A 57,671-nucleotide genomic window follows, 5' to 3' on the forward strand; every position below is an offset into this window, starting at 1 on the left:
ACAGAAAGCGTAATCACGGTTGTTTCCGTAGGGGCCATGAGAGGCGAAAAATGGAATGGCCCTGATCGGTTAACGTGTAGGTAACGTCGCCCTGATGGGCAAGCATGATGGCTTTCAGCACTGATAATCCCAGCCCACAGCCTCCCGGATTGGTATCCCTTGCGCTGGCGCCGCGCTGAAAGGGGTGAAACATAAATTTATGAAACGCCTCCGGGATCCCCGGCCCCCCATCCTCAATAAGAATAAAGTTCTCGTGTTCATTCGCGCCGTGGCGGATCACCATGCTTTTAGAGGTGGCATATTTTATCGCGTTATCGAAAAGGACAGTCAGACACTGAATGATTCGCAGCGGATCGCACTGGCATTGCTGGGGGTGTAATTCGGTCGCGACGGTAAAATGGCTGCGTTTAAATTCCAGCGCAAAGGAATCCACCGCGCTCTGAATGATCTCCTGCAAATCCACTTCCGCGAGCGTTAACGTAAATTCGGCCCCGCCGGATGAACTCACCACCCGCAGATCTTCTATCAGGCTGGATAAACCCTCGGTTTGTTTAAGCAGATTGTTAAACAAGGTTGGATTTGGCTCGAATACGCCATCCACCAGCCCCTGTAAACGGCCCCGCAGAATGGTAACCGGCGTGCGCAGTTCATGGGCGATGGCGGCATTCCAGGATCTGCGCTGCGCATCCATTGTTTGTAGTTTTTCTGCCATCTCATTGAAGTCATTAACCAGATGATTAAGCTCACCCAGATGGGAACTGGCGCAAAACGCCCGCGCGCCCAGATCGCCCTGGGCTATCCTGCGCAGGCTGGTCGCAACGGAGCTTAACGGGGTCAATATTCTTGCCGACAGTTTTACCGTAAAAAAAAGCGAGATGGATAAACTTATCGCGGAAGCAATCAGGATCCATAACCAGTCCAGATAGGTCATCTGATCCTCATTCCCGGCCATTGCCCCGCCGGGAATGTAATAAATGATAAAGGTATAAAACAGGTAGGAGCCGATAACCGAGACAGCAATAACCGTCAGCGTCAGCGAAATCATAAACGCCAGAACCTGGCGGCTTAACGGATGGCCTTTGTTCATTTGTTTTCACCTAACCGGTAACCCATGCCGCGAATACTTTCCGGAACCCCTTTTAACCCGCAGTTTTCCAGCTTTTTGCGTAGTTTGCTCATATGGCTGTCCACCGTGCGATCCAGAGTATCGCCTTCCGGCAGGCAGGCATTGAGCAACTCTTCGCGCGAGCAGACTTTGCGCGGGTTACGCGCCAGATAGGCCAGCAGTTTGAATTCAGTCGTTGTCAGTAAGGGAGAGATAACCTCGCCGCAACCATTGATCTCCACATAAAAATCTTGCGGATACACCGTTAAAAAGGGGGTGCGGATAGGCTTATTGTGGAGTTGTTCGTGGCTGGCCTTTGCCCTGCGCAGCACAGCTTCGATACGTGCGACCACTTCAGTGGGATTGAAAGGTTTAACGACGTAATCATCCGCGCCAAGCCGCAGCCCCATCAGTTTGTCGATATCCTGATCCAGTGCCGTAACCATGATGACCGGAATATTGCTCTCTTTTCGCAGTGTGGAAAGGACAGTCCAGCCATCAAACACCGGCAACTGGATATCCAGTAATACCAAATCAGGCTTTTTCAGCCGACAGGTATCTATTGCCTGCTCGCCGTCCGCCGCGCGCAGGGTGCGCATCCCCGAACGCTGAATATAACTGGTCAGAATATCCGCTATTTCATCATCATCTTCAGCAACAAGAATAAGATAGTTGTCGTTCATGATTTCTCCACCCACCACTGATATTGCAGGCATTCTGTGACCTGGCTTGCGCGAAAGCATACACCGATGTTTTCGCTGCGGTTAATGCACTGAGACAAATGCCGTTTTTCTAAGCTGTTTCTGAAGCCAGGCAATAACGCGCAGGTCATCAGCGAACATGAGACCCGGTTGTGCGACGAAAGTTGCATCCAGGTAAACTCACTGACGTCTCATTTTTTTCTCAATGTCTGACGGCAACATCCGCAAGTGAATATTTACCAGGCAGACGTACACACTCGCTCCACATTCGGGTAATCAATTTTCCACAGTCCTGGATAACAATAGAAACTAAGGCATAGAAAATAACCTGTTACTGGAAAACGATGACATAAATAAACACGGTAAAAACATCTCATTTCATTACCGGTAACGCTATCTTTCGGAGTAGAAATATCAATGAAGTACTTACGGAAGCTCACCGCTGAAAAAATCAGTTCATTGATGATATTTTCGCTATGGTTATGGGGAATGTTCTATATATGGCTTATTTTGATGCACAACGTTGAGGAAAAAGTAGGTGCAACGCTGCTTTCATCGCCGTTTATCTATTCGGCGTTAAGCGTTTCACTTTTATTGTTTTTGCTACAGGAAAAAGCGGGCGTACTAAAAGAGCTGGCGCTTGTCACCTTCGTTTTGGTCATCATATTTCTTCACCTTATTCTCATCTTTAATATTCTGTTACTGAGGTTTCCTGATATTTATGATTTTAGTTTTTATTATGAGTGTTTTTTGATTATTTTCCTCGGCGTTACGCCGATGTACCTTTTATTGCGGATCCTCTGAATCTTGTTGAATGCGAAGCAACGATTTTTGGCGATAAGCGTGGTGACAGGTAGCCAGAAAATTCTGGCATCTTTATATCGCAGATAAACTAGCTGCCTCCATATAGCCTCCATAAAGCAGCCATTCTGCGTAAACATCAAAACGATACATTGCATCAATGCACTGTAATTCTGGCGCATATGTTAATCGGCTCGCAATGAAAGCGCAGGGGTGATTAAGCCAGGATTGTTCATCCATACCGGGTAGATACTTTTTTATAATGACGTCGATAAATAAACACCCACCGTCCTCCACTGAAAATGTGAAAAGGACATTAAAACATCTGGCCGTAAAAAACGGGAAAAAGCTCTCGGTGACTTTTTTGCTGGTGATTGCGGAAAACGTGACCTATTTGTTATATCCCGTGCTGGCGGGCATCGCTATCAACGCGATTCTGGCGGGGAATGCCCTTACAGCCGCGCTGTATGGGCTGATGATCCTCTTTATCTGGATCCTCGGTGCAACCCGTCGCAGCATCGATACGCGCACATTTGCACGCATTTATGCCGGTCTTGCCGTATCGGTTATTATTGCGCAGCGTAAATATCAGCTTAATCACTCAACCATCGCCGCACGGGTGGTGTTAGCCCGTGAATTTGTTGATTTCTTTGAGATGCATCTGCCGATGCTGATGACCTCGATTATTTCCCTTTTTGGCGCGGCCATTATGCTGCTCATCATTGAATTTCACGCCGGGGTGATGTGCGTGGTTATTGTCATTATTCTGTCGTGCTTTCTTAAAGGCTATACCCGTAAAAATGAGTTGCTGTTTAACCGGCTGAATAACCGACTGGAGAAGGAGGTGGACTATGTGCATAAAGCCACCACGCTCTCGCTTAACCGCCATTATTCCTCCCTTGCCCGCTTGCGAATCAGACTTTCCGATCGTGAAGCGCTGGGATACCTGGCGATCGGCGTGCTGATCGCCCTGCTCTTTACCCTGACCATTATATTAATGACCTCAACCCAGGGGGTGAACGCCGGGCATATTTATTCGGTAATGACGTATATGTGGATGTTTGCCACCAGCCTTGATGATGCTCCGCAACTGCTGGAGAAGTTTTCACAACTTAAAGACATTGGTCAACGCGTCAAGACGGATGATGTCGATACCGGGACATTATCACCGCAGCAGAAACCTTGAGTTTACTCACCTCGCCTTAATTGTTCGGAATTGATTTCATGCCACAGTTTTTTATTGACCGGCCTGTTTTTGCCTGGGTTGTTGCACTGTTCATTATATTGAGTGGATGTTTATCCATCCCGCATCTTCCGGTCGCACAATATCCGTCGGTCGCACCGCCGAGTATTATTATTTCGGTCAGTTTTCCTGGCGCATCGCCTGACATGATGAATAGCTCGGTGGTTTCACTTATCGAGCGAGAGATCACCGGTGTCGACAATTTGCTCTATTTCGAGTCCACCAGCGATACCAGCGGAATGGCGTCTATCACGGTGACGTTTAAACCCAGAACGGACAGCAAACTCGCGCAGATGGATGTGCAAAATAAGGTAAAAACCGTGGAGCCGCGCCTACCGCAGGCGGTGAGACAAAACGGTGTCAGCGTTGAAGCAGCCGAGTCTGGTTTTCTGCTGATGGTCGGACTGAAATCCGAAACGGGTGGCTATCAGGAGGCGGATCTGAGTGATTATTTCGCCAGAAACATCAGCGATGCACTTCGTCGCGTGCCGGGCGTGGGCAAGGTTCAGTTGTTCGGCGGTGAAAAAGCCATGCGCATCTGGCTTGACCCGGTAAAAATGCACCATTACCAGCTTTCAGCCAGTGACGTCATCAGCGCGGTGAGCCAACAGAATGTGCTGGTTTCACCCGGCAGATCGGGAGACGAACCGGCGCTGCCGGGCCAGGACGTCACTTATCCGTTAACCGTGAAGGGGCAACTCACCTCTGTTGCGGAATTTAAAAATATCACCCTCAAAGCGACCACGGACGGCGCGCGTCTGACGCTTGGCGATATCGCACGCGTGGAGTCTGGGTTACAGAGTTATACCTATGGTATCCGGGAAAATGGCGTTCCGGCAACGGCAGCAGCGATTCAGCTTTCGCCAGGCGCGAATGCCATCAGCACTGCCGCAGGGATTCATCAGCGGCTGGCCGAACTGAGCACCGCGCTGCCGCAGGGCATGGCGTTTACCGTTCCGTTCGACACCGCCCCTTTTGTCAAAGCGTCGATCATCAAAGTGGTACAAACGTTAGCCGAAGCGATGGTGCTGGTTTTTCTGGTGATGCTGATCTTTTTGCACAACATCCGTTGTACGCTCATCCCGGCCATTGTTGTTCCGGTGGCGCTGCTCGGGACATTCACCGTGATGCTGCTAAGCGGCTATTCCATCAATATTCTGACCATGTTTGGCATGGTGTTAGCCATTGGCATCATCGTCGATGATGCGATTGTCGTCGTCGAGAACGTTGAGCGACTGATGGCAGAAAAAGGCCTCCCGGCGCGCGAGGCGACCCGCGAAGCGATGCGGGAAATCACACCGGCGATTATTGGCATTACGCTGGTGCTCACCGCCGTGTTTATCCCGATGGCCTTTGCCAGCGGTTCGGTCGGGGTGATTTACCGCCAGTTCACGGTTTCGATGGCGGTATCGATCCTGTTCTCCGCTTTTTTAGCTTTAACGCTGACGCCTGCGCTCTGTGCCACCCTGCTGAAGCCGCATCAGAAAAATGCGACTTCAGCGGGAAGATTTGCCGCCGGGTTTAACCGTTATTTTCAGATGCTCTCTTCCCGTTATACCGCGGGACTGGGGTATGTAGTAAAGCGCGCCGGGCGAATGATGCTGCTCTATGCCGCGCTGTGCGCGGCCCTGGTGATGGGGTTAATCACGCTGCCATCCTCTTTTTTGCCCGAAGAGGATCAGGGCTATTTTATGTCCTCCATTCAGCTCCCTTCCGAGGCCACGATGCAGCGCACGCTCGCAGTGGTAAAACGCTATGAAGATGAGGTAGCGGCACGGCAAGCCGTTGATAGCAATATTATGATCCTCGGTTTCGGTTTTTCAGGCTCGGGACAAAACTCCGCGCTGGCTTTTACGACCTTAAAAGCGTGGTCATCGCGCAAGGGCATCGCAGCCCAGGATGAAGCCGATCTCATTCAGGCAAAAATGCAATCCGTGCCCGATGCGGTAACCATGAGCCTGCTGCCGCCCGCTATCGCTGATATGGGCACCTCTTCCGGGTTCACCTTTTATGTTGAAGACAGAGCGGGCAAAGGCTACGAGGCGCTGAAACAGGCCGCAGACAGGCTGGTTTTACAGGCAAACAAGAGTGCCAATCTTGCGGATGTCTATATCGATGGATTACCCGAGGGCGCGTCTATTTCCCTGAACATTGATCGGGAAAAAGCGCAAGCGTTAGGTGTATCGTTTGAGGAGATCAATCAGGCTATTTCTGTCACCTCGGGTTCAAACTATGTCAATGACTACACCAATGCTGGCCGTGTCCAGCAGGTCATTGTGCAGGCCGATGCGGCCTACCGAATGCAGCCTGAAACGCTGTTAAAAATATCCGTAAAAAACCGACTCGGGGAAATGGTGCCACTTTCAGCTTTTGTCACCTCGTCCTGGCACCAGGCCCCGCAGCAACTCAATCGTTATCAAGGATACCCGGCCATTCGCATTACCGGCAGCGCCGCTTCGGGCCACACCAGTGGTGAAGCGATGAAAACCATGGAGCAGCTGTCAAAAGCATTACCTCCAGGGTTTACCGGCGAGTGGGCGGGCAGTTCGTTGCAGGAGAAAGCCTCGGCTTCCCAGTTGCCAGGGTTAATCCTCCTGTCTGTGCTGGTGGTATTTCTGGTGCTGGCGGCACTGTATGAAAGCTGGTCAATTCCCGTTTCCGTGATGCTGGCCGTGCCGTTGGGTCTTATCGGCGCGCTTATTGCTGTCAGCGCTGCCAGTATGACCAACGATGTCTTTTTCAAAGTGGGCTTAATTACCCTGATTGGTCTTTCAGCCAAAAACGCCATTTTGATTGTCGAATTTGCCCGGCAGCTACGCCACCAGGGCATGAGCACCCTGGAGGCAACATTTGTGGCGTCCCGACAACGGCTGCGCCCGATTTTGATGACCTCGTTAGCCTTCACGCTGGGCGTTGTTCCTCTGATGCTCGCCAGTGGTGCCAGCGCCAGCACGCAGAATGCCATCGGTATTGGGGTTTTCGGGGGCATGATCAGCGCCACCGTATTCGCCATTTTCTTTGTGCCGGTATTTTTTATTGTGGTGACAGCATTTTTTGACAGGAGTTTGCGATCCATAAATGACCCCAAAGCGTGACGTATAACCAGGCTGACACAAGCCGGTAAGTGTTTGTTTAAAGCCCCGGAAAGGGGCTGAACCGTGGTTAACTAGGGGGCGGGGGGAACGGGTGGCGCCGGTGCCAGTTCCCTCACTTCCAGCCGGACTTCATAACGCTTGCCGTTTTCCAGCGCCGGCAGATTTTTAACCACATTGTTCAACGTATCGACCGGGGTGGTGGTTTGCTGGACGACACCATACACGAGGGATCCCGGCACGGGCGGGCTATCCCTTTGTAACGGCGGCGGTTTTATATCGCCCTCCGGGGCAGCAAAAACAGAAAAAGTGCACACCATAACGGCAGTGGCCAGGCGTGTCTTCGTTAATCCTCTCATGCTGTTCTCCGTGTTTGTGGTTAAAAAACATCACCCGAGGGAAAATAGCCCGCCAACAAGAAGGGAATGTGAACGCGTTTCGCAAGAGAGGAAAATTGCCGGACAACATCGCGACGTCATGGCCAGAAACGGCGTCACGGCAGGCATTTCTTTCCCCCCGCCATGTACGCTTTTGGCTTCCAGCACGGTACTCAGCATCATAGCCAGACCGTAGTGGTGTCGATCCGGTGCGTTATGTCAGCTTCGTACTATTCAATAATATTGACCTGACATTGGCTGTTGTCATTCCAGGCAAAAAGCACCAGATGCCAGAGCCCGGGCGCTTTACGCGAAGGGTCAATTAAACCATTAAAGCCGAGTGATTCCAGCCGATTACGCACACCCCACGAGCCGGGAACACCGCCCTCTTTCACCATTTCCTGCCATGGCGCAATCGCATCCTGAAGATTAATGCCCGCGGCCTGCACGGCATCTGCACTCCGGAGATCAAAAATGTTCTTTGCCATAACCCTGACTTTGACTATTTCCAGGCTGGCGCTTCGGTTGCTACGGTGGGATTGCATGGCTGCTTCTACACCTGCCGGCGATGAACTCAGGTACAGCGTTGGCTGATGGCTGTCAGAATAGCGCCCTGGCGCTCTGGAGCCGGCTAATGCAAAGTGCCGGTAGGCCGGATCAACTGCGCGATAAAAGACCCCGTCAACCGCTGTAAAATGCGTTGTCAGATCCATAAATCTCCTCATTGTGTTCTGAGAAAAAGTCTGCCATGGCAGCCGCGTCGATTCTGCTTCGTTTAATGGCCTGATTTCCGTCCTGCTGCCTGTGCTGATACGAGGATAAATTTGATGCTGCTCAATATGTAGTCCGATCCGCGTTGCAAGGTCAACAAGCGCGGCGTATCACCGTCGATGGCACTTTTGCCATTCTTTGGGGACGAAAACATGGCTGACAGAAGACCACTTAATCCAGATGTCGTCGTACCTAAACCTGGTGGTGGCACACAACCTCGCGATCGCAACAATAACGGAAGGGTTCGTGAGAAACGCTCGGATGCAGGTAAATCGAGAAAATGATGACCGGGGCCACCTTGCGGTGGCCTTTTTGTTTTGTACGCTAAGGGAATTGGCAACGCAGCCTCGCAAAAACTCTGCCAAATAACAGGCTTGAGAAAGGACTTAAAGCCAGGCAAAACAGACAGCCATGCAGCCATCCGGGCGTGTAAGTGGTTAAAATAAAAAAACATAAACGTTGCCAAATCGAACTCGCTATGTCTTAATAGCGCCATCGGTTTGGAATACAGACCTTATGAAAGCAGTTTTAGTAAAGCAGTCCTCAGTTCAAGAGTTATCCAAAGATACCCTTCTTCGTGAGCCTCCTCCTAAGTGCCAAATAAGTCACTCTATAATCACAGGCCATTATCGCCGCGCTTCGTGGCTCATCAATTAAGGAAATATCAATGTCTAATAAAATGACTGGTTTAGTAAAATGGTTCAACTCTGATAAAGGTTTTGGCTTTATCACTCCGGACGACGGCAGCAAAGATGTGTTTGTTCACTTCTCTGCAATCCAGAGCGACAGCTACAAAACCCTGGATGAAGGTCAGAAAGTCTCCTTCACCATCGAAAGCGGCGCGAAAGGCCCTGCAGCTGGTAACGTTACCGCGCTGTAAGCCCTGCCCTTTATCAGCGGGCTTACCACAGCGATGAAGGCAAACAGCCTGAGCAGTTAAGCGCGACTGAGAATAAAAAACCCGCCTGGTGCGGGTTTTTTATTGCCCGCATTTCGGCAAAACGGAAAGCGGCTCCGCCAGACAGGCGTAGCGCTGTTTGGCACAACCAGAAAAGCGACATTAAGAAATATCCTGCCAGATGAATAAATATTGAGAGCCCGCCCACATTTAATTCGCCGCTATCCCCAAAGAACATAGAGCACTAATTAAAACCAGGCTAACCGGTAATTTCGCAAGCCCGTCAGTATGAATGACGGCACATATAATATATTCCCTTTTAGTTTTACCCGCGCCAATAAAAACCTTTGCTGACTCATGATTACAACGCTGATCGAATAAAAGCACACGGCTTTTTTCGCTATCTATAATGCAATGTGCTTCATTTACTTAAAATATATTTTTCGCCTGCAATTTTTTTCTTTTTTTCATTAAAAAATGTGCGGCAATTGTCGATAAGTATTTTGATAAGTCCTGTCTCCAGCGTCCTCTTAAGAAGTGAAGACACCTGCAATCTGATAAGAAGTGAAAGTGAAACCGTCTTTTGAATATTAAGAATTATTATTGAGGATACCTCTATGCCAAAGCTGTTACCGTCAATAAAAAACCTGCCTGTCGCTGCCAAGCTGTTTGGCGGATTTGCGGTTTTGATAATTATCATTGTTCTGTCTTCACTTATCAGCATTCAGCAATCCAGCAATATCCGCGACCACGCCCTGAAAGGAAAATTAATCAATGAAATCAGTACGGAGCTAAATACCGCGCGGCGTAATCGTTTGACGTATCAATTAAACCACGATGAAAAATCCCTTGAGGCGAACAAAGTCGCCATTGAAAAAATGGACCAGAAAGCAGTTACTGGCCTGGACTACACCTGGGACGATGACGCCCGCGTGTTGTTTGATGAATTGCGCAGCACTATCCCGGATTACGCCACTCACCGGGACACGTTTGTTAAGCTGGAAAAAGTGACCGTCGGGCAGTCACAGAACCTGACATCAGCTGATATGAAAACCCTGCTCAATCAATTCACTACCCGCCTTGAGCAGCAGGAAACCACCACCAAAAACGAGATAGCGCTACTGAACCGTCTCAATAATATCTGGACGACGGCGTATGAGATCCAGTCATCGGCAGGTAAGCAAGGAATGGACATTTTTGCCCGTCAGTACGATGAAGCAACGAAAATGCTTAACGCTGAAAATGCGGCGTTTAGCGCTGAAGACAAAGAGATGGCGCAGGCGTTTCTCAGCGGCCTGCAGGGGCACGTCACAGCATATGCGGCTGCATTAAAAGAGTCGCAGAAGGCGGCGACGGAATTGACCGCCGTGGCAGAAAAAATTAATACCGTTACCTCGAATTTGGTTACAGGCCAGACGCAGAAAAATATCGATATCATTCAGCGGGTGATGATCATCATGGGCGTGGTTGCCCTTTGCGCCGTACTGACGGGGTTACTGGTCGCCTGGCTGCTTACGCGCCAGATGACGCGTCAGATAAAACACAATCTGACGCTGGCAGAACGTATTGCCGAAGGTGACCTGACCGCAACCATTGAACCTCAGTCAAAAGATGAACTGGGTCGCCTGACGCTGGCCATGGGCGTGATGAACGACAAGCTTCGCGAAATGATCACCCAGATAAAAGAGTCGGTGGTTCATGTTGCCAATGCCTCTTCGGACATTTCAGCAGGCAATACGGATCTGGCCTCCCGCACAGAACAGCAGTCTGCCGCCGTGGTTGAAACGGCGGCCAGCATGGAAGAGTTGACCTCAACGGTTAAGCGTAATGCCGACAACGCGCGCGAAGCCAGTCAGCTCGCGGTGCTGGCGGCGGAACATGCGCGTTCCGGTGGGAAAATTGTCTGGGATGTCGTCAGCACGATGGAGACGATCACCGAAAGCTCAAACAAGATCACCGATATTATCAGCGTCATCAATGGCATCTCTTTCCAGACCAATATCCTTGCACTAAACGCAGCCGTTGAGGCGGCGCGCGCTGGTGAACAGGGGCGCGGTTTTGCCGTGGTGGCGGGAGAAGTAAGAAGCCTTGCATCGCGCAGCGCTCAGGCCGCCAAAGAGATCGAAAGCCTGATTAAAGAGTCCGTACAACGTGTGGTCACCGGTTCAGAAATGGCCAATAAAGCCGGGACGACGATGGAGCAGATTGTCTCTTCTGTCACCAATGTGAGTGGCATCATGAACGAAATCTCCAGTGCGTCGGAAGAACAGAGCAGAGGTATCGATCAGATTGGTAAGGCGGTCACCGAGCTGGATTCAACGACACAGCAGAATGCCGCGCTGGTTCAGGAGTCGTCTGCGGCATCGTCATCACTGGAACAACAGGCTGAGCAACTTGCACAACTGGTTTCGGTGTTCAAACTGCGTTCCGATACCGTTAAGCCGAAAAAAAGCGTAGCGGCGCCTCACCGCAAGGTTGATCTGAAGCCCGCAACGTCGACAGGTCATAGTGCTGACTGGGAATCGTTCTGACGGTTATGACTTGCCAGTAAGTGCCCTCCTGATGAGGAGGGCACTGTTCGCGGCCAAGTGATAAACGGTGGCGGCTTATTACCTGTCTGACAGCCAGGGTTTGACGATAGATACTTTCTGATTGTCAAAATCAAGGGTAAGCGTTGAACCAAGGGGTAAAGTCAGCATCGGATGCGTGTGGCAGCAATCAAAACCATCCACGATCGGAACGTTTTCGTCACCTAAAACTTCGCGTAATACATCGTAAGGCGTCCGGCCGCTTCCGGCGTTATCGAATAATTCATGTTTACCAAGAAGGATCGCCCGCACTTTTTTAAACACGCCATTGAGTTTCAGCATCACGAATGAACGTTCAACGGTGGCAATATCTTTTAAGCTATCTTCAATGAACAGAATGTCACCGGATCGTATTTCAGGCATCCATTCACTCCCCCAGATACCCGATAACGTATTCAGGTTACCGCCAATAACGCGCCCTGTGTGTACCCCCTGCCCGATAAACCGGCAATTATTCGCATACAGTGTTTTAGCCCGTACCGGCTCGGCATCATCCCAGTTAAGCCGTTCATCCGTCCATTTTTCCGGTAAGACATAGTCGTAGTGACCGTTATTCTGTCCGCAAAGTATTTCAATAAACGCGTGATAAGTGGCATCCACCAGCGGCGGAAATTCACCAAATGAAGCAACCAATGCCGGGCCATAAAAGGTAACTAATCCCGTTCGCGCATAAATTCCCGCCAGTAACGCGGTGGTATCTGAATAACCGATGATTATTTTGGGGTCTGCTTTCAGAGCGTCATAATCAATAAAAGGCAGTAAGGCGTTACTATTATTTCCCCCTATTGTCGACATCACACAGCGAATTTGCGGATCGCGAATAAGTTCGTTGAACTCCTGCGCTCGCTCCGCAATCGTGCCGGAGCGATAGAAATCAGACTTGCCGGTCAGACGACCGGCTTTAAGACGAAACCCTTTCTCCTCCAGGAAGCGTTTCCCACGGCTAAACCGATTGGGTGCCGTGGTAGTTACCGGCGCTGATGAAGAGAAAAAACCAATGGTGTCACCGACCTGAAGAGGCGGCGCCAGAAGAGGCTTGCTGAAGTTAATCATTGGGATCCTTGTCTGTACTTACCTGCCAGCTTGCGGGCAAAACCTGTTTAGCACGCTTACTTAACGCCACGACTGACGGCTTGTTGCCAACCTGCCCGGCACTGATTTTTGCGGGCAGAAGCGAACGGTGCTGGCGCTATTTTTTCTTATTCAGCATCGATTTTAAATCGGCAAAGGGGTTATACGTCGCGGCCCCGACATCTTTCTGCGCGTCTTCCCCCGCCACTACGGTAGTGCCGTACTGATCGGCTTCCGTATATTTCGAGTGTTCGTGGTCATGGCAAAACAGACACAACAGCTCCCAGTTGCTGCCATCTTCCGGGTTATTGGTATGGTCGTGATCGATATGGTGAACCGTTAATTCACGCAGATTTGAATAAACAAACTCGCGTGAACAGCGTCCACACACCCACGGATAGATTTTAAGTGCTTTCTCACGATAACCGCTTTCCAGCCGCGCATAGTTTTTTGGGATCAAAGCCATTGCCAGTGCCACCTGTTATAAAAAGATAGTTTTCTACTATATCCCAAAAGCGACGCACTGGCGTAACCCGCAGCGGTGAATGGCTGGCAACACACCGCTGCGGGCCGTCTGCTTTATTAGCCTGTTAGTGGAGCGTCTTAACTCCGCCATCGAAGCGGTGGTTGAGCGCATTTGACCGGCACGCCACCCGCTAGCTAAAAACGCCAAAGATATCGGCAGTGCCGCCCAAAGCACGGCGCGGCTGATGGTCGCTGTTGTCCAGGCGTGCTTTTGCTGGCATAGACATCAAACACCGTCGGCATCGTCAGCCGCCTTGAAGATGCAGATTCACCACACGTTTGCAGTCGACCGCCTTTCCTGCGCCCCTTCGCCAGCACGACAGAATGTTACATTTATGTATCACACGATTGACGTGAAAGCCGATTATTATCCCTTCTCGCAGGTGTTCGATACGGCATCTGTTTTGTCGGTCAGCCGCCGAAAGCGGATAACAACCCGCTTTCAGGATGCGGAAAACCGGGACTTCAGAAACGCAGCGCATGCACATAAAAAGGGGTTCTATGCCGTTACGCTCGCTACAGGCACTCTGTTTAGTGAATTTTTTCATGGCGGATGTCAGGGATGGCCTTGGCCCCTTTTTGGGGATCTTTCTCACTGAGCATCACTGGCAAGCCGACAACATTGGCTGGATGATGACAGCCGGCGGTCTGGCGGGTCTGGTGGCGACCATGCCTTCCGGGCTGGTCGCTGACGCCACCCGGCATAAGCGCGGCATTCTCGTTGCCTGCTGCTTGCTGATCACCGCCGCCACGCTGTTACTCTGGGCGTATCCGACGCTTTTTGTCGTTGGTTTTTCACAACTTGTCACCGGCATATCCGCCGCGTTTATTGCGCCGCTATTAATGGGTATTACGCTTGGCTTAACCGGCCCGTCTGGCTTTAACCAGCAGATGGGCAGGAACGAGGCGTTTAACCACGGCGGAAATATGAGTGCCGCGATCCTGGCGGGCATTCTGGTGTGGTATTTCGGTACCGATGCCGTTTTTATTCTGATGACCGGCATGGCGATATGCGCAACGTTCGCGGTATTTGCTGTTCGCAATAACGACATTGATAACCGCGCCGCACGGGGGCTCAGTCACGGCGAAGATCCGGCGGCCGTCCCCCGCCTCAGTGCGATTATCACCCACCCGGCCCTTATTGCGACCGGCGTGACGCTGATGCTGTTTCACCTGGCTAACGCGGCGCTGCTGCCGATGCTCAGCATGCGGGTGGCCTCCGCGCCCGGCGGGGAAATGAGCGCCGGTGTATATGCGGCGGCGACGGTCATTATTTCGCAACTGGTGATGATCCCCGTCGCCTTATTTGCCGCCGCCAGGGCGGGAAAATATGGTTACCCGTTGCTGATTACCGCAGCGTTGCTGGTTCTGCCGCTGCGCGCGGCGCTCGCCTGCGTCTCGGCAGGACCGCTTTTTATGATCCCGGTTCAGATACTGGATGGCGTGGCCGCAGGGCTACTGGGCGTGGCGGTACCCGGTTATATCGTTAAATTGCTGGAAGGCAGCGGGCACACCAACGCCGGGCAGAGCTTTATCATGCTGTTGCAGGGTGCCGGAGCCGCATTCAGCCCGGCGATGGCGGGAACAATTGCGGCGAAATACTCCTACAGCGTGGCGTTTGCCGTGCTGGGTGCAATCGCCCTGCTGGCGCTGGTTATCTGGTGGCTACGCCGGCTTTTTTCAGGAGTTAGTAAAGAGCGGCAGTATGAATGACGCGCGCCCCGGCGCGGCTGAAAAAGCGCGGCGGGTAGTCTCTGTTTAATAGCGCGTTGGCGGCACGCCGAACATGGCGCGAAACGCAAAGGTAAACGAGGCCGGGCTTGAATAGCCAAGCTCCAGCGCCACCTGCGTCACGCTGCGTTTGTTTTTTAGCATCACCACGGATTCCAGCAAACGCACCCGTTTTTTCCATTCGCTGAACGCCACGCCGGTCTCCTTTTTGAAACGGCGCGAGAACGTGCGCACCGACATACCGCTACAGGAGGCCCACTGTTCAATACTGTGCGCGTCGCCGGGGGTTTTCTGGATCTGGCTGCAAACTCTCGTCAGCAACGGTGATACCGGCCAGGAGACCGATAACCCGGCATCGGGTAAACGTCTGAGCAGCGAAATCAGCACCTGCACTAACTGCGCGTCATCGCCTGCGTCGTCATACTTTTCCGGCACGTTTTGCGTGGCGTAGTGAATATACTCACGCACAAAATCACTCACCACCACCACCTTACTGCCGCTAAAGGGGATGGTGGCAAAATCGTCCTCGACATACAGGCTTTCCAGCAATACGTCGCTGCCGGCAAGAAGACGGTGCGGCACGCGCGCCGGGATCCAGACACCGTAAAGCACGGGTACCACCAGCGTCTTCCCTTCAATTTCCACCCGCATACTTCCCTCGCGCGCATAGAGAAATTCCGCGAACGGATGCTCATGCATGTCCACGCCCGTATCGCCGCGTAAAGGGTAACTGCGAAAGTACACCGGGCGAGGCAAGGTCATCAGCACCGGCGCGGGCTGGCCGCTAATGGGCTGACGAGGCGGCAACACAAGCTTTGAGCACATAACAACCTGACCTCTATTCGATGAAGTTTGTCTTGATAGCACAGCGCAGGCAAAACGGGTTTCCTGAATAATGAACGGGTCATAAATATATTTCACCCGTTGTGAACAATTTACCAGCCAGCTGCCTGAGCGATAAGCCTTTTTCGCACTGACGGGCAGTGAATAACGGGGGAATTACCGGCTGAGCGTACGCTACGTTGAAGGAAAGATGATGGCTAACGAATGTACCGTCGATGTGATCAGTAAACCCGGCCACTGGCTGCGGATTGTCCAGGAACTGCTGTCCCAGGCAGGCATCATGATTAATGGTCCCGAACCCTGGGATATCCGCGTGCATGACACGCGTTTTTTCAGGCGCGTGTTGCAGCAGGGTTCACTCGGGCTCGGTGAAAGTTATATGGAGGGCTGGTGGGATTGCAAACAGCTCGATGCGTTTTTTGACAAGCTATTGCGCGCCAGACTTGATGAGCAGCGCCCGGCGCGTTTGGCCGACCTGATGCGCATTGCCGCGGCGCGCATCATCAACCCTCAGTCCCGTCGCCGCGCCTGGCAAGTGGGCGAAGTGCATTACGATCTGGGTAACGATCTGTTTAGCCGCATGCTCGATCCCCATATGCAGTACTCCTGCGGTTACTGGAAAAACGCCGATGAACTCTGCGCGGCGCAGGAGGATAAGCTCGCGCTGATCTGTGAAAAACTGCAGCTTAAACCGGGCATGACGCTGCTGGATATTGGCTGCGGCTGGGGCGGTTTAGCGCAATACGCGGCGCGCCATTATGGTGTCAGCGTTGAAGGCATCACCATTTCGGCAGAGCAAAAAGCCTACGCCGAAAGCCACAGCGAGGGGCTGGATATTCGCATCCTGTTGCAGGATTACCGCGATCTGGATAAACGCTATGACCGCATCGTCTCCGTCGGCATGTTCGAACATGTCGGCCCGAAAAACTATGCGACCTACTTTAACGCCGTCGATCGCTGCCTGAAGCCGGATGGTCTGTTTTTACTGCACTCCATCGGGTCGAATAAAACCCTGCATAATGTCGATCCCTGGATCAATAAATACATTTTCCCGAATGGCTGCCTGCCCTCCTTAAAACAGATTACCGAAGCCAGCGAGCCCTATTTTGTTATCGAAGATGTGCATAATTTCGGTGCCGATTACGACAAAACATTAATGGCCTGGCATCGCCGTTTTAATCAGGCCTGGCCGCAAATAGCAGGCAATTACTCCACGCAATTTCATCGCATGTTTAATTATTACCTCACCGCCTGCGCGGGCGCATTTCGCGCCAGAAATATCCAGCTCTGGCAAATCGTATTAAGCCGCGGCGTCACCGGCGGGCTGCGCGTGGCGCGCTAAAGAGACGCGTAAACAGGTAAGCGCAAACGCCCTCGCCGCCTGCCTGAAATGAAAAATAACGTTATGCCGTTATCTTCGCTGGAAGCTAAATAATATGAACGTAAATTTTTTTGTTACCTGCATTGGGGACGCACTTAAATCGCGCATGGCGCGAAACAGTGTCCTGCTACTCGAACAGTTAGGCTGCCGTGTGCAGTTTCCTGAAAAACAGGGCTGCTGCGGTCAACCGGCAATTAATAGCGGCTACATTCGTGACGCCTTGCCGGGTATGAAAGCGCAAATTGCGGCGCTGGAAATCAACGACTACCCGATTATCTCGCCTGCCGGTTCCTGCATGAACGCGATCCGCCACTATGGGGACTGGCTGGTCGATGAACCTGAGTGGGCGATGCGCGCCGCGAAGGTTGCCAGCCGCATGGTTGATCTGACCTCCTTTATCGTTAACCAGCTTGGCGTAACCGACGTCGGCGCGCGCCTGCCAGGACGGGCGGTCTATCACCCCTCATGCAGCCTGTTTCGTAAGCTCGGGGTACGTGATGAACCGCTAATACTGCTGCGCGAGGTGCGTGATCTGGAAATTGTGCCGTTTGGCGCCCAGGAAACCTGCTGCGGTTTTGGCGGCACCTTTTCGGTCAAAATGGCCGAAATTTCCGGCGAGATGGTGAAAGAAAAGGTCGCGCATATCATGCAAGCCAGGCCGGATTACCTGATCGGCGCGGATGCCAGTTGCCTGCTGAATATCGGCGGGCGTTTACAGCGTGAAGGCCAGAATGTGCGTGTGCTGCATATCGCTGATGTGCTGATGAGCCGCTAAGGAAACACTATGTCGCTAAAAACCAGCAATGTTCCTTTTTATGACCGGGTACAGCAGCAAATTGACGATCCGGTAATGCGCCACGCCGTGGCGAACGCGCAGGATCGGATCGGTATCAACCGGCAGAAAATGGTCGATGAACTGGAAAACTGGCCCGACTGGCGCTCGCGCGCCGCTGAAATTCGTGCCCATGTTCTCGACAATCTCGATGCCTATCTTTACCAGTTAAGCGAAAAGATCCGCGCTAACGGCGGTCACGTCTTTTTCGCCGATACGCATGAAGATGCCACCCGCTATATTTTGCAGGTTGCCGGGGAAAAACAGGCACGCAAAATCGTTAAATCGAAGTCGATGGTCACCGAAGAGATCGGCATGAACGCCGCGCTTGAAGCGGCTGGCATTGAGGTCGTGGAAACGGATCTGGGCGAGTATATTCTGCAACTCGCCAAAGATGCCCCCTCACACGTGGTTGTCCCGGCCATTCATCGGGATCGCCATCAAATTCAGCACGTGTTACGCGAAAAGCTGGGTTATAACGGCCCCGAAACGCCGGAAGCCATGACGCGTTTTATTCGCCAGAAGATCCGCGAGGATTTCCTCAGCGCCGACATCGGCATTACTGGCTGCAACTTTGCAGTCGCGGAAACCGGCACGCTCAGTCTGGTGAGCAATGAAGGCAATGCCCGGCTTTGTACCACCGTGCCGAAAACGCATATCGCCGTGATGGGCATGGAGCGCGTGGTGCCGACATTCGCCGAGCTGGACGTCATCCTCACCATGCTGGCGCGCAGCGCGGTTGGCGCCCGTCTTACGGGATATAACACCTGGCTTACCGGCGCGAAAGGCAGCATGGAGAGCGACGGGCCGGAATCGTTCCATCTGGTTATTGTCGACAATGGCCGCTCGCAGGTGCTGGGCTCGCCTTTCCAGGACATCCTGCGCTGCATACGCTGCGGTGCCTGCATGAATACCTGCCCTGCCTACCGTCATATCGGCGGACACGGTTACGGCTCAATCTATCCCGGCCCGGTTGGCGCGGTGCTTACGCCGTTGCTCGGCGGTTATGATGATTTCAAAAACCTGCCCTACGCCTGCTCGTTATGTACCGCCTGCGATGATGTCTGCCCGGTGCGCATTCCGCTGTCGTCACTGATCCTTGAACACCGCCGCACGCTGGCGGAAAGCGGAAGAACGCCCGCCATGGAAAGACACACCGTTCATCTGTTCAATTACGCCAACCGTCACCCCCGGCTGTGGAAAGTAGGCATGGTCGCTGGGGCACGCGCCGCCCAACTGATGATCCGCAACGGCAAGATGCCCTTTACGATCTCAGCCATCGGCAAGTGGACGGAGGCCCGCGATCTGCCCGCTGCCGATGGCGAGAGTTTCCGCAGTTGGTTTAAAAAACACCAAAAACAGCATAAAAACGGGGAGCAAGCCTGATGGAAAACCGCGATGCGTTTATGCAAAAAATTGCCGGACGGCTCGGTCGCGAACCGCGTCAGATACCGCCGCCGCTGGAGTTTGCCGGACACGCTCCGCTGACAAGCCGCTATGCCGGACAGATCCAGCAGCACCCCTGCGACAGTTTTATCGAATATGCGACCACGGTTATGCAGGCCCACTGCGAAGTGGCTCCGCTGGCGCAAATTCCCCAGCTTGCCGAACGGATCTGTAACCAGTACGGCGGCGGTCCGCTGCTGATTAGCGGCGACGCCCGGCTGGCAAACGTCGGGATCACCGCGCATTTGCAGAACAGGTTTCCAGCACATTGCTGGGATTCAGCCAGCGGAGAAGAGAATCTGCGGCGCGCCGCACAAGCCAGCATTGGCGTGGTCTACGCCGAATATGGTCTGTGCGAAACCGGCGGTGTGGTGCTCTTTTCCTCCCCGTCACAGGGGCGTGCTATCAGCCTGCTGCCCACCACCACCCTGTTCGTTATCTATAAGAGCAGATTGCTGTATGGCGTCACACAACTGGCGCACGTTTTGCGCCAGCGGGTGCAGGAAGGCGAAACGCTTCCCTCGTGTATCAATCTTATCGCCGGACCAAGTTCGACGGCCGATATTGAGCTGATTAAAGTCGTCGGCGTCCACGGGCCGCTTAATGCCGTCTACTTAATTATTGAAGATTGCTGATGCGGATAACCTGACGGGCGGAAACAGGCCATCTGCCCGTAAACAGAATGACGCGTGACGCTTTTGCGTTCGGGGAGGAAACAGAGATAACTTCCCCAAACGCCGCGCATTAACAGCGGGTATTGAAATGAGAAAAAAGTCCTCGTTATATCTGATGAGCTTAACCATCCAGGATATTCTCCAGTGGATAGAGCGCAATATTGCCGAGCCCTTACCGCTTGGCGTGTTAGCGAAAAAATCCGGTTACTCTGCCTGGCATTTCCAGCGCGGTTTTAAACAAATCGCCGGCATGTCGCCTGGTGTGTATATCCGCTACCGGCGCATGGTGATTGCGAAAGCGTTGCTGAGCGAAACGCATCGCTCTATTACGGATATTGCGCTGCACCTGGGTTACCAGCAGCAATCGACATTCTGCCGCGCGTTTCGCGAACAGTATCAGTTAACGCCAAGACAATATCGCCTGCTTGCTCAGGAGCAGTCGACGCAGGAATAAACCGCTCTCGCGTCGCCACCCTCCAGGCTACACTGAAACGCTCGACCAGCGCGCAAGGAATAAGGGATGACAGCTCAGGATTTATCAAAAATGGGGGCTGCAAACGTGACGCTTTTTGTTGATGAGCATGGCCAGCGCGTCATTGAGAAATATCCCGTCAGTGAGGTTGAATATGCTTTCTATCAACATGTGGCGCACCGGCTCAACGCGGCAAAGATTGCCTCGCCAGGGCTGTTATTCGCCGATCCGGCGCGGCAGTTAGTAAGGCTTGAGTATATTCCTCACCCGGTTTCGCAGGATGCCGTGGCAGGTGATGAGGTGTTAACGATGCTGGCTCGCTTGCATCGCGTTGCGCCAGAGGCGTCATGGCGCTATCACCCGCATAGCTGGTCAGTTTCCGCGCTGGAAAAATCGCTGGCGCTGCTGGCGTTGCCGGAACCGGCTTCGCAACAACTGCGCCGTTTTCAGCAATCCAGCGAGGTGCTCTTTCGCCATCCGGGGTTAATTTCCGGCGACAGCAATGCGGGTAACTGGGGACGACGGGATAACGGCGAGCTGGTGCTCTTCGACTGGGAACGATTTTCCACGGGAAGCCCGGCGATTGACCTCGCGCCGCTGATAAAAGGGATGGGCACCACACACGCTTTTCAGGCGCTTGCCGGGCGCTATTGTCGTATTGCGGATCATGCAACACCGCGCGAACTCGGCCGGGAGATTGCCATCGCCAAAGCGTGGATTGTCACCGAAGTGGTCACGCTGCTTGCTGAGCGGCAGAAAACCGATCTTCAGCGCTATCTCGCCTGGTACCGGCAACATCTTCCGGACTGGTTAGACAGCACCGTTACCCTGCTCTGAATGGCGGCAGCTTACTGTCCTGTTCGCGTAGCTTTCCCCACGGTTTCGGCATAGGGTGTTATGAGCATTAGCTCATTAACAGGAACCGTAAGATGCGTGATCTTCCCCCCACTGCGACACTGCGCGCCTTTGAAGTGGCAACCCGCCACACCACCTTTACCGCGGCGGCGGCAGAGCTGTGTATAACGCAAAGTGCCGTCAGTCATCAGCTAAAAAATCTCGAGGACATCTGGGGATTACCGCTGTTTCAGCGCGGCAAAACCCTCAGCCTGACGCCAGCCGGTGCCGCGCTCGCCCCGCTGGTACGTGAATTTTTCAGCAAACTGGAAACCACGCTGGCGGATTTGCGCGAGCAAAAAGGCCGGGTGCGGCTGCGCGTCAACACCACTTACTCTTTTGCGCTGAAATGGTTGCTCCCACGCTTGCCGGATCTGGCGCGCTTACACCCGGAAATTCTGGTGACGCTGGAAAGCACCGATCAGGCCATTAACTTCGCCAGCACCGATGCCGATGTGGCGATCCGCTTTGGTCACGGGAATTATCCGGCGCTGCATACAGAATTTATGTTCCGCGAGCAGCTTTTTCCGGTTGCCAGCCCGGCACTTTTGCAGCGTTTTGGCACGCCGGATGAACCTGCCGAACTGCTGCGCTACCCACTGCTGACGCGCGATGGCGCCGATCTGGTTCCCAAATGGGACGCCTGGTTTAAGCAGGTCGGCGTTAATACCGATGTGCTGCATGAGAACGTGCGTTTCGCCGATACTAATATGACCATCGAAGCGGCGTTACTGGGCCAGGGAATTGCGCTGGCGCGCAGTGGGCACGTTGAAAAGGAGATCGCCGATGGCTCGCTGGTGCGGCTTTTTGACGTGCCTTTCCCGTCGCCGGCCGCCTATTATTTTGTCTGCCCGCAGGGGATCGAAACACAGCCGCACATTGTGACATTCCGCAGCTGGCTGTTAGCAGAGTCACAACAGGCACAGCTTAACTATCGCTAAGCATGAGTATTTGTTCATGCTGGTGTGATGACACTTCACTTTTCATCCGGGCATGTGCTGATTAGCATCGATACATGCCCACTTACCTTGTTTTACTGACGTTATTCGCCGCCCTGCTGCATGCCAGCTGGAATACGCTGTTACGCGGCGGCACGGATCGCTTATGGTCCATGACCATCATGTGCGCGACGATAGCCCTCACCTGCATTGTCGTGGCGCCGTTTTTACCCTTGCCGGCTTATGCCAGCTGGAAATATGCGCTGCTGTCAGCGGTGCTGCATGTCGGTTATAACCTGTCTCTGGTACGCAGTTATCAGAGCGGCGATCTCGGGCAAACCTACCCGATTGCGCGCGGTGCTTCACCGCTGATGGTGACCCTGGCGGCGGCTCTGTTTGCCGGGGAAAAAATGGCCGTGAACGCGCTGGCTGGCATTGGGTTGATTTCCGGCGGTATTCTGCTGCTTGCCCTGCAACGCCGTCGCCTGGCGCTACCGGGTCTGACATATTCGCTGGTCACTGGCGCGTTTATCGCCGCTTATAGCGTGGTGGATGGCATTGGCGTGCGCATCGCGGGTAATGCCATCGCCTATACCGTGTGGATGAGTGCGTTATGGGGCGCGCTGATGCCCGCGCTCTATATCGGGCTTCGCGGTGCAAAAAGTTTACTGCGCTGGCGTCCCGATGTATTGCCTGCTGCCGCCGGCGGGCTGGTTTCGCTGTTGGCTTACGGCATCATTATTTATGCGATGGCGACCGCGCCAATGGGGGCAGTTTCAGCGCTGCGTGAAACCAGCGTTCTGTTTGCGGCGCTACTGGGTTATCTGTTTCTCGGCGAGACGTTAACGCTAAGAAAAGTGCTGGCGTGTACGGTGATCGCGACCGGCACGGTAATAATTGGTTAACCACATCAGGAGAACTCACCATGTCTGATTTTCCGACAATTGCGCTGCTTGGCCCGGGGGCTATCGGCACGACTATCGCGGCGGCGCTGCACGAAGTGGGCCACGCGCCCGTTTTATGCGGACGTACCGCGCACCCGCAGTTGATTCTGCGCCACGATGAGGGGGAAATTGTGGTGCCCGGCCCGGTATTGAGCGATCCGGCAGCGCTGCATAAGCCGTTCGATCTGGTGTTTGTGGCGGTGAAAACTACGCAGGTTGCGCAGAGCGCCGCCTGGCTGGCGACGTTATGCGATGAAAACACCGTTGTGTGCGCACTGCAAAATGGCGTCGAGCAAAAAAACCAGCTCGCTCCACTGGTCAACGGCGCAAGCGTGCTGCCGTCCGTCGTCTGGTTCCCGGCGCAGCGTGAGCCGGATGCCTCTGTCTGGCTGCGCGCCAGACCGCGCCTGACGCTGCCGGACGTGCCGCAGGCAGAACGGGTGGTGAAAGCGCTCAGCGACACACGTTGCGCGGTTGAATTGTCGGCGGATTTTACGTCGATCGCCTGGCGCAAGCTGTTGCAGAATGCGGTCGCTGGCCTGATGGTGCTCGCCAATCGCCGTGCCGGCATGTTCACACGCGAGGATATCACCGCGCTGGCGCTGGCGTACCTGCGTGAATGCCTGACGGTTGCGCGGGCGGAAGGCGCGGTGCTCAGCGATAACGTTGCCCGGGAGATTGTGGACGGTTTTCACCGTGCGCCAGCGGACTTAGGCACGTCAATTCTCGCCGACCGCCAGGCGAATCGCCCGCTGGAGTGGGATATCCGTAACGGCGTGGTGCAGCGCTATGGCCGCACACATGGCATCGCCACGCCCATCAGCGATGTGGTGGTTCCGCTGCTGGCCGCAGGCAGTGAAGGACCCGGTTGATCGTCCGGCTTTGCACGAAAAAGGGAACGTGATGCTGTTCATTTCGTCATCAGAAAACACGGTGTGCCAGGCTTAAAGGGAAATTTGTTCGCCTGCAAGGGCAACGCCTGGTTTACCTTCTGACGACGCGAGGAAAGCATGACACAGATATCGTCTCTCTCTGACCACGAAATTCAGCTGCTTGATCGCTACTGGCGCGCGGCCAATTATCTCTCTGTCGGGCAAATCTACCTGATGGATAACCCGCTACTGCGCGAGCCGCTCAGGCCGGAACATATCAAACCGCGCCTGCTGGGCCACTGGGGTACCACGCCGGGGCTGAATTTTATCTATGTTCATCTCAACCGCGCCATACGCCAGCGCGATCTCGATATGATTTATATCTGCGGCCCCGGCCATGGCGGGCCTGGCATGGTGGCCAACACCTGGCTTGAGGGGAGCTACAGCGAAATCTACCCGCAGATAAGCCAGAACGCCGACGGCATGAAGAAGCTGTTCCGCCAGTTTTCTTTCCCCGGCGGCATCCCCAGCCACGCCGCGCCCGAAACGCCCGGTTCGATTAATGAAGGCGGCGAGCTGGGTTACTCACTTGCTCATGCGTTTGGCGCGGTGTTCGATAACCCGTCCCTGATTGCCGCCTGCGTGATTGGCGATGGCGAAGCGGAAACCGGCCCGCTGGCCTCAAGCTGGCACGGCATAAAATTTCTCAACGCCGCCCGCGACGGCGCGGTGCTACCGATCCTGCACCTGAACGGGTACAAAATTGCCAACCCGACGCTTCTCGGTCGCACCAGCGATGATGATTTACAACAGCTCTTTCGCGGCTACGGCTACGAACCGCTGTTTGTCAGCGGCCATGAACCCGCCAGGATGCATCGCCAGATGGCACAAACGCTGGAACAGGCGCTGAACAGCATCCGTGACTATCAGCAGCAGGCGCGCAGTGGCGAGGCGCAGACCACCGTGCCGCGCTGGCCACTGATCATTCTGCGCAGCCCCAAAGGCTGGACAGGCCCGCAAACCGTCGATGGCAAAAAAGTGGAGGATTTCTGGCGCGCGCACCAGGTTCCGGTTTCATCATGCCGTGAAAACGATGAGCACCGGCAACTGCTGGAACAGTGGATGCGCAGCTATCAGCCAGACGATCTTTTCGATGCATCGGGACAACTCAAAACAGAACTACAGGTACTGGCCCCGGTCGGCGACAAGCGCATGGGCGCGTCGCCGTGGGCCAACGGTGGTCGTTTACGCCGGGAACTGGTGACGCCGGACCTGCATCACTACGCCGTCGAAGTGACCTCCCCGGGCGAAACGCAGGCCGAATCCACCGCCGCGCTGGGCGCCTTTCTGGCCGGTATTTTCGAACACAACCGCGATAATTTCCGGCTGTTTGGCCCCGACGAAACGGCCTCCAACCGGTTAAGTAAAGTATTCGACGTAACGAATCGCACCTGGCAGGAGCCGCTTAAACCCTATGATGAGCAACTGGCGCGCGATGGCCGGGTGATGGAGATCCTGAGCGAACATCAATGCCAGGGCTGGCTTGAGGGCTATTTGCTGACCGGGCGTCACGGGCTGTTCAACTGTTATGAGGCGTTTATTCATATTGTCGACTCGATGTTTAACCAGCATGCGAAGTGGCTGAAAGTGACGCGCAACCTGCCCTGGCGCGCGCCGATATCGTCGCTCAACTACCTGCTCTCCTCGCATGTCTGGCGCCAGGATCACAATGGCTACAGCCATCAGGACCCCGGTTTTATCGATCATGTCGCCAATAAAAAAGCGGATATTGTGCGCATTTACCTGCCACCGGATGCCAATACCCTGCTGTGTGTCGCCGACCACTGCCTGAAAACCTGGGATCGCATTAACGTCATCGTCGCCGGGAAACAGCCTGCGCCTCAGTGGTTAAACCTCGACGACGCGGCAAAACACTGCGCTGCAGGAATGGGGATCTGGTCATGGGCCGGAAACGTGCAGCAGAACGAAACTCCGGATGTGGTGATGGCCTGCGCGGGCGACGTGCCGACCATGGAAACCCTCGCTGCGGTCGACCTGCTGCGTCATTACCTGCCGGAGCTGCGTGTTCAGGTGGTGAACGTCGTGGATCTCATGGCGCTGCAAACCCAGGATCAGCATCCGCATGGCCTGAGCGAAGAGGCCTTCGAGGCGGTGTTTACTGCCGATAAGCCGGTGATTTTTGCCTTCCACGGCTACCCGAGTCTGATTCACCGCCTCACTTATCAGCGCAACAACCACCGCCATTTTCACGTGCATGGCTTTATGGAAGAAGGCACCACCACTACGCCATTTGATATGACCGTGCTCAATGAACTGGATCGTTTTCACCTGGCGCAGGAGGCGATTTTGCGCGTGCCGTCGTTACAGGGCAAAGCGGATGACATCCTGGAGGATCTGGCGCAAAAAATTGCCGCGCACCATCAATATGTTCGCGAATATGGCGAAGACTTGCCTGAAGTGCAGAACTGGAAATGGCCATCGCAGCAAGGGGAAGGCAACGTACCGGAGTAAACGGGCGTACAACCCGCACGCGTAATGTCCCATGTGTTACCAGCACGCCGTTCGCCAGGCGCGGCGTGCTGGCATTAGGGAGCACTCTGGTGGCACATCTTTTGGTAGCAGCTATACCTGTTAAGAAGATGATTTTGCTCGGGAGTAGTATGGAATATCTGGCCTGGACCGCTGCGGCGGGTTGTTTGTTGTTGTTTATGTCTCTCTCTTACGGCTGGATAAGCCGTGTCCCGGTGCCCATTTTTGGCCTCTATCTGCTGGTGGGTATCGCCTGCGGGCCGTGGATGCTGGGGCTGATTGGCATTGATATTGTTCGCCACGCCCCGCTTACCAGCCGGATAACGGAAATGGCGATGGCGGCGTCGCTTTTTATCACCGGGCTGAAGATCCGCCTGCCGCTTACCTCGCCTTACTGGCGAATGGGCATCATGCTGGCGCTGCCCGCTATGTTGCTGACCATTGCCGGGATTATGCTCGCCGCCCATTTTATGGCCGATCTTTCATGGCCGTTATCGCTGGCGCTGGCGGCCATTCTCGCCCCTACCGATCCGGTGCTGGCAAGCCTGGTGGCTATCAACGATGCACAGGATGATGACCGCCTCAGGATCGCGCTCTCCAGTGAAGCGGGTCTCAATGATGGCACCGCGCTGCCCTTTTTGATGCTGGCGCTGGTCTGGCAAAAAGCCGGTGGCGCAATCAGCGCCGGGGAATGGTTTCACTGGTTGAGCGTCGATCTGCTCTGGGCGCTGATCGGCGGGCTGGGTATCGGTTTTATTCTCGGACGCTTAATTGGCCTGGTCGCCACACGCTCACGCCACGCGCAGGGGGAAGTGGCACCGAGCGATTTTATTGCGTTAGCGCTGATTTGCCTGAGTTTTTCGCTGGCGATGATGCTCAGCGCGTCCGGTTTTCTCGCGGCGTTCGCTGCCGGTATCGGCCTGCGTAGCGCCGAGATGAGCGTACAAAAACGCCACACCAGCGAGGACGATCACGACCTGCCCGCCGAGATGCAGGTGAATCCGCATACCCGGCACGGGCTCGAAGAGCATAACCCGATCAAATCCGTCGGTCTGGTGGTGGGCGATGCGCTCTCCTTTGGCGATACCGTTGAGCGGTTGCTGGCCGCCGGGCTGGTGATCGTGCTTGGTATGACACTGTCACGCCACTGGGATGCCAGCGCGCTGCTGCTGGCCTTCACCGTGTTTATCATCATTCGCCCCCTCGCCGTCTGGTTGCTGACCTGGCGTTCGGGTGAATCCGTGCTGCATCGGTTAAGTCTTGGCTGGCTGGGCATTCGCGGGATCGGCAGTCTTAACTATATCGCCTACGCCTGGACGCATGGCCTTCAGAACGCGGGAGTGATAACCGATATCGCCATCACCATCGTGACGCTAAGCGTGCTGGTGCACGGTATTTCAGTCACGCCATTACTCACCCTGCGGCGAAAACAGGAACAGCGCTGAAAGCGAGATACTCACACGGCATAACGGGCAAAATATCCTGTCGTAATGCGCGTTTGTGGGTATTATCAGAACCAGAGGGAAATAAGGGTTATGCGCTGACCGTTATTCCTTTTTTATCTGTAAAAAAATTTAACTTTTTCATTTTTGTGCCGATGCCAAAGATTGCCACTGACACAGGCTGTCACAACACGATGATAACGTTTATCCCCTTCAACTTCCGGGTTTCCCCTGTTATTGCCAGGAGTAAATAATCAATTTGGTGCCTATTTAGTCAGACCTGGCGCTGACAAGAAAAAACAACAGCGTATTTATCCACCGTCGAACGACCTTCGCGTAGCTATTGCGACGAACTTGCCAAAGGGATGATGTATTAATGCTTAACACACAGCAGCAATTTACAGAATATATGCAGAAGCTAACTACGCTTATGCAGGGATCAGAACTTACCTGGGATCGCGCATTACTCTCGCAACTTGAAAATACCGAACTTCTGCTCCCGGTCATTGGCGCGTTCAGCGCCGGTAAAAGTACGCTGCTCAATACCTTTTTGGGCATGGATATCTTGCCGGTGGGGATCGCCCCGGAAACAGAACTGGCGACGGAACTGCATTATGGCGAAAATCCCTGGCTGCAAGCCATCCGCCATGATGGCAGCGAAGAGCGTTTGCCAGTAGAGGCCCTGGCTGATGTCAATAAAAACTCAGCGGATTACTCACATTTGCGCCTGCATATCGACAGCCCCGCGCTGAAAGCGATTGCGCCTTTAGTGCTGGTGGATATGCCTGGTTATGGCTCGTCACTAGAAAATCATAACAAAGCGCTGGCCTATTATCTTCCGCGCGGTGTGCATTTCATCGTGGTCACAAGTGTTGAAGATGGAACCGTAACACAATCCATGTTGCGTCATCTCGACAGTATCAAAACCTTCGACAGCGATTTTTCCTTCGTTCTGAGCAAGACCAATTTACGTGCGCCAGAACAGGTTCAGGAGGTCTCAGGCTTTATTGAAGAGCAACTGCAACTCTATTTTGATAAAGACATGAGCGTTATTCCGCTGGACAATAAATCGGCCACGGCTTTTTATGATGCCCTGGTCGCGATTGATCCCGAGCGGCTATTCCACAATCTGTTTATCGATCGGCTGAAAGATCAGAATATCGATTTGCTCGGTCAAATTAACTTTGCCAGCAATGTCGTTAAAAACAGCAAAAAAGATAATGACAATGCCATTGTTTCGTTAGAACAGGCGCTGGAAGATCTGCTCAGGCAACGTAATCGCACGCAGCAAGAACTGACCTGGCGCTATTCCGGGCCGCTCATCACCCGTATTATCAACGCGATTGATAGCGATCTGCATAACCAACTTGATCGTCTGGCTAAGCTCGCCGCCACCAGCAACGCTCCTTCTGTACTGGAGCGAGAAATTGTCGACATCATGCGTTCGAATTTAACGAACACGTTAAAACGAGAAATGGACCAGATCTCTGCCGAGCTGGTTGAAGAGATTGCCATCAGCCTCGCCCAAAGTAATACCATGATGGTGGCGCTGGATGATAACTGGGCGAAAAATATTGCTGATAAAACAGAAGGAAAGTTGAAAGCTGTCAGCGGTTTCGTCGAAACCCTCAGTGAAAAATTCCCCAGTAAAGAAGGCGCCGGAAAAGCCTACCGGGTGCTCTCCTCTGTTCTGGCCATCACCACCAATGTCCTCAACCCGGTGCTGGAGTTAGCTATCGTCTTTTTGCCTGATATTATTCGCTTTTTCTCTTCACTCAACGCCGAGGAAAAAGCGCGCGATAAGCTAATGAATAGTGTGTTCCCCGGCATCAAAAGTGAGCTTCGTAAAGCCTTGCCCGAAATTGTCGACGAGCAGTTGCAAACCTTATTGAATACCGTGAGTAATGAGTTTGAGGAGCAAATTAATCAACAACGCACCTTAATTAGCACCTACCAACAAGAGCGCGAACAGCAACAGGCATCTATCGAGCAACAACTTGACGCATTGCAGCAGCTTTCGCTTGCCCTGCAAGCGCTGGCCACAACTTATTTGTATCGTTAAGCAGGACACGGTTATGGAATATCAATATTTGATCGAGAAGACGCAAAAACTCGAAGCGCTCTTTCCCAACGTACTCGATCTCTTTGAACAGGAAATCCAGCAATTAAAGCAGCAACATTGCCTCGATTCGGCCAGCGCGTTATCTGCCGCATTTGAAAAAATCAGTACTGATGGGCGCTTGCTTAATATTGGTATAGTTGGGCGCGTCAAAGCGGGAAAATCCTCGCTGCTCAACGCATTGTTCTTTGACGGTGAAAACGTCCTGCCAAAAGCGGCGACACCAATGACAGCGGCATTAACCACGCTTTCTTATGGCGAGCATTTTCGTGCACAGGTGGAATTTTTTACGGTCGAAGATCTCAAGCAAATCGAACACAATGCAAACAAATATACCTTTGAATTAAAAAAAATAACCGACAGAAAATACGCAGAATTCGCCTCCCGTCCGCTCACATCCGCAACGTCAGACGAGTCGCGGGTAACGGCGCATATAACACGCCAGGCCCTGCAGGAAATCCAGAGCTCGCACCCCGAGCTTTGCGCGTCCCATGATCAATATACACGTATGCAAAAATCGGGGTTAACCCTTGCGGATCTTGAGTATGTCGGCGTCATTGAGCCAGAAAATCGTGAAGCCCTCTCAACAGAGCTGCTTAACTATGTTGGCGCAGAGGGGAAATATATGCCCTTCACGAAAGTCGTCCATATTTCAATGCCGCTCGCCTCTCTCAAGGATATTAGCGTTATCGACACGCCCGGGATGAATGACCCTGTCCAGTCGCGTGAAGCGCGCACCGTGGAGTTGCTGAAAACCTGCGATGTGGTGTTTATTATCAGCCCGGCAGGGCAGTTTCTGAATGAAAACGATCTGGAAGTCATGGGGCGTATCACCGCTAAAGAGGGTGTACAGGAACTGGTGTTAGTCGCCAGCCAGATTGATACCCAACTGTATGGCAGTGAAAAGCGCCCTCACCTGAACCAGACGCTTGAAAACATCAATAACTCGCTCATCAACAGAGCGACCAGCACGCTGAAAAACCTCAAGCAACATCATCCGGAAGTCGGCGCTGTGTTTGACAGCATTATTCGGGCTCCACAAGAACATCTTTTGCACTGTTCAGGTGTGGCGTATGGGCTTTCTCACCGGCTGGCAACGCCCGAGACGTGGGATGCGAACGAGACCAAGACCTGGGACAATCTGACCAACGACTACGCCGACTTTTTTACATTACAAAACCAACAGCTCACCCAACACAGCCTGGCTTTGCTTGCGAACACCGACAACATTCACCGCAAAATAGAGGCGGTTCGCCGCAAAAAAGACGACATTATTCGTGAAAAAATGCAGGTACTGGTCGCGCGTAAAAACCAGGTGGTTGCGGAGTTTACCGAGGCGCTTCTGCGACAGATCGAGCAGCGTATGACGCTGATTAATAGCTCAGATTTAGACGCGCTGGCAAAACAAAGCGCGGCACTAAAAGGTAAAAGCAATATTCTTGATAAACGGCTCAACCGGACTTATCGCGACTGCGTTGAACACTACTATCGGGAAGTGATTTCCGAACTGAATCGGGAAGCAGATAAGCAGTTCCAGGTTACCCGCAGCGCTATCGGTGACCAAAGTACCAGTGAAACAACACAATATACGCGCGAAAAATCAGGCGCGTATAACTGGGTTGCGCGCAAATTATGGGGCGGCGGGACTGAAACAGTTAGCAAAACGGAGACGGTAATCCATACCGGCCCGACGTCGGTGGCGTTAAAAGGATTTGTGCATGAGGTGGGGGAAAAATTAAAAGAAGCCTCCGTTAAACAACATAGCGGCCTGGAAATCGCGATCAGTAAAAATGTCACCCCGCTTATCAACGAGATCCTCGAGGGAGAATGTGAGGCGGTGATGATTGCAGATGTTATTCTCTCTGTGGCAGCAAAATTACCGCGTCAAACGTTTTTATTGAATATCTCCGTTCCGCCTGAACTCGCGCCAAAAGGCAGGCTGAAGGGAAATGCGGCCGACGAGTATATAGACAGAGCTGATAATTTTGTCGCCAATGTCCGGCGAACCGTTTATGACGATATCGATCACTATTTCTCCCGCATAAAAAGCACTTTACCCGACACCATTTCATCAGTCTTTGTCGCTGAACTGGACGGTAAAATTCAACAAATTGCGAATCAAGTTGAGAACAGTACCCTGACCCTTGATCGCTTACAGCGCTTTGCCGCGCAAATTCAGGGAGAGAGAAAATGAGTGACGCGCCGCATATTGATAAGGCGGTCTTTACTGACCTTGATACCCTTAGCCATTTCTGGTGCTTTAAGCGTAAAGCGATAGCCGCAACCGTCTCGCGCGCGCTGAGTAATTATGAACAACAGGTTGGCACCACAGTCGCGGAGTTGAAACTCAACCATCAGCAGCAATTGACGCACCTGGAAACGGAGCAGCAAGCACAGCTACAACATCTCAACGCACTACATCAGCATGATCTGGCTCAGCAAAAACAGGTGCTGACCACCCAAATCAACGCGCTCGAAGCACAGCGCATTGAGCAAAATCTGCGTAACGAGCGGCTGGTGGAAAAAGTGGCAGTGCTCGACGAGACAATCACCAGCACGCAAGCGCTGCTATCGCAAAACCAGGCCAGTCTGCACGTGCTGGAGGAACTTAAGCAGCAACTGGACGTGTCGCATCAGCAGCTCCAGCAGGATTACTCCCAGCTTCATCATGATAACCTGACGCTGAGTGAACGCTTCGCACTGCTGCAATCCATTTTATCTGCGCAACCTTCGCATAATGCGGGGCTTGAGGCATTCCGCCAGCTACTGCATAGCGACTATGCCGCCTTCGCTGCTGAAGAATCATCGCTAGCGGATGAAGCTGGCGCGTTGCTTATTCTGCAAAACGTGCTGGCTGACCTTGAGCAACTCAACACCTTCCCGGCGGCCTCAGGTAAAACGGTTGTCGGCGTTGCAGGCGGGTTCAGCAGCGGCAAATCGGAGTTCATCAATAGCTTTATTCAGGATAAATCCCTGAAGCTGGCGACCGGTATTAATCCCGTTACGGTGATCCCGAGCTTTATTGTCTACGCGCCAGACTCTCGCATCTGCGGCTACGCAAAAAACGGTGGCAACGTGCCTTTAGGCAGCAAACTGTATAAAGCGTTATCGCATGATTATCTGGCGGCCTTTGGCTTCGATCTGCGCACCGTGATGCCGACAATTAGCCTGCAAGCGCCAATGGATGAGGCGTTGTTTGAGCACATCTGCCTGGTTGATACCCCTGGGTATAATCCCGGAGCGGTTAACAGAACGGAAGCAGCCGATCGCTCTACAACCCTTGAACTCCTTACGCAGTGCTCCGCAATGATCTGGGTGATTGGTTTGGATCCCGCCGGAACGATTGCCCAGTCTGACATCGAATTTATTCGCCAGAGTGCTTTTACCGCTGAAGATGTTTACGTGGTTCTGAATAAAGCCGATGTGAAACCGCAGGAAGACATTGAGGCGATCATAGAAACCGTGGCCGACGAACTGCTTTTCGCCGGGATTGGTTATGCCGGCATGACTGCCTACTCATCGACGCGACGAACAAGCTATGCCACGAAAGGCTGTACGCTGGATGCGTTCCTGAAAAACCACAATACGCGGTTCAACACCACGTCGGCTTATGAAGAGAAAATTGATCGCGTGTTTAGCGCCTATAACAAAGCGTTGCAAAGCGATATCGATAATATTCAGTTGTTACGCGTCAGGCTCAAAGATTTGCAATTCAGAACCCTCGCGGATTCCGGCGCCAAAGCGTTAAAAGAGCTTCAGCCCGTGATCGAATTTTTCAACCCGCAAATGGCTGACGAGGCGCGGCTGCAGAAACTCATTGAGCGTTCACAACAGTTAAGCGCCGCCTTCAGGACAGCACTGCGCGAGGCCATTACGCTTACTCAGCCAGGCGATATTGCCCAGCGAAGCACGGCGTTTAACCCCTCGCTGAATGTGCTCTCCTGATGTACAAAGGCCCTGTTTCGGGCCTTTTTTACCATGTTGCGCATTGCCGAAACCATTTCAGGCCGCTTAATGCGGTTGGTTTTCCCCCGCGACAGCCCTATCCGCTGGCGACTGGCGAGAAGCATTGAGGCACGCCGGGAAATCGCGCTTATCGCTGCACGCAATGCGCTGGTTTATCTGCGCCATCATCCACGGGAAAAACGGGTTGGAACTGGCGCGCATCAGCGTATCAAGACTCACCGCCAGCGTATTGGTTTCGCCGCGTAGCGAAATAGCGCCGAGGCTTATGCCGTATTGATTATTCTGCGCCGGATACAGGCCGTACAGGGAGTCATTCAGTGGAAATGGCAGCGCAATGTGCGACAGCGAAAACATCCCCGGCGGCCAGGCAATGTGTAACGCCTCCTGCGTCTCCTGCACCGCCTGCGCGGGCGTCATGCGGGCAACCGTGTCAACGCTGTCGGCAGCGGCATTGGTAATGACGGTGGTTGTGTAGCGACGTGGCGGCGCAGGCAGCAGCGTATTCACCGCCAGCGAGGCTGACGGGCGAAACAGCGCACCGGCATTGGCCGCCTGGTTGATATCAAACAGCACTAACTCGCTGCCGTTTTGCGGCAGATAGCGGTACAGCGCGTCGACCACCGCGCGGGTACTGACTGTGGAATCCATCACTGACTGAAAGGTCAGCACCGGCGGTAAGTCTTTTATCTGTGCGCTGCGCGCGGCCTGCTGGATCTGCTGCTGCAACGCCTGCGTTAGCAACCATGATTGTCGGGCGGCGTTAACCGGAAACGAATTGTATTTATACGGGTTGAATTCGGGTACCACATTCAGCCACGCCGCTTTGGCAAACGCCGGAAACGCGGCGGGCCAGCCAGCGAGCCCGGCAAAACGCGCATAGGACGGGACGCCGATCATCGGCGATAACAGAATGATGTGTTGTGGTCGGCGCAGCGCGCTGTTGCCAAGGCTATCCAGCGCATACTGCATGGCCAGTGCGCCCCCGTTCGAGTAGCCGACAAGATGCAGCGGTACGGACGCTCCCGCAAGCCTTGTGGCTTCCCGCACAGCCAGTCGCGTGGTCGCCAGCCATTGGTCGCGATCCACTTTCGCCAGCGCGCCCGGTGCTGTGCCGTGCCCCGGCATGCGCGGCACCACCACCACAAATCCCTGCTGCTGCCAGGCCTGCGCCAGGTAACGCATGCTGTAGGGCGAATCCGTCAGCCCGTGCAGCAATACCGCCGCGCCGCGAATAGTGCCTTGCGGCATCAATACCTGAGAGCGGTTCCAGTTGGGTTGAAAACCGGCGGGGTAAACCCGGCTTTGCGCGTAATACCGGTTAAGCGGTGTTTTCTCATCGTCGCTAAGCGCATCCGTGAGCTGCGTTTTCATGTCGCGGAAAAGCGTGTCTTCGTGCGCAAGATAGTCGGCGAAACGGGCGTGGTCGATCGCTTCGGCAGACATTTCATCAGCAGACCAGCGGTGCCATGACTGCAACGAAGGGCCTTTTTCCGACTGATAAACGCGGCCAATAAAAAAAACGATGCCGAGCACAAGCAGCCCAACGGCAAGCTTTCTGGCAAGTGGGATGAGCTTAAAACCTGACATTATTGCCCTTTGTCGCCACCAGGCGCGGCGATGCCGTTACGAAACAGTGCACAGAGAATAGTGCCACTTTTCAGATTGCGGCAAATCACAACGTCGGCAGGCAAGCGTAAAAAAACCCTGGTGTGGCAGGTGTTGGCAAATGGTGTTTTCAACAAGTGGAGCCAGTAGAAGCCAATAAAGGAAGGCAAAAAACCGCTATTGGCAGATTATTGCCACCGTCTGCTTTTGCGGACGGTGGCAATAATCCCTCGTTCCTGAGGTCAGATATCATCCGTCGTATGGTGTACAACAATTTCCAGCGTATTGCGGATAATGTCGCTTCGTACCACATCATCCGTGCTTTCGATCATGCGGATAAGTTCAAGAATCAATGCCTTATGGGTTATACGTTCATCGGCTGCGACTATGCGTCTGATGGCGACACCAAGAATGGCGGATTCCTCTGCAAGTTTTTCACCACCGCTGCGAAAATATTCCATGAGAGAAAGATCGGTAAGATTTTCGTACCCATCAGAACTTTCAAGCATAGCCTGGCTCATTTCATTACCCCATGTTGAGTTCATTCTTTCAGCACTTCAGTCAGTGTTTTTTACTACTGCCCGGCTGCTTGTTGCCAAACAGTGGATAAATGTTGTCCCTGCGATCCTCATTCCATTCCATGCCTACCGCGTCTGCGCCATGGCGCATTTCGCCCAACGTGTTATTGCTGATTTCGGCAATAATGCGCCCCAGCATCTTGCGCCGTTGGCTGTCAGGCTCACTGCTCTCCATCGAACGCAGCCGGGCTATCAGGGCCTGGGTGCTGATAGGAGAGTTGTCTTTCAGGAGTGACAACACGGCCACTCCGATAAGTTCATCTGTCAGTTGCTCTATTTCACTACTGTTCATAACTGCATCTCGGGTTGCCGCCCGTTGCCGAAGTGCAATTGCGGCATGAAGCCAATTCTCACGTGGTAGCGTTCTGCCAGAGCTTATGGCGCCCCGTGAGAATTGACTCAAATAACCAGGTCATTTATCGCGATTAGTCTTTTCATCTTAACGATCAAACAGCAAACCAATCAGCGTGTGATAGTGGCTCTCCTCTTCCGGGCCAGATGCTTTTTCAAGCCGCGACAACAATTTCGTACAAATAGCCTTACGGTTCAGATTGCGGCCTTCGGTCAGGATCTCGACTGCAATGCGTCCTAATGTTTCTTGCTGCGTTGGCAGCGTGGCTTTATCAAAGTAGCGAGTAACAGCATTCGCTGTGTTTGGAAGAAAACCATTCTGTTGCATCTGTTAATCCTCTAAAGTCCATGAGTCAGGAAAGTACAATTAAAGTTATACAAAGATTGCTAATATGTACATAGAAATTGTACAAAATAATTAGCCCCCTATAGAAACACTCCATAAATTTATACAAATCATCAAGTTAACACGAAAACAAAAGTTCTCGGACGCAACAGGCTTGTACAAATTACCTGTATCGATGCCTGCTGAGTTGTTAACATTTCTGCATAATCACCTGCGGACATACGCGAACTATTTGAAAATAAATGGAATAACGGCACAACGTCCTGGCTATCTTCTGCTAAGGTAAATATTCCTAAATATCCCGCCGGAACTCCTATGCTTACCACCATCATTTACCGCAGCCACCTGCACGACCATGTCTCGTTTAAGATGCTTGAAGAGATGGTCGCAGCCGCCAATATCAAAAATGGTCGGGCCAGCGTGACGGGGATCCTGCTATTTAATGGCACCCATTTTTTTCAATTGCTTGAAGGGCCTGAAGAAAGTGTTACGGCTATTTATCAGGACATCTGTGGCGATGACCGCCATTACAATCTGGTCGAAGTGCTCAGAGACTACGCGCCGTCAAGGCGCTTCGGTAAGACCGGAATGGAGCTGTTCGACTTGCGCGATCACGATCGTGAAGCGGTATTGCAGACCGTGTTTGATAAAGGCACAACGCGATACCAACTGACCTACGGCGATCGCGCATTGCAGTTCTTTCAGACCTTCGTCGAAGACAGCGAGAAAGAGTTCTACTACGAAATTCCACCGGGCGATGCCTGGGAGTTTATTGCCGATGGCAACGCGATAACCCTGCCGCCAGGCATCCCGGATAGCCGTGCCGACTGCCATTTTGCTTTCCAGCCTATTGTTGACCCCTTTGCCCGCCAGATTGTCTCTGTCGAAGCGCTGCTGCGTACCCGTGTAGGCGGCTCGCCGCAGGACTGGTTCGACGATATGGCCGGGGATGATATCTACACCGCCGATTTACAAAGCAAGCGCGTGGCCTTTGCGATGGCCGCGGCGTTGAAGCTGGGTGCGCAGACGCTCTCGGTAAATCTGCTGCCCATGACGCTGGTAAAGGTGCCTGATGCCACTGAATTTATTGTGCAGGCGATTAAAGAGCACGGGCTGGTTCCTGAACAGGTCATCGTGGAATTTAACGAAAGCGCTGTGTTTTCATGCATTGATGCGTTTACGCAGGCGGTAAAAATGCTGAAAGGTGCCGGTATTCGTGTGGCAATCGATCACTTCGGTGCCGGGTTTGGCGGGCTGGTATTGCTGACGCAATTCCAGCCGGACCGAATCAAAATCAACCGTGCCCTGATTGCGGACGTGCACAAAAGTGGCTCCCGTCAGGCCATTGTTCAGGCGATTATCAAATGCTGTACCTCGCTGGAAATTGCTATTTCCGCCGTCGGCGTCGAAAAGGCGGAAGAGTGGATGTGGCTTGAATCGGCGGGCATTTCTCAGTTCCAGGGTCACCTTTTCGCGCGCCCGGATGTAAACGGCATTCCGGCCGTGGCCTGGCCAGAAAAAAGAGATGAGATGATATAAGCTGTGCAGCGAAGTTGTACAAAAAAGGATTTGTACAACTTTGCAAAGTTAACTTAGTCTGTGAAAAGAGCACACTGGCGTTAAAGAGTACGAGGGAGCTATGGCTTTTTATAGTATCGGCGAGGTTGCCGAACGCTGCGGGATAAACCCGGTCACACTACGCGCCTGGCAGCGTCGCTATGGGCTGTTAAAACCGCAGCGCAGTGAAGGTGGTCATCGTCAATTCGATGAGTCTGACATTCAGCGCATTGTGGAGATCAAGCGCTGGATCGATAACGGCATTTCCGTAAGCAAAGTTAAAGCCTTGCTCGACGACAACAAATTCGCCGGGCAAACAAGCTGGGCGTCACTCCAGGAAGAGTTGATGTCGATGCTGCGACAAGTAAATCCCTCCCGGCTGCGCGCCACCCTTCACACCTTGAGTCAGACACACGCGGCGGATGTGCTTATCGACGACATACTGGTGCCGGTACGCCAGCGGCTCAGCCGCGATAAAAATACCGCACGTGTGGTGTTAAGCCTGCTGGACGGGGTATTAGTGGAGTTTGCCGCGTCAGGCATTGCCACCGCTCGTGAACAGGCAGCGAAAACAGCGCTGCTGATCGCCTGGGGAAATGACGATCGCACCCATCTATGGCTCGAAGCATGGCGCCTGTCACAGCAGGGCTGGCGCATTGATGTCCTCGCCGAACCGCTCGACTCCCCTCACCCGGAATTTTTTCCCGGCCAGCATCTGTTTGTCTGGACCGGCAAACCGCTCACGCGTAGCCAGGCGCAGCAGCTTGCCCACTGGCGGGAACAGGGGTTTGCTATATCAGTGCATACGGGGAGTGCGAGGGAAAAATGAAGTGATGAGTAAAAATGCAATCAATTATGCTTTTTTTATCTTGCTCGCCTTATGGCTAGCTTTATATGTTACTTGCACCAGAATACCGTATTTCAAGACCTTCAAACCGGAGGATATTCGGATACCCCTGAATATTAGCTTCGCCATTCTGGTATTAATTGTTACCTACGTTGACCGCTATTTCAGGTATAAACCCTGCAACGAAAATCAGGCGCAATTCCCCGAAACGAAAGATCTCTTTCTGCCATTTGGTTTGGCGCTTATGCCGTTGACGTCTTCGATGTTCGATCTTGGCGACGCCAAAGCAAACAATGAGTTTATTTATTCTCTCATCCTGATGATATTGAGTAGCATCACCATCGTGGAAACTACTTTTCTTTGTAATTTTCAGCAGAACAATACATTCATGCGTCGTTTTATTCTTCACATAGTTCTTGCTTGTGCATTAAGTGGGGCGGCTTTACTTTAATAACGTAACTCGCACGCGAATTACTCAGTTATAAAAAACCTATACTTGTGCATAGGTTTTGGAATAATTATACACCCTCACTTTCCAGCCGCTGGCGGTGGCGCAAACCGGGGAACCACTTCATCCAGAGGGCTACCACAATCAACGTGCCGACACCGCCAATCGCCGCCGCAGGCACCGCGCCAAGCCACGCCGCCAGCATACCGGATTCAAATTCGCCGAGCTGGTTAGAGGTGTTGATAAAAATGGAGTTAACCGCGTTCACCCGCCCGCGCATCTCGTCTGGGGTATCGAGTTGCACCAGCGAACCGCGGATCACCATGCTCACCATGTCGAAACCGCCGAGCGCGAACAGCGCCAGCAGCGACAGCCACATCCAGCTTGAAAAGGCGAATACCAGCGTCGCCACGCCAAACCCCGCCACGCACATAAACATGATCATGCCGACATTGCGCGTCAATGCGCGGTGGCTTAACCAGAAGCCCACCAGCAGCGCACCAACGGCTGGCGCACTACGCAGCAAGCCCAGACCAAGCGGCCCGGTATGCAGCACATCATGGGCGAAAATGGGCAGCAGCGCGGTCGCGCCGCCGAGCAGTACGGCAAACAGATCGAGCGAAATCACCCCCAGCACATCCGGGCGGTTGCGGATAAACCCAACGCCGGCAAACAGCGAAGATAGCGTCGCCGGCGTGCGCGGCGGCTGCGCCTGTTCATACCGCAGCGTCATCACCAGCAACAGCGACACCAGATAGAGCCCGGCGGTAACGCTGTACACCACATCGGCCCCCGCCGCGTAGAGAAAACCGCCCAGCGCCGGGCCGACAATCTGCGCCGCCTGGCCGGAAACCGCATTCGCGGCTGTTGCTCGCGGTAAAATGGAGAGCGGCACCAGCGCCGGCAACATCGAAATCATCGATGGCGACTCAATGGTTTTGGCGCAAGAGATAACAAAGATAAGCGCCAGAATCACCCACACGCTGGCATCGCCCTGCCACGTTAACCACGCCAGCGCGGCGATGGCCAGCCACTCGAGAATCTGCGCCAGCAGCACCACGCGACGGCGGTCAAACTGGTCAGCGATATGCCCGGCAGGCAGCGCCAGCGTTAACGAGGGAATAAACTGCACCAGACCAATCATCCCCAGCCAGAACGCGCTCTGTGTCTGGGAGTAAATTTGCCAGCCGACGATGATAGATAACATCTGAAAACCGAAGCTGGAGCTGGTTCGCGCCAGCCAGAAGGCAACAAAAGAACGATGCTGCAATAAACGACCATCACTGCCTGGTAACACCGGAGCCATAGGTTATTCCATCTCTGTTATTAGTGTCCTGCCGACGGCGCGCCCGGCGCACCGGAACGCACAAACGGCGGGCGGGCAAACCAAATCACCACCACCAGCGCCAGAAATCCCCAGCCCAACAGCCAGAAATAGTCGATGGTTGACAGCATATAGGCCTGCTGTTCAATGGTTTTATCCACCGCCGCCAGGTGTTGCTGCGTCACGCCGCCCATTTTATGCAGATAATCAGTGGCCGCCGGGTTATACACGGAGACGCTTTCCGTCAGGTTAGCATGATGGTAAACCTCGCGGCGCGACCAGATCCAGGTGGTGAGCGACGAGGCAAACGAGCCGCCCAGCACGCGGAAAAAGGTTGCCAGCCCGGAGCCTTCCGCCACTTCGGCACCGTGCAGATTCGACAGCACAATGGTGGTGATCGGCATAAAGAAAAACGCCACGCCGATCCCCATAAACATCTGCACTTCCGCCACGGTGCGAAAATCGACACTGGTATTAAACTGCGCGCGGATAAGGCAGGATGCGCCCATGGTCAGAAACGACAACGACGCCAGCAGGCGCAGATCCACTTTATGGGCGTAGCGACCGATAAACGGTGTTAACAGCAGCGGTAAAAAGCCCATCGGCGCGGCGGCAAGCCCGGCCCAGATGGCGGTATAACCCATCTGGGTTTGCAGCCACTGCGGCAGGATAATGTTAATGGCGAAAAAGGCCGCATAACCGAGCGTCAGCGTTGCGGTGCCGATGGCGAAGTTGCGATCTTTAAACAGCCGCAGGTTCACAATCGGGTGCTGCTCTCCCAGTTCCCAGATGACAAACGACGCCAGCGCAATGGCGGAAAGTACCGACATAACGATGATTTCCGTGGCGTTGAACCAGTCCATGTCGTTGCCTTTATCCAGCACCACCTGCAACAGGCCCACGCCGAGCACCAGCAACGCAATGCCGATGTAATCGATCGGCGAATGAGAGGTGGTTTCTTCGCGCTCTCGCAGCTGTGTCCAGACCACGATGGCGGCGAAAATCCCTATTGGTACGTTGATATAGAAGATCCACGGCCACGAGTAATTGTCGGTGATCCAGCCGCCGGTAATCGGCCCGACAATCGGTGCGACCACGGTCACCATCGACAGCAACGCCAGCGCCATACTGCGTTTGCTGGTCGGGAAAATCACCAGCAATAGCGTCTGGCACATCGGGAACATCGGCCCGGCAAAAAAGCCCTGCAGCGCACGGAAGATAATCAGCTCGGTCATGCTGTGGGCGAACCCGCACAGAAACGAAGTCAGAGTGAACAGCGCCACCGAACCAACAAACAGCTTGAGCTGACCAAAGCGACGGGTAAACCAGCCGGTCAACGGCAGCGCAATAGCATTGCACACCGCGAACGAGGTAATCACCCAGGTGCCCTGATCCGAACTGACGCCAAGGTTACCGGCGATGGTCGGCAGCGCAACGTTCGCGATGGTGGTATCCAGCACCTGCATAAAGGTTGCCAGCGACAGCGCAATCGTCGCCAGCAACAGGCTGGGTGGCGTAAACGCCGACTTATCTTGCATAACGTCTCTCTTAGCGGGCGCTGGACGCTACCGCCTGGCTGTTGTCATGAAGAATTTTCGCCACCAGTTGATCGGCGTTCTCCAGTGCGTTCTGGTAAACGTCGGTGGTGAAGCGCGGCGCAGCAACCGTTTTGGGCGGCAGCAGATCGCCATCGGCGTTACGAATATCCACGCGGGCAAACATCGACAGCCCCACGCGCAGCGGATGTTTCTGCATGTCATGCGGATCAAGGGTGATGCGCACCGGCAAACGCTGGATGATTTTGATCCAGTTCCCGCTGGCGTTTTGCGCCGGCAGCAGCGAAAACGCACTGCCGGTGCCAATGCCCAGACTCTCAATGGTGCCGTGGTACTCCACATCGTCACCGTAGAGATCGGCGGTCAGCGTCACTTTCTGCCCCAGACGCATGGTATTCATCTGGCTCTCTTTAAAGTTGGCGTCCACCCACACCTGATCCAGCGGCACAATCGACATCAGCGTGGTGCCGGAATCGACGCGCATCCCCAGTTGTACCGCGCGTTTGGCGACAAAGCCGCTTACCGGCGCAACAATGGTGCTGCGCGCGTTATCGAGGTAACGCTGGCGCAACGTGGCAATCGCGCTTTTGATTTCCGGATGGCTGTCGATAACCGTGTCATCGGTCATTGCCAGGTTTGTGCTTAACGCCTGTTGCGCCGCCGCCAGATCGCTTTTCGCCGTGGCGACCGCATCACGGTAGTGTGCTAAATCCTCAACGGAAATCGCGCCGCTGGTGGCGATTTTTTGCCGACGCGCATAGTCGTTCTGCGCGGTTTGCAACGCGGTTTGTTTCGCCGCGACCTGCGCACGGTAGTTATCGACCGTGCTGTACAAGCCGCGCACCTGGCGCACAGTGCTGGCCAGGTTCGCTTCTGCCTGTTGCAGGGCGATTTCGGTGTCACTCGGATCCAGCAACACCAGCGGCTGCCCTTTTTCGACATAATCGCCTTCATCAACGGAAACCTGCGTCACCGTCCCGCCGATTTGCGGCGTTAAGGTCACCAGGTTGGCGTTGACGTACGCATCGTCAGTGCTTTCGTAGTAACGGGCATATAACAGATACCAGGCCAGACAGCCTGCGGCGATAAGCAGCAAAACAACGAACAGGATAGCGAAGTTGCGCTTACGTTTGCTCGGCGCGCGTTCGGGTTGTGCAGATGAAGTTTGCATCTTGATACCTTTTCAGGACAGCTTAGCGATGTGGGCGGGTTGCCTCGTCCGGCAACATTTTTATCAGCAGTTCAACCAGCAGCCGCGACTCGTCGGCGGTCAAACGCCTGGTCATCGTACTGAGAATCGAGGCCAGCGCCTCATTCTGAAATCGGTCACAAATCACTCGCCCTTTGTCGGTCAGTTCGAGAATGACCTGGCGTTTATCTTCCGGGTTGGTGGTGCGCACAATCAGATCGCGCTTGACCATGCGCTCAAGCATGCGGCTCATCGCCCCGGCGTCCATCAGCAGATTTTTGCTCACTTCAACCGGGCTATTGAAGCCTTTATAGATACTTATCAATACCTTGAACTGTGCAGCGGTGATATCCGCAGCTGAAAAGTACTGGCTAATAAGCTGGTCTTTGAACTGGTTTGCCAGATGAATCAACAAACCGAGGTGCAGTTTTGGGTTGGGAATATCCGCAGCGTTAGTCATGATATTTGCCTGGTCAGTAATTACAAATGAAATTACTGACCAGGCAGTGAACTGTCAATGAATTGTCAAGATAAGCGCACGTTTTGTCAGTGCGTGATGGTGTTCCGGGTGGTGAAGATCAACTTAACGCGTTGATTTTATAGCTCGTGAAGCGAGCACTGCATTCGCTGCTTCGACAAACCCGGCCCCCCCCGGCCCACGCGTGATCCAGGCAGGCGCCTGGGGCAGCGCATCAAGGCACTCCAGCACGGTACTGACGCCTACCGAATGGCGGAAAAAGGCAAACATCGGTGCATCATTGAGTGAATCACCGGTATAAAGCACCGAGTCAGGGTCGCTATCGATGTCGAGGTTATAGTGTTCGCGCAGCACTTTACGCGCCATCACCAGCTTGTCGTAACCGCCCAGCCAGCCGAGCAGCCAGAGATTATTGACCGTGACACTGGCTCCATGACTGCGCATGCAGTTGATGATGGCGGCGTTTTGTTCGTCATCCGCCGAGCGGGAAAAAGCAATACTGGTCAATCGAAAGGGCTGGTCATCAGCCAGCGTGGCCGTGGGAACCTGGCGTTTTACGTCGTCAATAATATGCGCTAATTGTGGTGTCAGTTTCGCCTGCGCGTCGTGCCAGTAGTGACGCGCAATCCCCTCCTGTGCACGGCGATAAAAAAGCCCGCCGTTTTCGCCAATCACCCCTGCCACCGGCCACATTCGCGCCATTTGATCGCACCAGCCAGCCGGTGCGGCGGTCACAGGAATAACGCTGATCCCCGCGCGGTGTAACTGTTCCAGTGCCTGGTAGGTGGCAGCAGCCAGTTTTCCCTGGTATGTCAGGGTTTCGTCCATGTCCGTCAGGACAAAACGTACTGCGCGGAAAGTCGCGGCATGGGCATTTTCCAGTTGTTTCATGATGTTCTCCTCGTGGGCTAACAGGGTAACGAGCCATCAGCGCCCTGAACATCATGCTGGTTAGCAATAATCCTCATATGGAAAAGTAAAAACGGGCATATGCCGCATGCACCTGTCAGGTAAGGCATCACTCTCTTTTTTAACGCCGCGAATGGAGCGGCTCAACTGTCCATGCGGTGGCAACCCTTTCGGCGGGCGCGAGGACTGAGATAGTTCTTAAACTTGCTGAATATCACGCATGTAGCCGCTTGCCAAACGTAAAGAAATGTCAAAAAAGGCCACTAAAAAGCCAGCCATACCTACCAAAAATGAGTGATAGTGACACAGGTGATTAATGAAAACGAAAGTGCATTTCGTTAACTTATTAATATTAAGGAAAATTTATTTTTCTACAATTAATAACAAGCGAAACGGTGAGCAAAAAATATATTCAACCCAACCTGTTTACGCCTCGGTTTGACTAAATGAGGTCAGTGTCTAAATTTAATATCAAGCGACACACGCTGGCATGCAAATATAAAGCAGGAAGGATATCAGGATTAATATTTGTCTATTTAACTCATCTCGCGTTAATAAACGCCGCATAACTTCCCCTGATATTTTTTATTAATCGTATAACTGCTGATAACAGCGGCAGTGCCCTATTTTGCTTATCCACTCAACCATGAAAGGATCAGATATGACACCTCAAGAAAATTATCACGACTGGTTACGCGATGCACATGCCATGGAAAAACAAGCTGAGTCAATGCTTAATGCCATGAGCAGCCGCATCGATAATTACCCCGATTTACGCGCACGAATTGAGCAACATTTAACGGAAACGCAAGGGCAAATTAAATTGCTGGAAACGGTGATGGATCGTAACGATATTAACCGTTCGTTAATGAAAGATGCCACCAGCAAAATGGCGGCGATGGGTCAATCATTTGGTGGCATGTTTGCACCGGATGAAATCGTTAAAGGCGCAATCAGTAGCTACGTCTTCGAACAATTTGAAATTGCCTGTTATACCTCGCTTATCGCCGCGGCTGAAAAAGCCGGTGACAGCGCCAGCATCGATATTTTCAAACAGATCCTGGCGGAAGAAAAAGCAATGGCCGAATGGGCACTCAATCATATTCCGGATGTGACAGAACAATTTTTGCTGCGCAGCGCAGCGGAAGGCGTGGAAGCTAAAAAATAATAAATTTTATTATTCAGGAGGCAAGCAATGTTTCGTCATGTAAAGCAACTGCAATACACCGTGCGCGTCAGTGAACCGAATCCAGGGCTGGCCAACCTGCTGCTTGAACAGTTTGGCGGCCCGCAAGGGGAACTGGCTGCGGCATGCCGCTATTTTACCCAGGGGCTGGGTGATGAAGACGCCGGTCGCAAAGAGATGTTGATGGACATCGCGACAGAAGAGCTCAGCCATCTGGAAATTATCGGTTCGCTGGTCGGCATGCTCAATAAAGGGGCAAAAGGCGAGCTGGCAGAAGGCACCGAAAGTGAGGCGGAGCTGTATCGCTCGTTAACCGAAAACGGTAACGACAGCCATATTACGTCGCTGCTGTACGGCGGCGGCCCCGCGCTGACTAACTCCGCCGGTGTCCCGTGGACCGCCGCTTATATTGATACGATTGGCGAAGTGACCGCCGACTTGCGTTCGAATATCGCCGCCGAAGCGCGCGCGAAAATTATTTACGAGCGCCTAATCAATGTCACCGACGATCCGGGGGTAAAAGACGCGTTAGGTTTCCTGATGACCCGTGAAGCCGCGCATATGCTCTCTTTTGAGAAGGCGCTCTACTCGATTCGCAATAATTTCCCGCCAGGAAAATTACCGCCAATCGAACAGTACACCAACGTCTACTACAACATGTCGGAAGGTGACGATCCGCGCGGTAGCTGGAACAGCGATGAGAACTTTGACTATGTCGCCGATCCACAACCGGCGGTGGACGGCGGTGACGGCTCCGCCACCACGACGCTCAGCCCGGAACAACTGGCGCTGGTAAAAGCGATGGCCGAACGCACCAAATCCGATCCGACAGTGGATCCCCTCACCGGCGCCGACCTCGGTAGCGGTGAACCCCAGCCGAAATAAGCATCCCGAAAGCATCTGCCTTGCAGATGCTTTTTTTTATCGGCGTTGTAACGCACGCAACTCCTGCGCATCGTGGCTACAAAACAGCCGGATCTCCTCGCCATGCGTAAACGCCAGCTCGCGCAGACGTTGCTGGTTAACCCTTCTGGCTGCGTTATCCATCGCCATCATCCATTGATAAAAACGCAGCCCCGGCGTGCAGTGGCGCTCCGTCCCCCCGATTTCACCCCGGTAAAACCAGGCGTCACCGCCGTGCAGTAGCCAGCCAGCGGGATGCTGAATGGCAATACCGGCATGACCCAGCGTGTGACCAGCGAGCGGGATAAGCAAAATCTCCGGCGGCAATCCACGCAGGGCCGTCACGGCATCAAAGCCGTACCACTTCTCGCCTTCGGCGGCATACCCCTGCCAGCCCGAAACGCCCTGCCACTGGCCGGGACGATAGCGTTCGCGTGTCAGCCAGCTGTGCCGCTGCTGCGCAGTGTCGATTTCGCGCTGTAAGAGATGGATCTGCGCCTGCGGGAAATCGGTCAGGCCGCCGGCGTGGTCAAAATCCAGATGGGTCAATACAATATGCCGCACATCTGCAGCCTTAAACCCTAACGCCTCAACCTGGGCCAGCGCCGTTAAGTTTTCCCGCTGCTGGATGTTGTTCAACAGGCGAAAAAAGGCCGGGATATTGCGCCGGGGCTGGCGCATATCGGTGGTGCCGAAGCCGGTATCCACCAGCACCAGACCGTGGCGTTGTGTTTCAAGCAGCAGGCAGTGACACGCCAGATGCGCATGCACACCTTTGCTGAAACCGTCATACAGCGCGCCGCCGAGTGGGCACATACAGCCGCAATTAAGGTGATGAATAATCACGTTTGCCCTCCGCGAGCGTTATTTATGTGCATGTGTACTTTCAGAGAGCGTAACGGGCTTGATTTGAATCACCTGCCCCTGTTCCCACGCATCCGCGCCCTGCGCCACCGGGTGCGCTGGCAGGTCTGCGCGCTGCTGCCTGATAGCCGGGGTACTCACGCCAAAACGGCGATCGCGGTCAGCAAGCAGCGCCGGATCGAGTTGCCCATCTTGTGTAAATCCCATCATTAGCGCGGGCACGCCCAGCGGCAGCGTCTGATCACGTTCAGTGTGCCAGGTATGCCAGGTCTTGCCGTAGGTATTCACGATATTGCTCATCAAGGCTTTTTCGGCGACGGCCGGTAAACCCGGCGCAATAAGCGAGCCGGATTTCACTTCATAACGGTGGCTATGCCAGAGTTTTTTCTCCTCGGGCGGCAGCGTTTTGAAAAGTCGCTCACTGATGATGTATTCCACGCCCATCAGCCGTGCATTTGCGGTATTACCGTCATAAATCACCGCCTGCATGACATCATTATTTAACACGGTGACATAATGATGGGCTTCCATTTGCCCTTGTCGATCGCCGTTATAAAAATGAAAGCCATCAAGGTAAGCACTTATTGCCTCAATTGGCGGGCGAGATTGTATTAGCGCTGCGCCTGTTTCGAGGGTTTTCATTTTTCCGGAGGTTTTCTCGCCAGGTATAGCCGTTTGCGGTTCGCTATTATTGGCGCCACAGCCAACAAGCATCAGGGGAATAATAAGATGTAAAGCCAGACGCATTGATCTTTTTCCTTAAAGTCAGGTGGAATAATCAGGGTAGCGTATGCTGCGTATTCGGCCAGTTATATTGTGATAATGTGCCGTTACGTCATTATTAGCGAAACGGTAAAAAAGAAAAAATGTCGTTCTGTACATAAGATTATCCACAACCCTTCCCCCACGCTGGCAAAAAATGCATTGCCGTAATCTCTTTCTTATTGAGCAAACGCAGCGAAATGCAGTTGCTACATAGCGTGTTTATTAGCCATTCCGTTTTGGCCGATTAAATTAACATTGCGCAGATAAAGCATCGGAAAATTATTCCAGGCGCGGAGATGGATATATTTCGCCAAAACGTTGGCGTTTAATTTCAAAGTGAGAATACACACCTGTGTTCCATACGCTTGCAGGTGGCGCCTGCTGTACCGTGGTGACGTCGTCACAAAAAATGCGCTACGCCCGGAAAAAAACCGTAACGGTAGTGGTGGAATTGCTAATGTTTAGGAGTGGGTAGCGCAGTTAAGCGATTTGCGTCAAGTTTTTACCATTTTATAGAAAGGTATTAACTATCAAATCTGTAGATTCATTCAAATACCTTTATCAGGAAGCAGTGTATATCGTAACGACAGAACACAAGCAAATGGAGCCCGATATGAGCACGTCAGACGATCAATCCCTCTCGTCATCCGTCGAGAAATGCCCCTTTCATAACAAAAGCAGCGAAAAAAGTGCAGGCCCGGTAACCAGTAACCGCGACTGGTGGCCTAACCAGTTACGCGTAGATTTGCTAAACCAACACTCCAACCGTTCTAACCCGCTGGGTGAAAATTTTAACTACCGCGAAGAATTCAAAAAGCTCGATTATTCCGCGCTCAAAGCTGATATCCGCAATGTGCTGACCGATTCCCAGGAGTGGTGGCCAGCAGACTGGGGCAGCTATATCGGCCTGTTTATTCGCATGGCCTGGCACAGCGCCGGCACCTATCGCACCGTCGATGGTCGCGGGGGTTCAGGTCGTGGTCAGCAGCGCTTTGCACCGCTCAACTCGTGGCCGGATAACGTCAGCCTTGATAAAGCACGTCGTCTGCTGTGGCCGGTGAAACAAAAATATGGTCAAAAAATCTCCTGGGGCGATCTGATTATTCTGGCGGGCAACGTGGCGCTGGAAAATGCCGGTTTCCGCACTTTTGGTTTTGGTGCCGGGCGTGAAGATGTCTGGGAACCGGATATGGATGTCGACTGGGGTAATGAAAAAGAGTGGCTAAGCCACCGTCACCCGGAAAGCCTGGCGCAGGCCGCGATTGGCGCAACCGAGATGGGGCTGATTTACGTTAACCCGGAAGGCCCGAACGCCAGCGGCGAGCCCGTTTCGGCTGCCTCTGCCATTCGCGCCACCTTCGGCAATATGGGCATGAACGATGAAGAGACCGTCGCGCTGATCGCCGGTGGTCATACGCTGGGCAAAACCCACGGTGCCGCCACGCCGGATAACCATGTCGGGCCAGAGCCGGAAGCCGCGCCGCTGGAAGCGCAGGGTCTGGGCTGGATGAGCAGCTACGGTAGCGGTGCTGGCGCCGATGCCATCACTTCCGGTCTGGAAGTGGCATGGACGCAAACCCCCACCCAGTGGAGCAACTACTTTTTCGAAAACCTGTTCAAATATGAGTGGGTGCAAACCCGCAGCCCGGCGGGTGCTATCCAGTTTGAAGCGAAAGATGCCCCTGAAATTATCCCTGATCCGTTCGACCCGGCGAAAAAGCGCAAACCCACCATGCTGGTGACCGATTTGACGCTGCGTTTCGACCCGGAATTTGAAAAGATTTCGCGCCGTTTCCTCAACGATCCACAGGCGTTTAATGAAGCCTTTGCCCGCGCCTGGTTCAAACTGACCCACCGCGATATGGGGCCAAAATCACGCTACATCGGCCCGGAAGTGCCAAAAGAAGATCTGATTTGGCAGGATCCGCTGCCTGCGGCGGTTCATCAGCCGAACGGTGCTGATATCGCTAATCTGAAAGCGGCGATTGCCGAATCCGGCTTGTCGGTGAGCGAACTGATTTCAGTCGCCTGGGCGTCTGCCTCCACCTTCCGTGGCGGCGATAAACGCGGCGGCGCGAACGGCGCGCGTCTGGCGCTGGCACCGCAAAATGGCTGGGAAGTGAACGCTATCGCCACGAAAGCCCTGCCCGCGTTGCAAAGTATTCAGAAAACGCTGGCGAAAGCCTCGCTGGCGGATGTGATTGTGCTGGCGGGCGTGGTTGGTGTTGAAAAAGCAGCGGCAGCGGCCGGTGTGCAGGTTAATGTGCCGTTTACGCCGGGGCGTGTCGATGCGCGTCAGGATCAAACCGATGTGGACTCTTTCGCACTGATGGAGCCGCTGGCCGATGGCTTCCGCAACTATCGCCGCGTGTGGGATGGAATCAGCACCGAAACGTTGCTGATTGATAAAGCGCAGCAACTGACGCTCACCGCGCCGGAAATGACCGTGCTGGTTGGCGGCCTGCGCGTACTGGGTGCGAACTATGACGGCAGTAAGCACGGCGTCTTTACCGACCAGCCGGGCGTACTGAGCACCGATTTCTTCGTTAACCTGCTCGATATGCGCACCGCCTGGAAAGCCACCGACGAGAAATCAGAGCTGTTTGAAGGTCGCGATCGCAAGAGCGGTGAGGTGAAATACACCGCCACGCGCGCCGACCTGGTATTTGGCTCCAACTCGGTACTGCGCGCGCTGGCGGAAGTTTACGCCAGCGCCGACGGTAAACAGAAATTCGTCACCGACTTTGTTGCCGCCTGGACAAAAGTGATGAATCTCGATCGCTTCGATCTGCTCTAATCCCGCTCTTTATCCTCAAGCCTGCGACCTGTCGCAGGCTTTTTTATGCCGCGCGTTCAGGAATGCGCGCAATCACCTTAATTTCGAAATCAAAACCCGCCAGCCAGTTCACGCCCACGGCTGTCCAGTTGGGATACGGCGGCTGCGGGAAAAGCGCCTGTTTGACTTGCATAATGGTGGCGAACTGGTTTTCCGGGTCCGTATGAAAGGTGGTGACATCAATCAGATCATCAAAAGTACACCCCGCCGCCGCCAGCGTGGCCTGGAGATTGTCGAACGCAAGACGCACCTGTGCCGCGAAATCGGGCTCCGGGCTGCCATCGGCGCGGCTGCCAACCTGACCGGAAACAAACAGCAGATCGCCGGAGCGTATCGCGGCGGAGTAACCATGTTGTTCATACAACGCATGGCGATGAGCGGGAAAAACGGGTTCGCGTGGGATCATAGGGTTACCTTCTGTTGGTTAATTTGAGATACACTTCGTATATGAAGTTAATCCACATACACTGCGTATGTCAATTCACATACGCGATGTATTTCAAAGGGAGTCAACATGGCCGTAAAACGTCGCGCGCAAACCATGGAAGAGAATCGCGCCAAACTTATCGCCGCAGCACGCAAGGCGTTTGCCGAAAAAGGCTTTGCGGCGGCATCAATGGATGAACTGACCGCCAGCGTGGGCTTAACGCGCGGGGCGCTGTATCACAACTTTGGCGATAAACAGGGCTTACTTGCCGCCGTGGTGGCGCAGGTTGATGGCGAAATGGCGCAGCGCGCGAAGATGCGCGCGCACGCCACCGATAATGCCTGGGATGCGCTGCTGGCTGAAGGTGTCGCCTATATCGAAATGGCGCTCGATGCGGAAATCCAGCGCATTGTGTTGCTTGATGGCCCAGCGTTTCTTGGCGATCCTTCGCGCTGGCCAAGCCAGAATGCCTGCCTGCAGGCCACCCGTATCGCCGTTGCTGACATGGTGGCAAACGGCGAGATGAAAGAGGTGGATGTGGAATCCGCCGCGCGTTTGCTCAACGGCGCGGCGTTGAATGCCGCGTTATGGGTCGCCGCCAGTGATAACCCGCAACAGACGTTACCCAAAGTTATTAACGCGTTTTGCTTGCTGGCCAACGGGCTGCGCGCAGAGAAAAAAAACCCGGCGTAATGCCGGGAATAATGGGTAGATAACGAGTTTTAGCGTGGCGGCAAAGTGCGCCGCCGCGAAATCAGGGTAACAACAAATGAAGCCGCAAGCCGGAGAAAACAGAGTCAGTGGCAGGGCTCGCGGCTATTAAAAGGGATAAATATAACGCAGAGATGACACGGCGTCGGTGGCGAATAATACGCCCGTCGCCTGCACTCCTGTGCCACTGGTGAAGCATGCTACCCGAGTGTGTTCAACCTGAAGCGGCTTCTTTCTCCAGCCTGAGCACAAAATGGTTATCGTGACGGGCAATCTTCGCCCCGCTGTTACCGTAGTTTGCCGAGAGCATAAAAAACGTATCCGCATCGACATCAAAAGCCAGCTCAACTTCCTGGTGCTTACCTGAGCTAATCATTTGATATGCCTGCTTTAAATTATAAGCTTTTGCTATAGCCATGGATAAGTCTCCGCGCATGCTGTTGCTTACTGTAAATCTCGCCTTTACTTTATAGCCTGTTTTGCCGAACTAACCTGCAATTTTTCCACTGAAGATGCGAAAAACCCAGCTGTTATAAAGCAACGTTACGGGCACCAGTAACGCAAACATCATCAGCAGAAATCGCTGCGTGGCCGGTGGCGCGGCGGTTTGCGTAATGCTGAGAACAGGTGGCACTATCCATGGAAAAAGCGTAAACACCAGCGCACAAAAAGCACAACTGACTATCACCTGCACCGCCGCCAGCGGTAGAAATATCCGCCGCAATATCAGCCCCAGCCATAACAACGCAACTGCCAGTGCAGCCACCAACGAGAGCGGTAACCACAGCCACGGGTTAAACAGATGCTGCCGCCAGGTTTCGTGCAACTGCGCGCTCCACACCAGCAACCCCGCCAGCAGCAACCCGGTGCCGATGGCGAGCCACGGCATCACCCGCCGCCCCCACGTTTCCAGCTCGCCGGTACAGCGCCAGATTATCCACCCTGCCCCCATCAGGCTATATCCGCAGACCAGCGCAAAGCCGCAATAGAGTGGAAAAGGACGCAGCCACTCAAAACCGCTGCCGGTAAACTGGCGCCCATCGGTAGCAATTCCCTGTAACAGCGCGCCCACAATAATCCCTTGCGCCAGCGCCGCCAGTAGCGAACCAGCCACCAGCATCAGGTCAAACAGCCGTGGCGCATAGTGGCGGTACTCAATTGCCATGCCGCGCATCACCAGCGCCAGCAACATCACAAACACCGGGATATAGAGCGCGCTGAGGATGATGCCGTATGCCAGCGGGAAAAGCCCCAGCAAGCCGCCCGCCGTGAGCACCAGCCAGGTTTCGTTGCCATCCCAGACTGGCAGTAAAGAGAGGTTGATAATATGACGCGACTCCGGGCTGCGCTGAAAGGCGCACAGGATGCCGGTGCCCAAATCCGTGCCATCAAGCAGAACATAGATCAGCAAACTGAGCGCCAGCGCCGCGGCACAAAGCGCATCAAGCCAGGGCAAACCTAAAATATCCGGCATATCACGTCCCCTTCCCGGTGCGTTCGGCGACCTCAGGCATGGCACTCTTTTCATGCCTCGCCGGTAAGCGCGACATCAGCTTCAGCAAAAACCACAGCCCGAGCGCAAAAAGCGCGATATAAACCACCACGGTCGCCAGCAACGAGCCCAGCACCAGTTCTGGTGAAACCGGCGCCACACTGTGCGAGGTGCGCAGCAAGCCGTAAACGGTCCAGGGCTGACGCCCCGCTTCCGTCACCAGCCAGCCTGCGAGCATGGCGATAAATCCGGCGGGTGCCAGCAGCACCATCAGGCGTTGTAACCAGCGTGCGCGCCACAAACGCCCCCGCAGGCGCACCACCAGCCCGGCCATGCCCGCAGCCGCCATGGCGATGCCAAGCCCGACCATCACGCGAAACGACCAGAACACCACCGGCACCCACGGCAACGCTTCCGCCGGGTACTGGTTGAGCGTGTGAATGCGCCCTTCAAGGTTGTGGCGCAAGTAGAGCGAACCGATATCGGGAATGGCGACTTCGTATAAATTGCGGCGCTGTTGCATGTCCGGCAGCGCAAATAATCGCAGCGGCTCGCCTTCGCCCGGCGGCGGTGGATCCCACGCGCCTTCCATCGCCGCCAGTTTTATCGGCTGATGGTCGCGCGTGTTTTCGCCATGCAGATCGCCAAGCACGATCTGTACCGGTGCCATCACCACCAGCATCCACAGGCCCAGTGAGAACATCTGGCGCGCCGCCGGATGTCGAGCCTCGCGCAGCAGATGCCACGCCCCGCAGGCCGCCACCAGGCACGCCGTGCCCAACATTGCCGCCACCACCATATGTGCCATGCGCCAGGGAAATGACGGGTTGATAATTGCCGCCCACCAGTCGACCGGCACAAAGCGACCATCGGCCGCCACGGCGAAGCCATCCGGCGTTTGCATCCATGAGTTGGCCGCAAGGATCCAAAACGCGCTGAACAGCGAACCAAGCGCCACAATACAGGTCGCCATAAAATGCACCCACGGCCGGACTTTGCCCATGCCGAAAAGCACCACGCCCATAAACCCCGCTTCAAGAAAGAACGCGACCAGCACTTCCATATACATCATCGGGCCGAGCACTGCTCCCGCGCGGCTGGCAAGCCCGCTCCAGTTCGTCCCGAAAGCGAACTCCATCACCACGCCGGTGACCACGCCCACCGCCACGTTAAGGGCAAAAATTTTGCTCCAGTAGCGCCACAGCGACAGCCAGAGCCGCTGCTTGCGCCAGAGCCACATCGCCTCAAGGAACATCAAAAAATGTGCCAGACCAATGGAAAAAGCCGCCAGCACAATGTGAAAGCCGATGGTAAAAGCAAACTGGCCGCGCGCCAGCAACAGTGCGGTTTCCTCGTTCATTATGCGTCGCTGGGTTTACCGGTCCACGCGGAGATCGGCTTATCAACCGGTTGCTCCATGCGCCGCGCGAAGGCTTTCATCCCGGTAAGCAGGGGTTGCAGGGCATGCCACAGATCCTCGTCCTGCAGCATCTTCCACGCCCCTTGCAGACCCGGAGCAGTATGCTCACCCGCCCCGGCAGGCTGGCTTAGCGCATCGGCCATATCGCGCAGGCCAAAGGCCAGTTTGTACATTTTCTCCGGAGGAATGCTGGAGAGCGCAAGCAGCAGCACCGAGATATTCTGTATCGCATTGAGCGTGCCTTCGCGCTGTAAGCCGTTAACCAGCACCTGCGCGATCTCCTGATTGGCACCTACCAAATCATTTGCCAGGCGCAGCACGCCATGCTGATGCAACGACTCCAGCAGTCGCGCCAGTTCTTCATGGGCATCGGGGCCAATCTTTGCCGGTTCCGGCTGATAATCAATCGCTTTTGCCATCAGAATTTCTCCGGGTGGGGTTCGGTTGCTGGCGGTTCGCGGTAATCTTCGCGTCTCCATTTCTCTTCCACTGGCACCTTGTCAATCGGGGTACGTTTACCGTGGCGGAAATTGTGCTTCGGTAGCGGGTCGGGCAGCGGCGGGCGATCCAGTGTTTCCAGGCGCACGGCCAGCTCTTTATAGGCGGGTGTATTGACCGACGGATCGTGGTGTTCGCCAGTGAGTTGGTTAATGCCATCTTTACCCTGATGAATGGAGATGAACAGCACCTTCCCCTGAACGCGATCGGTCACCACCACCGGCACCTCAACTTCTCCGCGCCGGGAGATAAGTTTTACCCAGTCGCCTTCCTGCAAGCTGCGCGCGTTCGCCAGCTGCGGGCTGATTTCCACAAACCAGTCCGGTGAAAGACTGGTGGTGCGCCCGCCCTGCCCGCTCTGGTTGGTGGACTGGAAATGCTCCAGCATCCGGCCATTGTTGAGCAACAAATCATATTCGGCATCTGCCTCTTCAGCGGGCGGTTGCCAGCTCAGCGGATAAAGCGTGGCGCGCCCGTCGGGGGATTTAAAGCGTTCGGTATAAAGCAGCGGTGTGCTGCTGCCATCGGCGTTGACCGGCCAGATTTGCGATTTCCAGCCCTCAAGACGTGAATAGCTGACACCGGCAAAGCTTTCGGCAATGCCCGCCACTTCCGCCATGATCGCCTGCGGATGTTGATAGCCCCAGTCATGGCCCATACGGGCCGCCAGTTGCGTGAGGATCCACCAGTCCGGGCGGCTGTCGCCGAGCGGCTCCATTACCGGGTAGAAGCGCTGAATTCGCCGCTCAGTGTTTACAAACGACCCCTCTTTTTCCACGCTCGGACAGCCAGGCAACACCACATCAGCAAACTGCGCCGTGCGGCTAAGAAACAGATCCTGCACCACCAGAAAATCGAGATTGGTAAAACCCTGGTGCACATTTTCCGCGTCCGCGTCGGAAAAGGCGGTTTCCTCGCCAATGACGTACATGGCACGGATCACCTCCTTGCGCGCCAGTTCAACCATCATAAAGTTGTCCTGCCCGACGTTAAGCGACAGGCGCTCAGCCGGTACGCCCCAGGCCTTGGCCCATTTTTCGCGGATCTGTGGATCGCTGACCGATTCATAGCCAGGGTAGAAATTTTTCAGGCAGCCAAAGTCGCT

General features: G+C 54.0%; 53 protein-coding genes (2 of these 53 cut by a window edge). 28 read left to right on the plus strand and 25 right to left on the minus strand.

From position 1 onward, the window contains the following. Nucleotides 1-13 carry the 3' portion of an ATP-grasp fold amidoligase family protein gene (locus DFO56_RS10505; protein WP_045509588.1) on the plus strand. 920 nt of this gene lie to the left of the window's left edge, so only the last 13 of its 933 coding nucleotides appear in the window; the start codon falls outside the window, past its left edge; it ends in the stop codon at nucleotides 11-13. Here DFO56_RS10505 and DFO56_RS10510 read toward each other — a convergent pair whose 3' ends face one another. Both DFO56_RS10510 and DFO56_RS10515 read right to left on the minus strand, forming a co-directional pair. Next, nucleotides 14-1,087, minus strand: coding sequence for an ATP-binding protein (locus tag DFO56_RS10510; RefSeq protein WP_016495762.1), 1,074 nt, complete (start codon nucleotides 1,085-1,087; stop codon nucleotides 14-16). It lies immediately after the preceding gene. Then, nucleotides 1,084-1,788, minus strand: coding sequence for a response regulator (locus tag DFO56_RS10515; protein WP_016495761.1), 705 nt, complete (start codon nucleotides 1,786-1,788; stop codon nucleotides 1,084-1,086). Before DFO56_RS10515 ends, DFO56_RS10510 begins: the two co-directional genes overlap by 4 nt. A 435-nt stretch (nucleotides 1,789-2,223) precedes the next feature. On the opposite strand from DFO56_RS10515, the gene DFO56_RS10520 reads away from it, so the two are divergent. The 3 genes from DFO56_RS10520 (at nucleotide 2,224) to DFO56_RS10530 (ending at nucleotide 6,945) form a co-directional block, all read left to right on the plus strand. After that, nucleotides 2,224-2,610 carry a hypothetical protein gene (locus DFO56_RS10520; protein WP_045509591.1) on the plus strand — a complete coding sequence of 129 codons (387 nt, stop codon included), beginning with the start codon at nucleotides 2,224-2,226 and terminating at the stop codon, nucleotides 2,608-2,610. 259 nt (nucleotides 2,611-2,869) lie between these two features. Further along, complete coding sequence (locus tag DFO56_RS10525) at nucleotides 2,870-3,793, plus strand: ABC transporter six-transmembrane domain-containing protein (RefSeq protein ID WP_016495758.1); 924 nt, start codon at nucleotides 2,870-2,872, stop codon at nucleotides 3,791-3,793. 38 nt (nucleotides 3,794-3,831) lie between these two features. Continuing rightward, on the plus strand, nucleotides 3,832-6,945 hold the full coding sequence (locus DFO56_RS10530) for a multidrug efflux RND transporter permease subunit (RefSeq protein ID WP_045509594.1): 3,114 nt from the start codon (nucleotides 3,832-3,834) through the stop codon (nucleotides 6,943-6,945). 71 nt (nucleotides 6,946-7,016) lie between these two features. Here the strand turns inward: DFO56_RS10530 and DFO56_RS24725 are convergent, their stop codons facing one another. The 3 genes from DFO56_RS24725 to DFO56_RS24730 form a co-directional block, all read right to left on the minus strand. After that, complete coding sequence (locus tag DFO56_RS24725; RefSeq protein WP_158539526.1) at nucleotides 7,017-7,184, minus strand: hypothetical protein; 168 nt, start codon at nucleotides 7,182-7,184, stop codon at nucleotides 7,017-7,019. Between the two features lie 365 nt (nucleotides 7,185-7,549). Then, nucleotides 7,550-8,032, minus strand: coding sequence for an RES family NAD+ phosphorylase (locus tag DFO56_RS10540; protein ID WP_045509597.1), 483 nt, complete (start codon nucleotides 8,030-8,032; stop codon nucleotides 7,550-7,552). Nucleotides 8,033-8,094: 62 nt separating this feature from the next. Then, the gene (locus tag DFO56_RS24730) at nucleotides 8,095-8,556 is read right to left on the minus strand and encodes a hypothetical protein (protein WP_158539527.1); all 462 of its coding nucleotides are present in this window, start codon (nucleotides 8,554-8,556) and stop codon (nucleotides 8,095-8,097) included. Between the two features lie 201 nt (nucleotides 8,557-8,757). Here DFO56_RS24730 and cspA point away from each other — a divergent pair, with 201 nt between their 5' ends. Beyond that, nucleotides 8,758-8,970 (plus strand): RNA chaperone/antiterminator CspA, encoded by a 213-nt coding sequence (gene cspA, locus DFO56_RS10545; RefSeq protein ID WP_016495754.1) that lies wholly within the window; start codon nucleotides 8,758-8,760, stop codon nucleotides 8,968-8,970. 635 nt (nucleotides 8,971-9,605) lie between these two features. Next, on the plus strand, nucleotides 9,606-11,519 hold the full coding sequence (locus tag DFO56_RS10550) for a methyl-accepting chemotaxis protein (protein WP_045509600.1): 1,914 nt from the start codon (nucleotides 9,606-9,608) through the stop codon (nucleotides 11,517-11,519). 78 nt (nucleotides 11,520-11,597) lie between these two features. Here the strand turns inward: DFO56_RS10550 and DFO56_RS10555 are convergent, their stop codons facing one another. Both DFO56_RS10555 and yajD read right to left on the minus strand, forming a co-directional pair. Beyond that, nucleotides 11,598-12,629: a S66 peptidase family protein gene (locus tag DFO56_RS10555; protein WP_045509603.1), complete on the minus strand. Its 1,032-nt coding sequence runs from the start codon at nucleotides 12,627-12,629 to the stop codon at nucleotides 11,598-11,600. Between the two features lie 136 nt (nucleotides 12,630-12,765). Then, on the minus strand, nucleotides 12,766-13,113 hold the full coding sequence (gene yajD, locus DFO56_RS10560; protein ID WP_013365700.1) for an HNH nuclease YajD: 348 nt from the start codon (nucleotides 13,111-13,113) through the stop codon (nucleotides 12,766-12,768). 560 nt (nucleotides 13,114-13,673) lie between these two features. Between yajD and DFO56_RS10570 the strand changes: the two genes are divergently transcribed. Next, nucleotides 13,674-14,885 carry an MFS transporter gene (locus DFO56_RS10570; protein ID WP_045509615.1) on the plus strand — a complete coding sequence of 404 codons (1,212 nt, stop codon included), beginning with the start codon at nucleotides 13,674-13,676 and terminating at the stop codon, nucleotides 14,883-14,885. A gap of 45 nt (nucleotides 14,886-14,930) precedes the next feature. Here the strand turns inward: DFO56_RS10570 and DFO56_RS10575 are convergent, their stop codons facing one another. Beyond that, nucleotides 14,931-15,728 carry an AraC family transcriptional regulator gene (locus tag DFO56_RS10575; protein ID WP_045509618.1) on the minus strand — a complete coding sequence of 266 codons (798 nt, stop codon included), beginning with the start codon at nucleotides 15,726-15,728 and terminating at the stop codon, nucleotides 14,931-14,933. Between the two features lie 211 nt (nucleotides 15,729-15,939). Here DFO56_RS10575 and cfa point away from each other — a divergent pair, with 211 nt between their 5' ends. The 14 genes from cfa (at nucleotide 15,940) to DFO56_RS10645 (ending at nucleotide 34,255) form a co-directional block, all read left to right on the plus strand. After that, nucleotides 15,940-17,088 (plus strand): cyclopropane fatty acyl phospholipid synthase, encoded by a 1,149-nt coding sequence (cfa, locus tag DFO56_RS10580; RefSeq protein WP_016495748.1) that lies wholly within the window; start codon nucleotides 15,940-15,942, stop codon nucleotides 17,086-17,088. A 94-nt stretch (nucleotides 17,089-17,182) separates the two neighbouring features. After that, nucleotides 17,183-17,902 (plus strand): (Fe-S)-binding protein, encoded by a 720-nt coding sequence (locus DFO56_RS10585; protein WP_045509622.1) that lies wholly within the window; start codon nucleotides 17,183-17,185, stop codon nucleotides 17,900-17,902. A 9-nt stretch (nucleotides 17,903-17,911) separates the two neighbouring features. Beyond that, a complete protein-coding gene (locus DFO56_RS10590; protein ID WP_045509625.1) occupies nucleotides 17,912-19,345 on the plus strand; it encodes a LutB/LldF family L-lactate oxidation iron-sulfur protein in 1,434 nt (477 codons plus the stop codon). Further along, nucleotides 19,345-20,040 carry a lactate utilization protein C gene (locus DFO56_RS10595; RefSeq protein WP_045509627.1) on the plus strand — a complete coding sequence of 232 codons (696 nt, stop codon included), beginning with the start codon at nucleotides 19,345-19,347 and terminating at the stop codon, nucleotides 20,038-20,040. Before DFO56_RS10590 ends, DFO56_RS10595 begins: the two co-directional genes overlap by 1 nt. A 127-nt stretch (nucleotides 20,041-20,167) precedes the next feature. After that, nucleotides 20,168-20,533: a helix-turn-helix transcriptional regulator gene (locus tag DFO56_RS10600; RefSeq protein WP_082071774.1), complete on the plus strand. Its 366-nt coding sequence runs from the start codon at nucleotides 20,168-20,170 to the stop codon at nucleotides 20,531-20,533. Between the two features lie 66 nt (nucleotides 20,534-20,599). Further along, the gene (locus DFO56_RS10605) at nucleotides 20,600-21,388 is read left to right on the plus strand and encodes a phosphotransferase (protein WP_045509630.1); all 789 of its coding nucleotides are present in this window, start codon (nucleotides 20,600-20,602) and stop codon (nucleotides 21,386-21,388) included. A 92-nt stretch (nucleotides 21,389-21,480) separates the two neighbouring features. Then, a complete protein-coding gene (gene gcvA, locus DFO56_RS10610) occupies nucleotides 21,481-22,386 on the plus strand; it encodes a transcriptional regulator GcvA (protein WP_045509633.1) in 906 nt (301 codons plus the stop codon). 74 nt (nucleotides 22,387-22,460) lie between these two features. Continuing rightward, nucleotides 22,461-23,288, plus strand: a complete 828-nt coding sequence (locus tag DFO56_RS10615) for a DMT family transporter (RefSeq protein WP_045509636.1) — start codon at nucleotides 22,461-22,463, stop codon at nucleotides 23,286-23,288. A 20-nt stretch (nucleotides 23,289-23,308) separates the two neighbouring features. Further along, the gene (locus DFO56_RS10620; protein ID WP_045509638.1) at nucleotides 23,309-24,199 is read left to right on the plus strand and encodes an oxidoreductase; all 891 of its coding nucleotides are present in this window, start codon (nucleotides 23,309-23,311) and stop codon (nucleotides 24,197-24,199) included. Between the two features lie 138 nt (nucleotides 24,200-24,337). Next, nucleotides 24,338-26,731: a phosphoketolase gene (locus DFO56_RS10625; protein ID WP_045509642.1), complete on the plus strand. Its 2,394-nt coding sequence runs from the start codon at nucleotides 24,338-24,340 to the stop codon at nucleotides 26,729-26,731. Nucleotides 26,732-26,880: 149 nt separating this feature from the next. Next, nucleotides 26,881-28,194, plus strand: a complete 1,314-nt coding sequence (locus DFO56_RS10630; protein ID WP_045509646.1) for a sodium:proton antiporter — start codon at nucleotides 26,881-26,883, stop codon at nucleotides 28,192-28,194. Between the two features lie 427 nt (nucleotides 28,195-28,621). Continuing rightward, nucleotides 28,622-30,253, plus strand: coding sequence for a dynamin family protein (locus DFO56_RS10635; RefSeq protein ID WP_233500397.1), 1,632 nt, complete (start codon nucleotides 28,622-28,624; stop codon nucleotides 30,251-30,253). 13 nt (nucleotides 30,254-30,266) lie between these two features. After that, nucleotides 30,267-32,504, plus strand: coding sequence for a dynamin family protein (locus DFO56_RS10640; RefSeq protein ID WP_045509651.1), 2,238 nt, complete (start codon nucleotides 30,267-30,269; stop codon nucleotides 32,502-32,504). Beyond that, nucleotides 32,501-34,255: a dynamin family protein gene (locus tag DFO56_RS10645; protein ID WP_052679804.1), complete on the plus strand. Its 1,755-nt coding sequence runs from the start codon at nucleotides 32,501-32,503 to the stop codon at nucleotides 34,253-34,255. Before DFO56_RS10640 ends, DFO56_RS10645 begins: the two co-directional genes overlap by 4 nt. Nucleotides 34,256-34,321: 66 nt before the next feature. On the opposite strand, the gene DFO56_RS10650 is transcribed toward DFO56_RS10645, so the two are convergent. The 4 genes from DFO56_RS10650 to ycgZ all read right to left on the minus strand — a co-directional run bounded on the left by DFO56_RS10650 (nucleotide 34,322) and on the right by ycgZ (nucleotide 37,138). Then, nucleotides 34,322-35,863, minus strand: a complete 1,542-nt coding sequence (locus tag DFO56_RS10650) for a carboxylesterase (protein WP_045509654.1) — start codon at nucleotides 35,861-35,863, stop codon at nucleotides 34,322-34,324. A gap of 260 nt (nucleotides 35,864-36,123) precedes the next feature. Further along, nucleotides 36,124-36,402 (minus strand): biofilm development regulator YmgB/AriR family protein, encoded by a 279-nt coding sequence (locus DFO56_RS10655; protein WP_170956311.1) that lies wholly within the window; start codon nucleotides 36,400-36,402, stop codon nucleotides 36,124-36,126. A gap of 40 nt (nucleotides 36,403-36,442) precedes the next feature. Then, nucleotides 36,443-36,751, minus strand: coding sequence for a hypothetical protein (locus DFO56_RS24815; RefSeq protein WP_045509656.1), 309 nt, complete (start codon nucleotides 36,749-36,751; stop codon nucleotides 36,443-36,445). A gap of 147 nt (nucleotides 36,752-36,898) precedes the next feature. Further along, nucleotides 36,899-37,138 carry a regulatory protein YcgZ gene (gene ycgZ / locus DFO56_RS10665; RefSeq protein ID WP_016495733.1) on the minus strand — a complete coding sequence of 80 codons (240 nt, stop codon included), beginning with the start codon at nucleotides 37,136-37,138 and terminating at the stop codon, nucleotides 36,899-36,901. Nucleotides 37,139-37,471: 333 nt separating this feature from the next. Here ycgZ and DFO56_RS10670 point away from each other — a divergent pair, with 333 nt between their 5' ends. The 3 genes from DFO56_RS10670 (at nucleotide 37,472) to DFO56_RS10680 (ending at nucleotide 40,011) form a co-directional block, all read left to right on the plus strand. After that, on the plus strand, nucleotides 37,472-38,695 hold the full coding sequence (locus tag DFO56_RS10670) for a diguanylate phosphodiesterase (RefSeq protein WP_045509658.1): 1,224 nt from the start codon (nucleotides 37,472-37,474) through the stop codon (nucleotides 38,693-38,695). A 100-nt stretch (nucleotides 38,696-38,795) separates the two neighbouring features. Then, on the plus strand, nucleotides 38,796-39,542 hold the full coding sequence (locus DFO56_RS10675) for a MerR family transcriptional regulator (protein WP_016495731.1): 747 nt from the start codon (nucleotides 38,796-38,798) through the stop codon (nucleotides 39,540-39,542). A gap of 4 nt (nucleotides 39,543-39,546) precedes the next feature. Continuing rightward, nucleotides 39,547-40,011, plus strand: a complete 465-nt coding sequence (locus DFO56_RS10680) for a hypothetical protein (protein WP_045509903.1) — start codon at nucleotides 39,547-39,549, stop codon at nucleotides 40,009-40,011. A 67-nt stretch (nucleotides 40,012-40,078) separates the two neighbouring features. Here the strand turns inward: DFO56_RS10680 and DFO56_RS10685 are convergent, their stop codons facing one another. From DFO56_RS10685 to DFO56_RS10705, 5 genes are all read right to left on the minus strand, one after another. Then, on the minus strand, nucleotides 40,079-41,314 hold the full coding sequence (locus DFO56_RS10685) for an MFS transporter (protein WP_045509660.1): 1,236 nt from the start codon (nucleotides 41,312-41,314) through the stop codon (nucleotides 40,079-40,081). Between the two features lie 20 nt (nucleotides 41,315-41,334). After that, entirely contained in the window at nucleotides 41,335-42,870 is a 1,536-nt protein-coding gene (locus DFO56_RS10690; RefSeq protein WP_016495728.1) for a DHA2 family efflux MFS transporter permease subunit, read from the minus strand. Nucleotides 42,871-42,880: 10 nt separating this feature from the next. Then, entirely contained in the window at nucleotides 42,881-44,059 is a 1,179-nt protein-coding gene (locus DFO56_RS10695; protein ID WP_016495727.1) for an efflux RND transporter periplasmic adaptor subunit, read from the minus strand. Nucleotides 44,060-44,081: 22 nt separating this feature from the next. Further along, entirely contained in the window at nucleotides 44,082-44,537 is a 456-nt protein-coding gene (locus tag DFO56_RS10700; RefSeq protein ID WP_016495726.1) for a MarR family transcriptional regulator, read from the minus strand. Between the two features lie 123 nt (nucleotides 44,538-44,660). Next, entirely contained in the window at nucleotides 44,661-45,446 is a 786-nt protein-coding gene (locus tag DFO56_RS10705) for an HAD-IIB family hydrolase (RefSeq protein WP_045509663.1), read from the minus strand. A gap of 679 nt (nucleotides 45,447-46,125) precedes the next feature. Here DFO56_RS10705 and DFO56_RS10710 point away from each other — a divergent pair. Both DFO56_RS10710 and DFO56_RS10715 read left to right on the plus strand, forming a co-directional pair. Next, nucleotides 46,126-46,632 carry a ferritin-like domain-containing protein gene (locus tag DFO56_RS10710; RefSeq protein ID WP_016495724.1) on the plus strand — a complete coding sequence of 169 codons (507 nt, stop codon included), beginning with the start codon at nucleotides 46,126-46,128 and terminating at the stop codon, nucleotides 46,630-46,632. 27 nt (nucleotides 46,633-46,659) lie between these two features. Then, nucleotides 46,660-47,535, plus strand: a complete 876-nt coding sequence (locus DFO56_RS10715; RefSeq protein ID WP_016495723.1) for a manganese catalase family protein — start codon at nucleotides 46,660-46,662, stop codon at nucleotides 47,533-47,535. A 36-nt stretch (nucleotides 47,536-47,571) separates the two neighbouring features. Here DFO56_RS10715 and DFO56_RS10720 read toward each other — a convergent pair whose 3' ends face one another. Further along, entirely contained in the window at nucleotides 47,572-48,399 is an 828-nt protein-coding gene (locus DFO56_RS10720) for an MBL fold metallo-hydrolase (protein ID WP_045509666.1), read from the minus strand. A gap of 18 nt (nucleotides 48,400-48,417) precedes the next feature. Next, nucleotides 48,418-49,164: an OBAP family protein gene (locus DFO56_RS10725; RefSeq protein ID WP_045509669.1), complete on the minus strand. Its 747-nt coding sequence runs from the start codon at nucleotides 49,162-49,164 to the stop codon at nucleotides 48,418-48,420. Between the two features lie 631 nt (nucleotides 49,165-49,795). Between DFO56_RS10725 and katG the strand changes: the two genes are divergently transcribed. Next, entirely contained in the window at nucleotides 49,796-51,979 is a 2,184-nt protein-coding gene (gene katG / locus DFO56_RS10730) for a catalase/peroxidase HPI (protein WP_045509906.1), read from the plus strand. A 43-nt stretch (nucleotides 51,980-52,022) separates the two neighbouring features. On the opposite strand, the gene DFO56_RS10735 is transcribed toward katG, so the two are convergent. After that, complete coding sequence (locus tag DFO56_RS10735; RefSeq protein WP_016495719.1) at nucleotides 52,023-52,424, minus strand: RidA family protein; 402 nt, start codon at nucleotides 52,422-52,424, stop codon at nucleotides 52,023-52,025. 108 nt (nucleotides 52,425-52,532) lie between these two features. On the opposite strand from DFO56_RS10735, the gene DFO56_RS10740 reads away from it, so the two are divergent. Continuing rightward, nucleotides 52,533-53,138 carry a TetR/AcrR family transcriptional regulator gene (locus DFO56_RS10740; protein ID WP_016495718.1) on the plus strand — a complete coding sequence of 202 codons (606 nt, stop codon included), beginning with the start codon at nucleotides 52,533-52,535 and terminating at the stop codon, nucleotides 53,136-53,138. 232 nt (nucleotides 53,139-53,370) lie between these two features. On the opposite strand, the gene DFO56_RS24820 is transcribed toward DFO56_RS10740, so the two are convergent. From DFO56_RS24820 to fdhF, 5 genes are all read right to left on the minus strand, one after another. Then, on the minus strand, nucleotides 53,371-53,532 hold the full coding sequence (locus DFO56_RS24820; RefSeq protein ID WP_016495717.1) for a hypothetical protein: 162 nt from the start codon (nucleotides 53,530-53,532) through the stop codon (nucleotides 53,371-53,373). Between the two features lie 111 nt (nucleotides 53,533-53,643). Continuing rightward, nucleotides 53,644-54,630 carry a cytochrome d ubiquinol oxidase subunit II gene (locus DFO56_RS10745; protein ID WP_045509673.1) on the minus strand — a complete coding sequence of 329 codons (987 nt, stop codon included), beginning with the start codon at nucleotides 54,628-54,630 and terminating at the stop codon, nucleotides 53,644-53,646. A gap of 1 nt (nucleotide 54,631) precedes the next feature. After that, the gene (locus DFO56_RS10750; RefSeq protein WP_045509676.1) at nucleotides 54,632-56,008 is read right to left on the minus strand and encodes a cytochrome ubiquinol oxidase subunit I; all 1,377 of its coding nucleotides are present in this window, start codon (nucleotides 56,006-56,008) and stop codon (nucleotides 54,632-54,634) included. Next, nucleotides 56,008-56,487, minus strand: a complete 480-nt coding sequence (locus DFO56_RS10755; RefSeq protein WP_045509679.1) for a DUF1641 domain-containing protein — start codon at nucleotides 56,485-56,487, stop codon at nucleotides 56,008-56,010. The genes DFO56_RS10750 and DFO56_RS10755 overlap by 1 nt, the downstream gene beginning before the upstream one ends. Further along, on the minus strand, nucleotides 56,487-57,671 hold the final stretch of the coding sequence (fdhF, locus tag DFO56_RS10760) for a formate dehydrogenase subunit alpha (RefSeq protein WP_045509681.1). The gene runs 1,788 nt beyond the window's last position; 1,185 of the gene's 2,973 nt are visible here — the last part of the coding sequence; its start codon lies off the right edge, out of view; the stop codon is at nucleotides 56,487-56,489. The genes DFO56_RS10755 and fdhF overlap by 1 nt, the downstream gene beginning before the upstream one ends.

The organism is Kosakonia sp. AG348 (assembly GCF_003337365.1).
Classification (GTDB): Bacteria; Pseudomonadota; Gammaproteobacteria; order Enterobacterales; family Enterobacteriaceae; genus Kosakonia.

Coding starts and splice junctions, on each gene's coding strand:
- DFO56_RS10590 (WP_045509625.1), top strand. CDS start 17,912: ATGTCGCTAAAAACCAGCAATGTTCCTTTTTATGACCGGGTACAGCAG.
- DFO56_RS10740 (WP_016495718.1), top strand. CDS start 52,533: ATGGCCGTAAAACGTCGCGCGCAAACCATGGAAGAGAATCGCGCCAAA.
- DFO56_RS10605 (WP_045509630.1), top strand. CDS start 20,600: ATGACAGCTCAGGATTTATCAAAAATGGGGGCTGCAAACGTGACGCTT.
- DFO56_RS10630 (WP_045509646.1), top strand. CDS start 26,881: ATGGAATATCTGGCCTGGACCGCTGCGGCGGGTTGTTTGTTGTTGTTT.
- DFO56_RS10690 (WP_016495728.1), bottom strand. CDS start 42,870: ATGCAAGATAAGTCGGCGTTTACGCCACCCAGCCTGTTGCTGGCGACG.
- DFO56_RS10715 (WP_016495723.1), top strand. CDS start 46,660: ATGTTTCGTCATGTAAAGCAACTGCAATACACCGTGCGCGTCAGTGAA.
- DFO56_RS10725 (WP_045509669.1), bottom strand. CDS start 49,164: ATGCGTCTGGCTTTACATCTTATTATTCCCCTGATGCTTGTTGGCTGT.
- DFO56_RS10695 (WP_016495727.1), bottom strand. CDS start 44,059: ATGCAAACTTCATCTGCACAACCCGAACGCGCGCCGAGCAAACGTAAG.
- katG (WP_045509906.1), top strand. CDS start 49,796: ATGAGCACGTCAGACGATCAATCCCTCTCGTCATCCGTCGAGAAATGC.
- gcvA (WP_045509633.1), top strand. CDS start 21,481: ATGCGTGATCTTCCCCCCACTGCGACACTGCGCGCCTTTGAAGTGGCA.
- DFO56_RS10570 (WP_045509615.1), top strand. CDS start 13,674: ATGCCGTTACGCTCGCTACAGGCACTCTGTTTAGTGAATTTTTTCATG.
- DFO56_RS10645 (WP_052679804.1), top strand. CDS start 32,501: ATGAGTGACGCGCCGCATATTGATAAGGCGGTCTTTACTGACCTTGAT.
- ycgZ (WP_016495733.1), bottom strand. CDS start 37,138: ATGCAACAGAATGGTTTTCTTCCAAACACAGCGAATGCTGTTACTCGC.
- DFO56_RS10615 (WP_045509636.1), top strand. CDS start 22,461: ATGCCCACTTACCTTGTTTTACTGACGTTATTCGCCGCCCTGCTGCAT.
- DFO56_RS10750 (WP_045509676.1), bottom strand. CDS start 56,008: ATGAACGAGGAAACCGCACTGTTGCTGGCGCGCGGCCAGTTTGCTTTT.
- DFO56_RS10575 (WP_045509618.1), bottom strand. CDS start 15,728: ATGTGCTCAAAGCTTGTGTTGCCGCCTCGTCAGCCCATTAGCGGCCAG.
- DFO56_RS10685 (WP_045509660.1), bottom strand. CDS start 41,314: ATGGCTCCGGTGTTACCAGGCAGTGATGGTCGTTTATTGCAGCATCGT.
- DFO56_RS10625 (WP_045509642.1), top strand. CDS start 24,338: ATGACACAGATATCGTCTCTCTCTGACCACGAAATTCAGCTGCTTGAT.
- DFO56_RS10755 (WP_045509679.1), bottom strand. CDS start 56,487: ATGGCAAAAGCGATTGATTATCAGCCGGAACCGGCAAAGATTGGCCCC.
- DFO56_RS10705 (WP_045509663.1), bottom strand. CDS start 45,446: ATGAAACAACTGGAAAATGCCCATGCCGCGACTTTCCGCGCAGTACGT.
- cfa (WP_016495748.1), top strand. CDS start 15,940: ATGGCTAACGAATGTACCGTCGATGTGATCAGTAAACCCGGCCACTGG.
- DFO56_RS10600 (WP_082071774.1), top strand. CDS start 20,168: ATGAGAAAAAAGTCCTCGTTATATCTGATGAGCTTAACCATCCAGGAT.
- DFO56_RS10640 (WP_045509651.1), top strand. CDS start 30,267: ATGGAATATCAATATTTGATCGAGAAGACGCAAAAACTCGAAGCGCTC.
- DFO56_RS10515 (WP_016495761.1), bottom strand. CDS start 1,788: ATGAACGACAACTATCTTATTCTTGTTGCTGAAGATGATGATGAAATA.
- DFO56_RS10655 (WP_170956311.1), bottom strand. CDS start 36,402: ATGAGCCAGGCTATGCTTGAAAGTTCTGATGGGTACGAAAATCTTACC.
- DFO56_RS10735 (WP_016495719.1), bottom strand. CDS start 52,424: ATGATCCCACGCGAACCCGTTTTTCCCGCTCATCGCCATGCGTTGTAT.
- DFO56_RS10510 (WP_016495762.1), bottom strand. CDS start 1,087: ATGAACAAAGGCCATCCGTTAAGCCGCCAGGTTCTGGCGTTTATGATT.
- DFO56_RS10680 (WP_045509903.1), top strand. CDS start 39,547: ATGAGTAAAAATGCAATCAATTATGCTTTTTTTATCTTGCTCGCCTTA.
- DFO56_RS10555 (WP_045509603.1), bottom strand. CDS start 12,629: ATGATTAACTTCAGCAAGCCTCTTCTGGCGCCGCCTCTTCAGGTCGGT.
- DFO56_RS10530 (WP_045509594.1), top strand. CDS start 3,832: ATGCCACAGTTTTTTATTGACCGGCCTGTTTTTGCCTGGGTTGTTGCA.
- DFO56_RS10635 (WP_233500397.1), top strand. CDS start 28,622: ATGCAGGGATCAGAACTTACCTGGGATCGCGCATTACTCTCGCAACTT.
- DFO56_RS24815 (WP_045509656.1), bottom strand. CDS start 36,751: ATGAACAGTAGTGAAATAGAGCAACTGACAGATGAACTTATCGGAGTG.
- DFO56_RS10550 (WP_045509600.1), top strand. CDS start 9,606: ATGCCAAAGCTGTTACCGTCAATAAAAAACCTGCCTGTCGCTGCCAAG.
- DFO56_RS10595 (WP_045509627.1), top strand. CDS start 19,345: ATGGAAAACCGCGATGCGTTTATGCAAAAAATTGCCGGACGGCTCGGT.
- DFO56_RS10670 (WP_045509658.1), top strand. CDS start 37,472: ATGCTTACCACCATCATTTACCGCAGCCACCTGCACGACCATGTCTCG.
- DFO56_RS10520 (WP_045509591.1), top strand. CDS start 2,224: ATGAAGTACTTACGGAAGCTCACCGCTGAAAAAATCAGTTCATTGATG.
- cspA (WP_016495754.1), top strand. CDS start 8,758: ATGTCTAATAAAATGACTGGTTTAGTAAAATGGTTCAACTCTGATAAA.
- DFO56_RS10525 (WP_016495758.1), top strand. CDS start 2,870: ATGACGTCGATAAATAAACACCCACCGTCCTCCACTGAAAATGTGAAA.
- yajD (WP_013365700.1), bottom strand. CDS start 13,113: ATGGCTTTGATCCCAAAAAACTATGCGCGGCTGGAAAGCGGTTATCGT.
- DFO56_RS10540 (WP_045509597.1), bottom strand. CDS start 8,032: ATGGATCTGACAACGCATTTTACAGCGGTTGACGGGGTCTTTTATCGC.
- DFO56_RS10710 (WP_016495724.1), top strand. CDS start 46,126: ATGACACCTCAAGAAAATTATCACGACTGGTTACGCGATGCACATGCC.
- DFO56_RS10745 (WP_045509673.1), bottom strand. CDS start 54,630: ATGCCGGATATTTTAGGTTTGCCCTGGCTTGATGCGCTTTGTGCCGCG.
- DFO56_RS10585 (WP_045509622.1), top strand. CDS start 17,183: ATGAACGTAAATTTTTTTGTTACCTGCATTGGGGACGCACTTAAATCG.
- DFO56_RS10700 (WP_016495726.1), bottom strand. CDS start 44,537: ATGACTAACGCTGCGGATATTCCCAACCCAAAACTGCACCTCGGTTTG.
- DFO56_RS24820 (WP_016495717.1), bottom strand. CDS start 53,532: ATGATTAGCTCAGGTAAGCACCAGGAAGTTGAGCTGGCTTTTGATGTC.
- DFO56_RS10675 (WP_016495731.1), top strand. CDS start 38,796: ATGGCTTTTTATAGTATCGGCGAGGTTGCCGAACGCTGCGGGATAAAC.
- DFO56_RS10620 (WP_045509638.1), top strand. CDS start 23,309: ATGTCTGATTTTCCGACAATTGCGCTGCTTGGCCCGGGGGCTATCGGC.
- DFO56_RS10650 (WP_045509654.1), bottom strand. CDS start 35,863: ATGTCAGGTTTTAAGCTCATCCCACTTGCCAGAAAGCTTGCCGTTGGG.